This window comes from Natrinema sp. CGMCC1.2065 (assembly GCF_051225675.1).
GTDB lineage: Archaea > Halobacteriota > Halobacteria > Halobacteriales > Natrialbaceae > Natrinema > Natrinema thermotolerans.
Genome location: NZ_JBPJSJ010000017.1, coordinates 1 through 55,281 on the forward strand (window position 1 = coordinate 1; position 55,281 = coordinate 55,281).

At 67.1% G+C, this 55,281-nt stretch carries 54 protein-coding genes (1 of these 54 only partly in view); 27 read left to right on the forward strand and 27 right to left on the reverse strand.

The genetic code is table 11. The features are described 5' to 3' along the window. The 5 genes from ACSBP4_RS15685 to ACSBP4_RS15705 form a co-directional block, all read left to right on the forward strand. The coding region (locus ACSBP4_RS15685; RefSeq protein WP_435552777.1) for a cytochrome C biogenesis protein at positions 1-513 on the forward strand (513 nt) is incomplete at its 5' end. A gap of 144 nt (positions 514-657) precedes the next feature. Beyond that, entirely contained in the window at positions 658-807 is a 150-nt protein-coding gene (locus ACSBP4_RS15690) for a hypothetical protein (protein ID WP_158413745.1), read from the forward strand. Positions 808-811: 4 nt separating this feature from the next. Then, positions 812-1,354 (forward strand): cytochrome c oxidase subunit II, encoded by a 543-nt coding sequence (locus tag ACSBP4_RS15695; protein ID WP_006181565.1) that lies wholly within the window; start codon positions 812-814, stop codon positions 1,352-1,354. Positions 1,355-1,356: 2 nt separating this feature from the next. Beyond that, positions 1,357-3,099 (forward strand): cytochrome c oxidase subunit I, encoded by a 1,743-nt coding sequence (locus ACSBP4_RS15700; RefSeq protein WP_006648757.1) that lies wholly within the window; start codon positions 1,357-1,359, stop codon positions 3,097-3,099. A gap of 80 nt (positions 3,100-3,179) precedes the next feature. Further along, the gene (locus ACSBP4_RS15705) at positions 3,180-3,899 is read left to right on the forward strand and encodes a hypothetical protein (protein WP_435552778.1); all 720 of its coding nucleotides are present in this window, start codon (positions 3,180-3,182) and stop codon (positions 3,897-3,899) included. A 24-nt stretch (positions 3,900-3,923) separates the two neighbouring features. Here ACSBP4_RS15705 and ACSBP4_RS15710 read toward each other — a convergent pair whose 3' ends face one another. The 4 genes from ACSBP4_RS15710 to ACSBP4_RS15725 all read right to left on the reverse strand — a co-directional run bounded on the left by ACSBP4_RS15710 (position 3,924) and on the right by ACSBP4_RS15725 (position 8,848). After that, positions 3,924-4,616, reverse strand: coding sequence for a hypothetical protein (locus ACSBP4_RS15710; protein WP_435552779.1), 693 nt, complete (start codon positions 4,614-4,616; stop codon positions 3,924-3,926). Positions 4,617-4,745: 129 nt separating this feature from the next. After that, a complete protein-coding gene (locus ACSBP4_RS15715) occupies positions 4,746-7,256 on the reverse strand; it encodes a heavy metal translocating P-type ATPase (protein WP_435552780.1) in 2,511 nt (836 codons plus the stop codon). An 82-nt stretch (positions 7,257-7,338) separates the two neighbouring features. Beyond that, entirely contained in the window at positions 7,339-7,782 is a 444-nt protein-coding gene (locus ACSBP4_RS15720) for a DUF3054 domain-containing protein (protein WP_006648753.1), read from the reverse strand. A gap of 157 nt (positions 7,783-7,939) precedes the next feature. Beyond that, on the reverse strand, positions 7,940-8,848 hold the full coding sequence (locus ACSBP4_RS15725; RefSeq protein WP_435552781.1) for an alpha/beta fold hydrolase: 909 nt from the start codon (positions 8,846-8,848) through the stop codon (positions 7,940-7,942). Positions 8,849-9,114: 266 nt separating this feature from the next. Here ACSBP4_RS15725 and nirK point away from each other — a divergent pair, with 266 nt between their 5' ends. Continuing rightward, positions 9,115-10,173 carry a copper-containing nitrite reductase gene (gene nirK, locus ACSBP4_RS15730; RefSeq protein ID WP_435552807.1) on the forward strand — a complete coding sequence of 353 codons (1,059 nt, stop codon included), beginning with the start codon at positions 9,115-9,117 and terminating at the stop codon, positions 10,171-10,173. A 94-nt stretch (positions 10,174-10,267) separates the two neighbouring features. Here the strand turns inward: nirK and ACSBP4_RS15735 are convergent, their stop codons facing one another. Beyond that, complete coding sequence (locus ACSBP4_RS15735) at positions 10,268-10,393, reverse strand: hypothetical protein (RefSeq protein ID WP_006180829.1); 126 nt, start codon at positions 10,391-10,393, stop codon at positions 10,268-10,270. A gap of 126 nt (positions 10,394-10,519) precedes the next feature. Continuing rightward, on the reverse strand, positions 10,520-11,497 hold the full coding sequence (locus ACSBP4_RS15740) for a transcription initiation factor IIB (RefSeq protein WP_435552782.1): 978 nt from the start codon (positions 11,495-11,497) through the stop codon (positions 10,520-10,522). A gap of 172 nt (positions 11,498-11,669) precedes the next feature. Here ACSBP4_RS15740 and gatC point away from each other — a divergent pair, with 172 nt between their 5' ends. The 4 genes from gatC (at position 11,670) to ACSBP4_RS15760 (ending at position 14,686) form a co-directional block, all read left to right on the forward strand. Next, positions 11,670-11,948 carry an Asp-tRNA(Asn)/Glu-tRNA(Gln) amidotransferase subunit GatC gene (gene gatC / locus ACSBP4_RS15745; RefSeq protein ID WP_006180831.1) on the forward strand — a complete coding sequence of 93 codons (279 nt, stop codon included), beginning with the start codon at positions 11,670-11,672 and terminating at the stop codon, positions 11,946-11,948. A 2-nt stretch (positions 11,949-11,950) separates the two neighbouring features. Next, on the forward strand, positions 11,951-13,225 hold the full coding sequence (gene gatA / locus ACSBP4_RS15750) for an Asp-tRNA(Asn)/Glu-tRNA(Gln) amidotransferase subunit GatA (RefSeq protein WP_049964272.1): 1,275 nt from the start codon (positions 11,951-11,953) through the stop codon (positions 13,223-13,225). Between the two features lie 151 nt (positions 13,226-13,376). Next, entirely contained in the window at positions 13,377-13,790 is a 414-nt protein-coding gene (locus ACSBP4_RS15755; protein ID WP_049964271.1) for a hypothetical protein, read from the forward strand. Positions 13,791-13,897: 107 nt separating this feature from the next. Then, positions 13,898-14,686, forward strand: coding sequence for a formate/nitrite transporter family protein (locus ACSBP4_RS15760; protein WP_435552783.1), 789 nt, complete (start codon positions 13,898-13,900; stop codon positions 14,684-14,686). 87 nt (positions 14,687-14,773) lie between these two features. Here the strand turns inward: ACSBP4_RS15760 and ACSBP4_RS15765 are convergent, their stop codons facing one another. Continuing rightward, positions 14,774-15,124, reverse strand: coding sequence for a helix-turn-helix transcriptional regulator (locus tag ACSBP4_RS15765; protein ID WP_006180834.1), 351 nt, complete (start codon positions 15,122-15,124; stop codon positions 14,774-14,776). A gap of 72 nt (positions 15,125-15,196) precedes the next feature. Continuing rightward, positions 15,197-16,000 (reverse strand): NRDE family protein, encoded by an 804-nt coding sequence (locus ACSBP4_RS15770; RefSeq protein ID WP_435552784.1) that lies wholly within the window; start codon positions 15,998-16,000, stop codon positions 15,197-15,199. 236 nt (positions 16,001-16,236) lie between these two features. Between ACSBP4_RS15770 and ACSBP4_RS15775 the strand changes: the two genes are divergently transcribed. Continuing rightward, positions 16,237-17,826 (forward strand): BCCT family transporter, encoded by a 1,590-nt coding sequence (locus ACSBP4_RS15775; RefSeq protein ID WP_049964268.1) that lies wholly within the window; start codon positions 16,237-16,239, stop codon positions 17,824-17,826. Positions 17,827-17,842: 16 nt separating this feature from the next. On the opposite strand, the gene menE is transcribed toward ACSBP4_RS15775, so the two are convergent. The 6 genes from menE to ACSBP4_RS15805 form a co-directional block, all read right to left on the reverse strand. Continuing rightward, a complete protein-coding gene (gene menE / locus ACSBP4_RS15780) occupies positions 17,843-19,369 on the reverse strand; it encodes an o-succinylbenzoate--CoA ligase (RefSeq protein ID WP_435552785.1) in 1,527 nt (508 codons plus the stop codon). After that, the gene (locus ACSBP4_RS15785; RefSeq protein WP_049964266.1) at positions 19,366-20,463 is read right to left on the reverse strand and encodes a mandelate racemase/muconate lactonizing enzyme family protein; all 1,098 of its coding nucleotides are present in this window, start codon (positions 20,461-20,463) and stop codon (positions 19,366-19,368) included. The genes menE and ACSBP4_RS15785 overlap by 4 nt, the downstream gene beginning before the upstream one ends. Continuing rightward, positions 20,460-21,404 (reverse strand): 1,4-dihydroxy-2-naphthoate polyprenyltransferase, encoded by a 945-nt coding sequence (locus ACSBP4_RS15790; protein ID WP_373633673.1) that lies wholly within the window; start codon positions 21,402-21,404, stop codon positions 20,460-20,462. The genes ACSBP4_RS15785 and ACSBP4_RS15790 overlap by 4 nt, the downstream gene beginning before the upstream one ends. Positions 21,405-21,504: 100 nt before the next feature. Continuing rightward, positions 21,505-22,752, reverse strand: a complete 1,248-nt coding sequence (locus ACSBP4_RS15795) for a DUF7350 domain-containing protein (RefSeq protein WP_435552786.1) — start codon at positions 22,750-22,752, stop codon at positions 21,505-21,507. A gap of 23 nt (positions 22,753-22,775) precedes the next feature. Continuing rightward, complete coding sequence (locus ACSBP4_RS15800) at positions 22,776-23,717, reverse strand: 1,4-dihydroxy-2-naphthoyl-CoA synthase (protein WP_435552787.1); 942 nt, start codon at positions 23,715-23,717, stop codon at positions 22,776-22,778. Positions 23,718-23,808: 91 nt separating this feature from the next. Beyond that, positions 23,809-26,403: an efflux RND transporter permease subunit gene (locus ACSBP4_RS15805; RefSeq protein WP_435552788.1), complete on the reverse strand. Its 2,595-nt coding sequence runs from the start codon at positions 26,401-26,403 to the stop codon at positions 23,809-23,811. Between the two features lie 125 nt (positions 26,404-26,528). Here ACSBP4_RS15805 and ACSBP4_RS15810 point away from each other — a divergent pair, with 125 nt between their 5' ends. Together ACSBP4_RS15810 and ACSBP4_RS15815 are read left to right on the forward strand one after the other, a co-directional pair. Then, positions 26,529-27,287, forward strand: coding sequence for a TrmB family transcriptional regulator (locus ACSBP4_RS15810; RefSeq protein WP_049964261.1), 759 nt, complete (start codon positions 26,529-26,531; stop codon positions 27,285-27,287). 275 nt (positions 27,288-27,562) lie between these two features. Then, positions 27,563-28,540 (forward strand): DnaJ domain-containing protein, encoded by a 978-nt coding sequence (locus tag ACSBP4_RS15815; protein WP_435552789.1) that lies wholly within the window; start codon positions 27,563-27,565, stop codon positions 28,538-28,540. 27 nt (positions 28,541-28,567) lie between these two features. Here ACSBP4_RS15815 and menD read toward each other — a convergent pair whose 3' ends face one another. Genes menD through ACSBP4_RS15830 form a run of 3 tightly spaced genes read right to left on the reverse strand, consistent with a single transcriptional unit; the run spans position 28,568 to position 32,381 of the window. Beyond that, positions 28,568-30,385 (reverse strand): 2-succinyl-5-enolpyruvyl-6-hydroxy-3-cyclohexene-1-carboxylic-acid synthase, encoded by a 1,818-nt coding sequence (gene menD / locus ACSBP4_RS15820; protein WP_435552790.1) that lies wholly within the window; start codon positions 30,383-30,385, stop codon positions 28,568-28,570. Between the two features lie 4 nt (positions 30,386-30,389). Further along, positions 30,390-31,733 carry an isochorismate synthase gene (locus ACSBP4_RS15825; RefSeq protein WP_435552791.1) on the reverse strand — a complete coding sequence of 448 codons (1,344 nt, stop codon included), beginning with the start codon at positions 31,731-31,733 and terminating at the stop codon, positions 30,390-30,392. A 51-nt stretch (positions 31,734-31,784) separates the two neighbouring features. Continuing rightward, positions 31,785-32,381 (reverse strand): sulfite oxidase-like oxidoreductase, encoded by a 597-nt coding sequence (locus ACSBP4_RS15830; RefSeq protein WP_049964555.1) that lies wholly within the window; start codon positions 32,379-32,381, stop codon positions 31,785-31,787. A gap of 287 nt (positions 32,382-32,668) precedes the next feature. On the opposite strand from ACSBP4_RS15830, the gene ACSBP4_RS15835 reads away from it, so the two are divergent. After that, entirely contained in the window at positions 32,669-32,968 is a 300-nt protein-coding gene (locus ACSBP4_RS15835; RefSeq protein WP_049905537.1) for a hypothetical protein, read from the forward strand. Positions 32,969-33,231: 263 nt separating this feature from the next. After that, the gene (locus ACSBP4_RS15840; RefSeq protein ID WP_006180851.1) at positions 33,232-33,462 is read left to right on the forward strand and encodes a ribbon-helix-helix domain-containing protein; all 231 of its coding nucleotides are present in this window, start codon (positions 33,232-33,234) and stop codon (positions 33,460-33,462) included. 1 nt (position 33,463) lies between these two features. Here ACSBP4_RS15840 and ACSBP4_RS15845 read toward each other — a convergent pair whose 3' ends face one another. Next, entirely contained in the window at positions 33,464-33,652 is a 189-nt protein-coding gene (locus tag ACSBP4_RS15845) for a DUF7550 family protein (protein ID WP_006648732.1), read from the reverse strand. A gap of 143 nt (positions 33,653-33,795) precedes the next feature. Here ACSBP4_RS15845 and hisF point away from each other — a divergent pair, with 143 nt between their 5' ends. The 3 genes from hisF (at position 33,796) to ACSBP4_RS15860 (ending at position 36,549) form a co-directional block, all read left to right on the forward strand. Continuing rightward, positions 33,796-34,611, forward strand: a complete 816-nt coding sequence (gene hisF, locus ACSBP4_RS15850; protein ID WP_049964257.1) for an imidazole glycerol phosphate synthase subunit HisF — start codon at positions 33,796-33,798, stop codon at positions 34,609-34,611. A gap of 84 nt (positions 34,612-34,695) precedes the next feature. Beyond that, positions 34,696-35,520, forward strand: coding sequence for a hypothetical protein (locus tag ACSBP4_RS15855; protein WP_435552792.1), 825 nt, complete (start codon positions 34,696-34,698; stop codon positions 35,518-35,520). A 156-nt stretch (positions 35,521-35,676) separates the two neighbouring features. Beyond that, positions 35,677-36,549, forward strand: coding sequence for a hypothetical protein (locus tag ACSBP4_RS15860; RefSeq protein WP_435552793.1), 873 nt, complete (start codon positions 35,677-35,679; stop codon positions 36,547-36,549). Between the two features lie 81 nt (positions 36,550-36,630). Here the strand turns inward: ACSBP4_RS15860 and ACSBP4_RS15865 are convergent, their stop codons facing one another. Beyond that, positions 36,631-36,915, reverse strand: a complete 285-nt coding sequence (locus ACSBP4_RS15865) for a DNA-directed RNA polymerase subunit L (RefSeq protein WP_006648728.1) — start codon at positions 36,913-36,915, stop codon at positions 36,631-36,633. A gap of 161 nt (positions 36,916-37,076) precedes the next feature. Here ACSBP4_RS15865 and ACSBP4_RS15870 point away from each other — a divergent pair, with 161 nt between their 5' ends. Beyond that, on the forward strand, positions 37,077-38,930 hold the full coding sequence (locus tag ACSBP4_RS15870; protein ID WP_435552794.1) for a rhomboid family intramembrane serine protease: 1,854 nt from the start codon (positions 37,077-37,079) through the stop codon (positions 38,928-38,930). 236 nt (positions 38,931-39,166) lie between these two features. Here ACSBP4_RS15870 and ACSBP4_RS15875 read toward each other — a convergent pair whose 3' ends face one another. Together ACSBP4_RS15875 and ACSBP4_RS15880 are read right to left on the reverse strand one after the other, a co-directional pair. Beyond that, positions 39,167-39,823 (reverse strand): METTL5 family protein, encoded by a 657-nt coding sequence (locus ACSBP4_RS15875; protein ID WP_435552795.1) that lies wholly within the window; start codon positions 39,821-39,823, stop codon positions 39,167-39,169. Further along, positions 39,824-40,216 (reverse strand): hypothetical protein, encoded by a 393-nt coding sequence (locus tag ACSBP4_RS15880; RefSeq protein WP_435552796.1) that lies wholly within the window; start codon positions 40,214-40,216, stop codon positions 39,824-39,826. It abuts the gene before it with no gap. A gap of 189 nt (positions 40,217-40,405) precedes the next feature. On the opposite strand from ACSBP4_RS15880, the gene ACSBP4_RS15885 reads away from it, so the two are divergent. Beyond that, a complete protein-coding gene (locus ACSBP4_RS15885) occupies positions 40,406-40,576 on the forward strand; it encodes a zinc finger domain-containing protein (protein WP_006180859.1) in 171 nt (56 codons plus the stop codon). 57 nt (positions 40,577-40,633) lie between these two features. Here the strand turns inward: ACSBP4_RS15885 and ACSBP4_RS15890 are convergent, their stop codons facing one another. Together ACSBP4_RS15890 and ACSBP4_RS15895 are read right to left on the reverse strand one after the other, a co-directional pair. Then, positions 40,634-41,668 carry a hypothetical protein gene (locus ACSBP4_RS15890; protein ID WP_049964252.1) on the reverse strand — a complete coding sequence of 345 codons (1,035 nt, stop codon included), beginning with the start codon at positions 41,666-41,668 and terminating at the stop codon, positions 40,634-40,636. A 97-nt stretch (positions 41,669-41,765) separates the two neighbouring features. Continuing rightward, positions 41,766-42,686, reverse strand: a complete 921-nt coding sequence (locus ACSBP4_RS15895; RefSeq protein ID WP_006180861.1) for a DUF7139 domain-containing protein — start codon at positions 42,684-42,686, stop codon at positions 41,766-41,768. 191 nt (positions 42,687-42,877) lie between these two features. Here ACSBP4_RS15895 and ACSBP4_RS15900 point away from each other — a divergent pair, with 191 nt between their 5' ends. From ACSBP4_RS15900 to ACSBP4_RS15925, 6 genes are all read left to right on the forward strand, one after another. Next, positions 42,878-43,456: a HoxA-like transcriptional regulator gene (locus tag ACSBP4_RS15900; RefSeq protein WP_435552797.1), complete on the forward strand. Its 579-nt coding sequence runs from the start codon at positions 42,878-42,880 to the stop codon at positions 43,454-43,456. A 53-nt stretch (positions 43,457-43,509) separates the two neighbouring features. Further along, entirely contained in the window at positions 43,510-44,559 is a 1,050-nt protein-coding gene (gene dph2 / locus ACSBP4_RS15905) for a diphthamide biosynthesis enzyme Dph2 (protein WP_006648721.1), read from the forward strand. 219 nt (positions 44,560-44,778) lie between these two features. After that, positions 44,779-45,525, forward strand: coding sequence for a DUF7344 domain-containing protein (locus ACSBP4_RS15910; protein WP_435552798.1), 747 nt, complete (start codon positions 44,779-44,781; stop codon positions 45,523-45,525). 140 nt (positions 45,526-45,665) lie between these two features. Beyond that, positions 45,666-46,499 carry an MBL fold metallo-hydrolase gene (locus tag ACSBP4_RS15915; protein ID WP_435552799.1) on the forward strand — a complete coding sequence of 278 codons (834 nt, stop codon included), beginning with the start codon at positions 45,666-45,668 and terminating at the stop codon, positions 46,497-46,499. Between the two features lie 67 nt (positions 46,500-46,566). Beyond that, positions 46,567-48,756, forward strand: a complete 2,190-nt coding sequence (locus ACSBP4_RS15920) for an AAA family ATPase (RefSeq protein ID WP_435552800.1) — start codon at positions 46,567-46,569, stop codon at positions 48,754-48,756. A gap of 57 nt (positions 48,757-48,813) precedes the next feature. Next, the gene (locus tag ACSBP4_RS15925; protein ID WP_006648718.1) at positions 48,814-49,740 is read left to right on the forward strand and encodes a hypothetical protein; all 927 of its coding nucleotides are present in this window, start codon (positions 48,814-48,816) and stop codon (positions 49,738-49,740) included. 294 nt (positions 49,741-50,034) lie between these two features. Here the strand turns inward: ACSBP4_RS15925 and ACSBP4_RS15930 are convergent, their stop codons facing one another. From ACSBP4_RS15930 to ACSBP4_RS15945, 4 genes are all read right to left on the reverse strand, one after another. After that, positions 50,035-51,087, reverse strand: coding sequence for a tyrosine-type recombinase/integrase (locus tag ACSBP4_RS15930; RefSeq protein WP_435552801.1), 1,053 nt, complete (start codon positions 51,085-51,087; stop codon positions 50,035-50,037). Beyond that, positions 51,071-51,475 (reverse strand): DUF5805 domain-containing protein, encoded by a 405-nt coding sequence (locus ACSBP4_RS15935; protein ID WP_049964248.1) that lies wholly within the window; start codon positions 51,473-51,475, stop codon positions 51,071-51,073. Before ACSBP4_RS15935 ends, ACSBP4_RS15930 begins: the two co-directional genes overlap by 17 nt. A 1,169-nt stretch (positions 51,476-52,644) precedes the next feature. Next, entirely contained in the window at positions 52,645-54,234 is a 1,590-nt protein-coding gene (locus ACSBP4_RS15940; protein WP_435552802.1) for a PH domain-containing protein, read from the reverse strand. Further along, positions 54,231-54,719 (reverse strand): PH domain-containing protein, encoded by a 489-nt coding sequence (locus tag ACSBP4_RS15945; protein ID WP_006180875.1) that lies wholly within the window; start codon positions 54,717-54,719, stop codon positions 54,231-54,233. Before ACSBP4_RS15945 ends, ACSBP4_RS15940 begins: the two co-directional genes overlap by 4 nt. Before the next feature lie 266 nt (positions 54,720-54,985). Between ACSBP4_RS15945 and ACSBP4_RS15950 the strand changes: the two genes are divergently transcribed. Continuing rightward, a protein-coding gene (locus ACSBP4_RS15950; RefSeq protein ID WP_006180876.1) for a DUF7344 domain-containing protein crosses the window boundary here: on the forward strand, positions 54,986-55,281 show its 5' portion. 67 nt of this gene lie beyond the right edge of the window; 296 of the gene's 363 nt are visible here — the first part of the coding sequence; it begins with the start codon at positions 54,986-54,988; its stop codon lies off the right edge, out of view.

The following is a 55,281-nucleotide window of genomic DNA, read 5'->3' on the forward strand; positions in this document are numbered from 1 at the left end:
GGGACGCTCGCCCGCGGGCTCGCTGCCGCCGCCGGCGCGGTGGGGGTCCTCGGTGCGCTCTCGGTCGCCGCGGTCGTCGCGGGCGAGACGGTTGGCCAGGCGTTGCCGCTACTGGAGTACGGCGTCGGCGTCGGATTGATCGCACTCGGGATCTGGGTGGCGTACGGCGGCAGTGGTGCCGTCCACGTCCTCCTGCCCGAGCGCCGGTCGACCGTTCTCGGGTTCGGCCTCTTCGGCGCGATGTACGCGCTGGCGGCGGTCGCCTGTGTCCTCCCGCTGTTCCTCGGGCTCGCGTTTCGGTCGCTGACGATGCCGCCGCTCGAGACGGCACTGGTACTCGGGACGTACGCCGTCGGGTTCGGGTCACTGACGGTCGCGATCACGGTCGCGACGGCCTTCGGCTACGCATTGGGTGCCGGCCGCATCGCCGGCTACGTCGACCGCGTGGTCCGACTGGCGGGGGTCGTGCTGGTCGTGGCCGGCCTCGGCCAACTGTACGTCGCCGCAGTCTGACGCCACCTCGGCCGCGATCCCTTCGCCGTCCTGTCACCATTAGCACCTGCCATCAGTTTATTCGGCTCTTCAGCGGCTCTGATGGGAATATGTGCGGGGGAATCGATATGCAAGTTCCACAAGGAGATCGGGTCGAACGGAGCTATGGCACCATCACAACGAACCGAATCAGAACCGACGATGCAACGATTGTACGACCGCATCTGGCTACTCGCAGCGGCAGCGCTCCTGTTTTTCGCGCTGTCGTACGTTGTATGGGGCTGGATAGACGTCTTCTCGGTTCCCATGGGGTGATTCGATGACGTCACCGATCAAACCCCCGGACGGAAACTGGTGGGACCAACCCGTCAACAGGCGCGAATCGATCTGGCTCGGGCTCGGCGTCGGCTGGTCGCTGATCCTCTTCGGCTGGATGAGCGCCTGGACCCGGGTCGGCGACCAGAACCCCATCGGCGAGACGTTCCGCGTCGAGGACGAGGAGTTCCGCGAGAAACTGACCGACTACAAAGAGCGCGCCGAGGAGACCGACGACGGCCTCGTTCCGCCGGAACAGGACGTCTATCTCCAGGCGATGCGGTTCCAGTGGGACGGCGCACCGGTCGTCCTCGAGACGGGAACGGAGTACGACTTCCACCTCAACTCGATGGACGTCCAACACGGCTTCTCGCTTCGTCCCGAGGACGCACTGAGCAAACAGATCAACCTGCAGGTGCTGCCCGGCTACGAGTGGGTCGTGCCGATGACCTTCGACGAACCCGGTACCTACCACATCATCTGTAACGAGTTCTGCGGGCAGGGCCACCGGAGCATGCACGGCACCATCGTCGTGGAGGAGGGATAACGATGGCACACAAACTAGACGTTCTCGGGCTGTTCGACAACGAGTACCGTGAGGACGGCTTCCGGACCTGCTCCGTGACGGGCCTCGAGGTCCACCGCTCCGCCGAGAACCATATCAAACTGTTCGGGCTCACGGCGGTCGTCGCCCTGTTGTACGGTGGGATCTTCGCCTTCACCGTCGCGATGACCCGCTGGGAAGTGATCGGGCTGCTCGAGCCCGGGGCCTTCTACACCCACCTGAGCCTGCACGCCTGGAACCTGCTGATCTTCTGGATGGTGTTCATGGAAATCGCCATCCTCTATGTCGGCGGGCCGATGGTGCTTGGCAGACGGCTGCCGTTCACGAAGATCGCGAAGGCCGGCTGGCTCGTCATGGCCGCCGGGGCGGTCCTGGTCAACTACGCCATCTGGACCACGGAAGCACCCAACGAGGCACCGCTGTTGACGGCTTACGTGCCGATGCCGATCTCGCCGCTGTTCTACGCGGGTGCGATCGTCTTCATCTTGGGCACGGTCGTCGCAGCGCTGCCGTTCTTCGCAACGATGTGGTTCGAGAAACGCGAAAACCCCGGCAAGACGCTGCCGCTGGTCAGTTTCGCCGCCTTCGTCACGTCGATCATCGCCGTCGAGGCGCTGGTCGGCGGCCTGCTCGCGTTCGGTCCCGCCCTGCTGTGGCGTCTCGAGATCATCGAGTGGTGGGACGCGGCCTGGTACCGCCAGATGTACTGGATCATCGGCCACGGCACCCAGCAGATCAACCTCGTGGCGATGATCGCGGTCTGGTACTTCGTGACACACGTCGTCGCGGGCGCGGAGGTCGCCAGCGAGAAGATCTCGCGGACGGCCTTCATCCTCTACCTGTTCTTCATCAACCTCGGGGCGGCACACCACCTGCTGTCCGACCCCGCCGTCTCGACCGGCTGGCGGATCTGGAACACGTCCTACGCGTTCTACGGGGCGACGTTCGCGAGCCTGATCCACGCGTTCACCATCCCTGCCGGGCTCGAGGCAGGCCGGCGTAAACGCGGGAAAGGCGGCGGCCTGTTCGGCTGGCTGACGTCCGCGCCGTGGTCGAATCCCGTGTTCTCCTCGACGATCTTCTCGATCATCCTCTTTGGCTTCCTCGGGGGGATCACGGGTGTCATGATGGGCCAACTCCAACTCAACATGACCTGGCACAACACGTTCGCGACGGTCGGGCACTTCCACGGCACCGTCGTCCTCGGGACCACGGTCGCGTTCATGGGCCTGGTCTTCTTCGTGATCCGGACGATGTTCATGCGCCAGTATATCTCCGAGCGGCTGGCCGCGATCCAGCCGTATTTCTACTCGGCCGCGATGGGCGTGGCCGTCCTGATGATGATGTACGTGGGTATCCTCTACGGGATCCCGCGCCGAACCGCCGAGGTCGTCGAGAACATCCCCGGCACCGAGTTCAGCCTCTCGGCCGCCGCACCGCTGTTTGCGGTCTTCGGGATCTTCGCCCTGCTCGCGATCGCCGGCGGCGTGTTGTTCGTCCTCGTGGCGGTCGGCTCGCTGGTCTTTGGCGACCGCGTCGAGAACGGCGACAACGCCGACCTCGTCGCCGACGGCGGCCTCGGGATGGCACAGGATCCCGATGACCCCGTCCACGCCTACGAGATGCGCGGCACGTTCGTCCTCTGTCTGGTCTTCCTCGCGGCGTTCGTGATCACGTACCTGCTGAACTGGTATCTGCTCACGCAACTCTGGTCGATCGGAGCCTAACCGATCGGCCCTGACCCCTGACGAACCGACCGCCCCTCGCGGGCGAACCGACTCTCGACCCACCGATTACCGACGCACGAATGACAGCATCCGACACCGACGCGACCGCATCGCCGCTCGAGTACGTCAGGCACGTCGTCCAACAGGCCTGGCGTGACATCTTGAGCGTGTACTACGCGAACACGCCGATCTGGCGGCTGTTCAAGAGCGTCGGCCTGCTCTTTTTCGGCTTCTTCTGCTGGACGGCGTCGAACCTCCTGTTTTCCTACGGGGTCGAGTGGACGATCCTCGAGTACGTGCGGGCCTACGGCTTCGCCCTCATCCTGTGGGGGCCGTTGACTCACGCCGTAGTCGTCCCGCTGGTGATCCGGCTCCGGCGGACCGCAAACCGGTCCATCGTCCGGACGATCGCCCGTAACGGGTCCAAGATCAACCTCTCGATCTTCCTCGCGATCGTCCTGATTCTGGGGACGGCCCCGATCTCGCCGATGATACTAGACTTCCAGCCAGCCTCCGACGACGGCTCGAGCGCGGACGTAAACCCCGATCTCACCTGTACGCGGGCGGACGGGGAGATCACCTGCGAACTCTCCGACTCCGAGGGGATCGACAGCGTCGTGGTGACCAGCGGTGGAAGCGAGGTGACACGGACCGAGCAACCGCCGTACAACGTCACGTTCCGGGAGGCCGACCTCGAGGAGACGGTCGGTCAGAAGGAGTTCATCGTCGAACTCCGCGACGAGGACGGCGAGACGCTGCGGCGGTACCGGCGGTCCATGGCGTCGGTGTCCGAAGCCTAACTCGTCACCGATCGCCGGAACGGCTCAATCGAAGACCGTGACGAGATCACCCGCCGCGAGCGGGTCCGGGGCGTTGGCTTCCCGCTCGTTCGGCTCCACCGTCGTCGCGTCGCCGTATTCGACCCTGGCTGCGCCGGTTTCGTCGACTGCGTAGACGACGCCGCTGGGCGCAGCGTCGGCGACCGAAACTGCACCGTCCTCGTGGAGTACTGACCCGACGGCACCGACTCGATAGAGGAATACGATGTGCGGGTTCTTGGCCCACAGTTCGCTGTCTTGGACGCCGTAGTAGACGTTGAGGACGCGGCCGGACCCCGAGCGGTCACAGAGTTCCTCGTGGGTCACGTACGCGTTCTCGAACTCGTGGACGAAGTCGACCACCGCGTCCGTCCCGAACTCGGTCTGTGGCTCCGGATACGGAAGCGTCGCCGCCGTCTCGTACTCGCGAGTGTCGCCGCCTTCGTCGACCGTGATCCGTTCCGACTCCCGCTTGCACTCGGGACGTACTGGCCCGTCCTCGAATCGACTCCGAACGGTCGCCTTCTCACCCCATCTTTCGGCTCGGTCCGAACCGTCGTCATCGGACCGGTCCGCGTCATCGTCGTCAGATCGATCCGTTTCGCTCCCGGTTCGACCCTCGTCGGCACCGTCGTCGAGACAGCCGGCGACCGCTCCCGTTACCGCGCCGGCCGTCGACAGCATCGCTCGTCGGTTCATATGCGAACGTGTTGGCTGACTAACTTCATAAACCCGGCTCGAGCTAAAACGGCCGTTTCAGTTATCCGGAACCGGTATCGAGCCAGTGAGACGCCCGGCGTTGGCCCTCGCGGCGTCGCGGGCCCCGGGTCACCGATCGTCCGACAGCACCGGCCGCGAGGAGTTGACGACGACGATTGCGCTGCTGGTTGCCATCGCGACGGCGGCGAACAGCGGGTTGAGCAACCCCGCTGCGGCCAGTGGGATCGCGACCGCGTTGTACAGCAGTGCCCAGCAGACGTTCTCGCGGATGCGCCGTCGCGTGCCCGCTGCGAGATCGAACACGGCGGGGACGGCGCGGAGATCGCTCCCGGTCACGACGGCGTCGGCGGCGTCGGTCGCGCGAGCGGTCCCGCTGTCGAGGGCGATCCCGACGTCCGCGGCCGCCAGTGCGGGCGCGTCGTTGGTTCCGTCGCCGACCATCGCGGTGGTCCCCTCGTCGGCGAGCCGCCGGACGGTCTCGACTTTGCCGTCCGGCGGGACGCCCGCGAAGACCCGATCGACCGCCGGATGGTCACGGAACGTCGCCGTCGCGGCTTCGTCGTCGCCCGTCAGGACGATCACCTCGCGGTCGGCGACCGACTCGAGGACCTCGCGCCACTCCGCCCGTCGGCGGTCCCCAACGACCGCGACGGCCCGCGCCCGCCCGTCGTAGCCGACGACCGTGGGAAGGTCGCCGTCGGCTCGCGCCTCGTCGATCGCCGTCTCGAGTGGCGCCGGGATCGGACCGACCAGCCGTTCGACGAGGTCGGGCGTCCCCACCACGACTCGGCGAGGGGACGTGCCCGACGGCTCGGGCGCCCGCTCCTCGGGCGCGGGCCGATCGGACGCCTCGAGACCGACCGTCGCACTCACGCCCTCGCCGGGGTGTCGCTCGAAGTCGGTCACCGCGAGATCATGATCGCGAGGTGGCAAGTCGCCGGCCGCCGCGGCGTCGACGGTGCCGCCGTCGGACGCGACCGGGCCGCCGGTTTCCGCGACCCCGTTTTCGGCCCTCTCGGCCGCAGCGTGGGCGACGATAGCGTCCGCCACCGGATGTTCGGAGCGGCGTTCGACGGCCGCGGCGAACGCGATCGCCGAGTCCTCGCCGTGGACCTCACGGACCGACATCTCGCCAGCGGTCAGCGTGCCGGTTTTGTCGAAGACGACCGTCTCGGCGGCCGACGCCGACTCGAACAGGGCCGCGTTCGCGACCACGATCCCGCGCTCTAAGGCGTCGCGCAGTCCGGATGCAACCGCCAGCGGCGTCGCCAGCCCCATGGCACAGGGACAGGAGACGACGAGTACCGTCAGCCCCGTCAACACGGCGTCGCCGACGGGCGTCCCCGTCGCGAGCCGCCAGGCCGTGACGAGGACTGCGACGGTCACGACGAGGGGGACGAAGACCGTCGCGAGCCGGTCGGCCAGCCGCTGGACGCCCGGGGTCGCGCTCTGGATCTCCCACATGAGCGTCGCGATCCGGTCGAGCGTACTCTCGGCGTCCTCGCCGACCTCGAGGACGAGCGCGCTGTCGGTCACGATCGCGCCGCCGACGACCCGGTCGCCAGGTTCCTTGGTGACCGGCAGGGACTCCCCCGTGAGGACAGACTCGTCGACCGCCGCCGTCCCCTCACGGACGATCCCGTCGACCGGAATCCGCTCGCCCGGTTTGACGAGCAGTTCGTCGCCGGCCGCGAGCCGATCGACGGGGACCGTTTCGGTCCCCTCCGGTATGCGGCGGGTCGCTTCCCGGACCTGCGCGGCGGTCACGTCCGCAAGCAGATCGGTGGCCCGGCGTTTGATCCGGCGTTCGTAGTAGGTGCCAAGCGAGACGATCATGATCACGGCGACGGTCACGTCGTAGTAGAGGTGGGTACTGCCCGTCGCCAGCGCGACCGTACTGTAGGCGTAGGCCGAGACGGCGGCGACGGCGATCAGCAGATCCATGTTCGGCTGGCCCACCCGCAGGCTGACGTACGCGCCCCGCAGGATGGGGTAGCCGGTATAGCACAGGACGCCGGTCGTCAACAGTCCGATTATCGCCATCGGCAGGTAGATTCCGACCGGTGAGGTCGCGTCGACCGAGAGGATCCCCGTCTCGATGCCGACGTAACTCGGATAGAGATAGAACAGGTACCACGGCATGATCAACATCGCGAGAAAGCCGCCGACCAGCAGCCGCTGGACCAGTTCCGTCTCGTCTCGCCGGCCGCCGTCGCCGTCGCGGAACCGCGCCTCGTAGCCGTAGCCCGAGAGCCGCTCGGGGAGATCGGCCCGCTCGAGCCGGTCGGGATCGTAGACGACCCGGGCGGTGTCGGTCGCGTAGCTCGCCTCGACGGTCAGGATACCCGGCTCGTCCTCGCCCAGCAGCGAGACGAACCCCTCGCAGGTCGAGCAGTGCATCCCGTCGACCGCCAGAAACGTCTCCTCGGCCCCCGCCGGCACCTCGCGGTCGGTCGACTCCCGCGCGCGATCGACTACAGCCTCGCGCTCGAGTCCGTCGACGTCGTCGAGGGTCGCACTCACCTCGAGACAGCCGCGACAGCAGAACGTCCCCTTGAGGTCGGCCGCGGTCACCGGTTCGTCGGGGATCGGCAGCCCGCAGAGCGAGCAGGAACTCATCTCACGGTCGAACGTCGTCGACGAGTCGGGGAAGCCGTAGTCCCGAACGAGTTCGGGTTAGCGGCCGATGATCGAAGCGGGATCACTCGCGGCCCGCCCGCCAGCGGTGGCCGGCCGTCACCGCCAGCCGCCACGGGAGAATAAAACCGAGCCCGAGGACGGCGTTGACCAGCAGGAACTCGGGCGGTGCGCCGCCGAGGAACAGCGACGACGAGCGAATGAGACCGCCGATCAGGGTCGCGGCGATCCACGCGACGGCGACGACTGCGAGGGTGCGCCGAACCGACTCGAGGACTCGTCCCCGATAGGCCCCGAGAAGCGGCGCAGCGATCGCCCAGCCGATCACGAACGGGGTCGCCGTTCGAAGGGTGTAGGCCGGGAACGTCCATGGTTCCATCGCGTGCATGAACAGGCCGACGCCGATGAACGCCACGACGACGAGCGCGTCGACGACGGCTACCGACAGGACGAACGGTTCGGTGACGATTCGACCGACCGACTGTGGCTGTATGCGGGATTCGATCATACTAGTCCTCGAGCGCCGCACGGACCGACGAGACGGGCCGTGATCGCCGGTGGCCTGGTACGGAGCGACTCGTTTGGGCCGACGCTCCCGTCGGATGCGGTTCCTCTCCCGAACGTGTTCTGCCGATCCGATCGGTCCCCGGTATCACCGGAGCCGGTCAAGCAGCCAGATGTGCGAGGATTTCGTCGGTGAGCCGCGCCGGCGCTTCGTGTGGCACCCAGTGGCTCGTCTCCGGGAGCAACTCGAGCCGCCCGTCGGCACACAGCATCGCGCTGTCGACCGCCAGCGAGGGGACGAGCGCGACGTCGTCCTCGCCCCAGACGACGAGCGTCGGCGGCTCGATCGGCTCGGTCGGGGACCGAGGCGGATACCGGGCGGCCGCTCGATACCAGTTCAACATCGCCGTCAGCGCCCCCGTTCGGTCCCAGGCCCGGCGGTAGCGGGCCAGCTCGTCGTCGCGAACCGTTCTCGGGGCGGCCGTCCCACGAAGGGCCCGCTCGAGAACGCGGTAGTCGTCGTAGCGGGCGACGCGTTCGGGAAGCCACGGCACCTGGAACCAGAGGGCGTACCAGCTCCGGCGCAGTTGCGCCGGGTTCGATACGAGCTGGCGTTGGTAGGCGGTCGGATGCGGAGCGTTCACGATAGTCAGCCGGTCGACGACCTCGGGGTGGTGGGCCGCGACCGACCAGGCGACCATGCCGCCCCAGTCGTGGCCGACGACGGCCGCGCGTTCGCGATCCTCGGTCCCGATCAGTTCGACCACGTCCCGCGTCAGTTCGGTGAGACGGTACGAACCGACGCCGTCGGGTTTCTCGCTTCGGTTGTAACCGCGCTGATCGGGCACGACGATCCGATAGCCGGCATCGACGAGCGGCCCGATGACCCGCCGCCAGCCGTACCAGAACTCGGGGAACCCGTGGAGCAAGACCACCAGCGGCGCCGACTCGTCACCGGCGGCGACGACGTGCAGGTCGACCCCGTTGACCGTTCGGCGACTCGAGTCCAGTTCGACCGACGAAACGGTCGCCTCGAGTACCGCGTCCGAAGCGCGTCCGTGTGGCTCCATGCCGCCGACTTGACCGAGATCCAACATATCCGTTTGGGTCGGCCACGCTCGAGAGTCGCCTCCCGCTGGGAGTGGGACCGATGAAGGGGCTGAATTCGTGCCGGTCGACGAAATCAAACGGAGGAGGGTATTTAATGGACCCTCATATCCGGGGAACCGACGATCGGATTACTATCCGACGGGAAGCATCGTGATGGTTGATCATACGTCCACCACTATCTGTAGATAGGACAATGACCCAATCCAATCTCACCCGACGGCGGGCGATGCAGGCGATCGGAGCGACCGGCGCGTTGGCAGTCGCCGGCTGCCTCGGTGGCGACACGCAGACCGACAGCGGGAACGGCGACCAGTCGGCGGCTGAGGACGAGGGGCTGCCGGCAGCCAAAGCCGTCGATGTCGACCGCATCGCGCGGGATCCGACGGACATTCCGGACCCGGTCGACTGGAACGAGCCCCGCGAACACGACGTCACGATCCGGACCGAGCGGGTCACGGCCGAGATCGAGCCCGGGGTCACCTTCGACTACATGACCTTCGAGGGGCAGGTTCCCGGGCCGATGCTTCGAGTGCGCCGCGGCGACCGGGTGAACCTCACCTTCGACGTCCCCGACGACCTGAACGTGGCCGCTCACAACATGGACTTCCACGCGGTCTACGGCCCCGGCGGCGGTGCCGACGCGACCACGATCGCGCCCGGCGACGACCCCACCCAGATCAGCTTCACCGCCGACTACGCGGGCGTGTTCATCTACCACTGTGCGATCCCGAACATGGACCAGCACATCAGTAGCGGTATGTTCGGCTCGATCCTCGTCGAACCCGAGGACGGCCTCCCCGAGGTCGACAACGAGTTCTACCTCGGCCAGCACGAGATCTACACGGACGGCGACCTCGGCGAGGAAGGCCACCACGGCTTCGACTTCGATGCGATGCTCAAAGAGGAGCCGACCTACGTCGTCTTCAACGGCCAGGCCTACGGCTTCACCCCCGACGGCGGCGTCCCCATGGAGGCCAACACCGGCGAAACTGCGCGGGTGTACTTCGCCAACGGTGGCCCGAACCTGCTGAGTTCGTGGCACGCGATCGGCAACGTCTGGAGTCGCTTCTACCGCGACGGCGACCTCCTGACCGACCCCGATCTGAACGTCGAGACCGCTCCCGTCGCCCCCGGTACCACCGCTGCGGCCGAAATGGAGTTCCCCGTCCCCGGCCCCGTCAAGATCGTCGACCACGCCCTGACTCGTGCCGCCCGCCGCGGCGCCCTCGGCGTCGTCGACGTCAGCGGCGACCCCACCCGCGACATCTACGACGAGGACCCGTGAGCGGGATCGGATCCGGACGACTTTTTTGCGCGTGACGCCATCCGTCGCGAGTCGACCTCGAAACCGACGCGTCGCGTCCGACGGCGGAGCGTCATCAGGTCCAGACGTGGAGACAATCGGTCGAACAGAAGTGGAGGTCGACCGACTCCCGTCCGTCCGGTTCGACGTAGGTCGTCAACGTGTACGCGACCGCGTCGGAATCGCAGTTGTCACAGTGCATACGGCCACGGTCACGACGACCACCCTTGAGTATCGACCTGTTAAAATATCGTTCTCGTGATTGTTCGGCGAGTAAGACAGTATTGGAACGCGACAATCACGGGTTGACCGTCGGTCGCGATGCCGCTCAGGCCGGCGCGCCGCCGTCGGCCTCGAGCAGTTCCTTGTAGCGGTTGCGGATGGTGACCTCGGAGATGCTGGCGACGTCGCTGACGTCGTTTTGGGTGACCTTCTCGTTGGTCAGGAGGGCGGCGGCGTAGACGGCGGCCGCGGCGAGGCCGACCGGGGACTTGCCGCTGTGGACGCCGCGTTCCTTGGCCGTCGACAGGAGGTCGCGAGCGCGGCGTTCGGTCTCATCGGCGAGATCGAGATCGCTGGCGAACCGGGGGACGTAGCTCTCGGGATCGGCCGGCTGGACCTCGAGGCCGAGTTCCCGGACGACGTACCGGTAGGTACGGGCGATCTCGGCTTTCTCGACGCGGGAGACGGCGGCGATTTCGTCGAGACTGCGGGGGGTGCCGGCCTGTCGGGCGGCGGCGTACAGCGACGCCGTGGCGACACCTTCGATCGACCGACCCGGCAACAGGTCCTCCTCGAGGGCACGCCGATAGATCACGCTTGCAGTCTCGCGGACGTTCTCGGGGAGACCGAGGGCAGAGGCCATCCGGTCGATCTCGCCCAGCGCCTGCTTGAGGTTGCGCTCCTTGGAGTTACGGGTGCGAAAGCGCTCGTTCCAGGTACGCAGGCGCTGCATCTTCTCGCGTTGGCGACTCGAGAGCGAGCGGCCGTAGGCGTCCTTGTCCTGCCAGCCGATGTTGGTCGAGAGCCCCTGGTCGTGCATCATGTTGGTCGTCGGCGCGCCGACGCGGGACTTCTCGTCTTTCTCGGCGGCGTCGAACGCGCGCCATTCGGGGCCGCGGTCGATCTCGTCTTCCTCGACGACGAGGCCACAGTCCGTACAGACCGTCTCGGCACGTCCGTCGTCGGAAACCAGTCGGCCACCACACTCGGGACACTCGGTTCGCTCGTCGGCGGTCTCGGTCGATGTCTCGGACTCGGTTTGGCGGGGCTCGTCGCTTCGCGTTCGGATGGGTGAGTCTGTCATTGTCAGCGAGACGGGTACCAGTGGCTGGAAAACGTTCTCGTTACCCATATAACGGAATCATGTCAGTTAAACGCTGGGATCGAGACAGTCCGCGGCGGGCAGCGGTCGGCGGACGGTTCGACGGCCCCGCGGTATCGAAACCCTTACTCTCCGGAGGCCGGTCTGACCACGTATGAGCGACGACGCCGTCAGTCCCGAGGAGGTCCGCCACGTCGCGGAGCTGGCCCGCGTCGACCTCGACGACGAAGAGGTCGACCGGTTCACCGGGCAGTTCGCGGACATCCTCGAGTACTTCGAGACCCTAGACGAGGTGCCGGCAGTCGATCGGGACGCCGATCTCGCGAACGTGATGCGGCCCGACGAAGAACGCGAATCGCTCTCGAGCGAGGACGCGCTCCGGAACGCGTCGGAAACCGAGGACGGCTACTTCAAGGGGCCCAACGTCTCGTAACCATGTCCGAGGACATTTTCATCACCGAAGAGCGGATCGAGGGAGCCGACGACGGCCCGCTCGCCGGTCGGACGGTCGCGGTCAAGGACAACATCTCGACCGAGGGGGTCCGGACGACCTGCGGCTCGCGGATGCTCGAGGACTACGTCCCGCCCTACGACGCGACGGTCGTCTCGCGGCTGAAGGAGGCCGGCGCGACCATCGTCGGCAAGGCCAACATGGACGAGTTCGGCATGGGGACGACCACCGAGACCTCCTACTTCGGCGCGACGGACAACCCCGCCGCGCCGGGCCACGTTCCCGGGGGCTCCTCGGGGGGTTCCGCGGCCGCCGTCGCCGCCGGCGAGGCCGACCTCGCGCTGGGGTCGGACACCGGCGGCTCGGTCCGCTGTCCCGCCGCCTTCTGCGGCGTCGTCGGCATCAAGCCCACCTACGGCCTCGTCTCGCGGTACGGCCTCGTCGCCTACGGCAACAGCTTAGAGCAGATCGGCCCCTTCGGCGAGACCGTCGAGGACGCCGCCGAACTGCTGGACGTGATCGCCGGCAGCGACGAACGGGACGCGACGACACGCGAGGCGCCCCTCGAGGCCGATGAAACCTACGCCGACGCCGCGACCGGCGACGTCGATGGGCTCTCGATCGGCGTTCCGACGGAGCTGCTCGAGGGAGCCGACGAGGGAGTCGTCGAGACGTTCTGGGACGCCATCGCCGACCTGGAGGATCGGGGCGCGGAGTACCACGAGGTCTCGCTTCCCTCGGTCGAACACGCCGTCGAGGCTTACTACGTGATCGCGATGTCGGAGGCTTCGTCGAACCTCGCGCGGTTCGACGGCGTCCGCTACGGGCAGTCGGGCGGCTACGACGGCAACTGGAACGAGACCTTCGCGAAAGCGCGCGAGGAGGGGTTCGGCGACGAGGTCAAACGGCGGATTCTGCTGGGGACCTACGCACTCTCCGCCGGCTACCACGACAAGTACTACAAGAAGGCCCAGGACGCCCGCGCGTGGGTCAAACAGGACTTCGACGATGCCCTCGCGGAGGCGGACGTCCTCGCCAGCCCGACGATGCCGGTTCCGCCGTTCGAACTCGGCGAGAGCCTCGAGGATCCGCTGCAGTTGTATCTCGCCGACGCGAACACCGTGCCGGTGAACCTCGCGGACCTGCCCGCGATTTCGGTGCCGGCCGGCGAAACGGACGGGCTCCCCGTCGGCCTCCAACTGATCGGCCCCGCATTCGGCGAACGGCGGCTGATCCGAGCGGCGAGCGCGCTCGCCTGAGACGGATTGCTGTCCCGATTTCCCGGCGCAACCGCTGCCCGGGTCGCGGTTGCGCCGGCAATGACTGACAGGAAACCGTCTGAACGACGGATAGATTTTTGTGTACGTCTGTCAATCCTCTGCGTACCGAACGGTTCACTCGAGGGGACTTATGAAAATCGCACAGGATCAGGAGGTCGAATTCGACGAATTCTCGCGGGCGTGTGATCTCGTCGAGAGCTATTTCGGGGAAACGATCGATGACGTCGCATTGCACGCGCCGGTTTCCCGCCGGCAACTCACCGCGGTCCTCGCGCGCGCACAGTTGTCGGGCCGACAGCTCGCCATCGACGGCCTGACCGAGGAGGGCGAGGTCGTCTATCAGTCCGACGACGAAACGCTGCTGTGGCTCGACGGCGGGTTCTGGACCGACATGCGGGGCCAACACCACCTAGAGCCCGACGAGGGACGGGCCGCACGCGAGGTCCACCGGCGACTCATCGAGGCGTTGGACGGCGACGTCCCCTACTACAACCGCGAACGCGACCCCTTCGTTCTCATCGAGCGGTTCGATCCCTACGAGTGATCGATTCCGCCGGGCCGCCGGGGTCGGCTCCCGACCCGACGCACAGTGTCTCGACGTCCGGCGTATTCATGTCCCGCTCTTATTTATCAACGAACCGTAACTAGCCCGTGTCCGTCGCGCCGGATCCCGCCGAGATATTCGATCGGGCCGTCGACGAGGGCCAGCGACGACTCGAGCAGTCGCTGCTCGAACTCGCGGCGACCAGCTTCATCGCGGGGTTTACGATCGTCTTCGGCATCGTCGCACTCGGCGTCGTCGACGGGCTCGTCGAACCGCAGTTCGGCGAGGCCGCACACGTGGCTGGCGCGCTCACCTTCGGCGTCGGCATGGTGTTTCTGGTCGTCGGCCGCACGGAACTGTTCAACGAGAACTTCTTCGACCCGGTCGCGGCGGCGACCGCTCGGGACGGGTCGTGGCTGTTGCTCCCGCTGGGTCGCCTGTGGACGGTCACGCTCGTCTTCAACCTCGTCGGCGGGTTCCTCTTCGCGGTCGTCTTCGCCGTCGACGGGGTGCTGCCGCCGGAGTCGGCACACGCGCTGTCCGGCACCGCCGAGGGGATCGTCAACCGACCGGCGAGGGGAATTTTCGCGAGCGCGATCGTCGGCGGGGCGCTCGTGAGCCTCCTGTCGTTCCTCCTGGCGGCGGCCGACAGCGTCGGAAGCCGGCTCGCGCTGGCCTATCTCGTCGGCTTCCTGTTGGCGCTTGGCCCCTTCGACCACGTGGTCGTCACTGCGATCCACGTCTTCTTCGGGTACCTCTTCGACGCGGCGATCGGTTCCGGCGCGCTCGGGGAGACGATCGCCGTCTCGGCCGCCGGCAACGTCGTCGGCGGTATCGGGCTGGTCACGTTCGCTCACGTCGCGCAGGTGCGGGGCGCGGACGGACGCGACGACTGACCGGGGCGAGACCCAGCGCTCGAGCGGCTCTCGATCGAGAACCGGCAACCGATGAAAGAGCGGTGGTCCGTCGACGCGGTCGACGGGTTACTCCTCGTAAGCGAGGTTCATGATCCACTGGGAGAAGGCGTCGCTGTTGGGGTCGACCTCCTCCTCGCCGATAAACGGTGAGAGCATGTCGCCGGCCATCAGCAGGGTGAAATCGAGGTCACGGGCGGTCGGCGAGATGTAGTAGGTGTTGTGTCCCTCGTAGACGGTCTCCTCCCGGTCGACCAGTTCCTTCTCGACGAGCGACTCGACGATTCGACTGCCCTTCCGCGAGGAGACGTCCAGTTCCTTCCAGAAGTCGCTCTGGTGGATACCGCCGGACTCGCGGACGAGTTCGAGGCCCGCGCGCTCGGCCTCGGTGAGTTCGGCTTCGGCCGCGGACACGCTCACGGCCACCACCTCGCCGTGTGCGTCGCTACAGGCAGGAGTGCGTCCATACCCATACCAGATAGTGCGAGCCGCTTAAATGTGCCCTTCGCCGTCGATCGCCGGATCCGCTCCGTCGGCGTCGACGGCCCCCGACACGCGTTCGGGGAGAGAGACCGACTCGTAGCTCGTCCGACAGGGCGGCCCCGGTGCGAACTCGTATCGTGTCGTCTCGGGACCGAGCGCGAGCAGCGACGACGAACGGGTCCCGAACCCGTCCCGGTGAATGCAGACGCCGTAGTCGTGGTCTCCCAGCACCGATCCCCCGCGCTCGAGCCAGTCGCCGACGGTCTCGCCCGATGCCGGCGCGAGCGCATCCCGGACCGCTCGAGCGTTGTCCGCCTGCGCTCGGCCGACCGCCGCTCGATCCGCCGGGACGTCGACATCGTCGTCGACCGCGACGTTGACGACGACGTGGACGCCGGGCTCGAACTCGGTCAGCGTGAGGTCGCCGTCCCACTGGTAGCAAAACGCCTCGTCGGCGTCGGCGACAACCAGATAGAACCCGCTGTACTCGTCGGCCTCGGTCGCGTCCGCCACGATCGAGCGGGCTTCGGCGGCCGAACGCGCCTCGAGGACGTCGGCGACGAGCAGCCCCCGAGAGCGGTCGCCGGCGAGATCGGCGGTGGCCCACTTGTTCGTGAGGCCGACGAAGACACCGTGTTCGTTGTAGCCGATCCAGGTGCCGCCGGCTTCGGCGTCACGCGGCGCGACGATCAGCGGGTCCTCGCGGTAGACGCCCGGCGGGTCCGACGCCCGGCCGATGGCTTCGTCACGGTTCGCGGCGACGGCGACCGGTGCCTCCTCGAAGACCTGCCAAGCGAGCGTGAGCGTACACACGGCTCCGGGTAGGGCGGCAAGCGGCTTAACTCCGGGTCCGGCGGCAATCCCGTGGGTTCCGCCCAGCTATCCTGTAGTGTGGTACCGATCCTGTAGCGGCGTTCGATACAAAGGGTTCTTCAACGATTAGGAGTGGGATCCGAGACACATCTGATGCTGGCTCACACAATCGTGAGTAGCGACGATACGCAGACGACCGCCGAACGGAACGGCGACGAGCGCAGTGGGGTCGAACGATGAACGTCGGTCGACTCCTCGGCCTCGAGGACGCCTCGCGGGGAGAGATGGCCCTGTTTTTCGTGACGATGGGCGTGATGCTCTCGCTTGGGATCGTTGGATTCCTGCGGCCGTCGGCATTGAGTAGTGCGCTCATTGGGGCGAAAAGCTGGGTCCTCGTCTACTTCGGCTGGTGGTTCATCCTGCTTGGGTTCGTCCTGCTGGTCGCCGCGACCGCGTTCACGGCCTCGCGGTACGGCCGGATCCGGATCGGCGGCCCCGACGCCGAGCCCGAATTCGATCGCTTCTCGTGGCTATCGATGGTCTTTACCGTCGGGTTCGGCGCGTCAGTCCTCATCTGGGGCGTGGCGGAACCGGTTTCGATCGTCCAGTATCCCCCGCCGGATCCCGCGCCGGTCCAGAACGCATCCACCGAGTCGATGGCGCTCGCGTTCATGTTCATCCACGAGGTGTTCCCGGGGCTGGCGATGTGGTATCTCCCCGTCGCGATCGCCTTCGGGATCGCGGTCTACACGGACGGCATCGGCGAGTACAAGATCAGTTCGATGCTTGCCGGCGTCGTCGACAAGGGTCGAATCCCGGGCCTCTACTGGCTGGTCGATCTGGCGGCGCTGATCGCCACGATCGGCGGCATCGCGACGACGCTCGGGTTCAGCGCACAGACGATGTCCTCGATCCTCAGCGGCGTCTTCGGTCTCGAGGCGCGGATACTCACCTACGCGGTGTTCGCGCTGATCGGGCTGGTCTTCCTCGGTGACGTCTGGCTCGGCCTCCGGAAGGGGATCCGTAACGCGGCCCGGGCGACGGTGATCCTCATCGGCGCCGCGATGGCCCTACTCGTGGTGATCGGGCCGACGCTGTACATGCTCGAACTCCACCTCGACGCGACCGGCGTCTGGCTCAGCAACCTGTTCCGGCTGTCGCTGTACACCGCGCCGGGGGCCGAGGGCAACTGGGCGGCCGACTGGACCGGCTTCTGGTGGGCCTGGTGGGCCGCCTGGAGTATCTTCGTCGGGAGCTTCGTCGCTCGCGTCTCGAAGGGCCGCACGATCAGGGAGCTGTTCGCCGTCCTCGTGCTGGTCCCGACGCTGTTTACCTGGATCCAGCACGGTCTCATCGGCGGCTGGGCGCTCGCACCGGGGTATCAAGCCCCAATCGCGGAGGCACTGGCCGCGTCGGGCAATCCCGCAGCCATCGCGAAAGCCCTCGAGATCACGCCGTATGGAACGATTCTCGCCGTACTCTTCGTCTTCATCATCGCCGGCTACATCATTACCTCGCTCGACTCGGCGGTGTTTATGATTTCGGCGATCACGCTCGGCGACGAGAACCCGAACCCGCGAAACCGCGCGTGGTGGGGTGCCTTGCTCGCCGTCTTCGGGATGATGTCGCTCGAACTCGAGGAGTTCAGCGCCATCGAGTCGCTGTCGGTGACGATGGCGCTGCCGTTCTCGCTGTTCCTGTTGCTCGTCCTGTACGGCAGCTACGTCGTCGCCAGAAACTACGTTCGCGACAACGAGACGCCGGTCTCGGAGCCGCCGACCCGCCGTCAGCGGCCGGTCTCCGAGAGCGTCTCCGACGACGACTGACCAGCGACGCGGGAGACTACCCGCTCAGGTCGGTCCCGTCCGTAAGTAGACGCTCGCGGACCGCCTCGCGGTCGACGGTCCCCGATGCCGTCCGGGGAAGCGAGTCGGCGACGCCGACCGTCTTCGGCCGCTTGAACCCCGCGAGGCGCTCGTCGCAGTGAGCGAGCAGGGACGCCGGCTCGAGCGATGCGGCTGCCCCCGCTTCGGGGGCGACGAGCGCCGCGACCCGTTCGCCCCACTCCGGATCGGAGAGACCCACGACCGCGGCGTCCGCGACAGCTGGGTGGGACCGCAGCGCCGCGACGACCTCGCCGGGGTCGACGTTCTCGCCGCCGGTGACGATGCGGTCGCTGCGGCGATTGAGGACCCACAGCCGGCCGTCTGCATCGCGGTAGCCGACGTCGCCGGTGTGGAGGCCGTGGTCGTCGAACGCCGCCGCGGTCTCGGCGGCGTCGAGATAGCCCGGCGTCACCGTCGGCCCCGAGACGACGAGTTCGCCCTGTTCGCCCGGTCCGAGAACCGTGCCGTCCTCGTCGACAACAGTCACGTCGGTTCCGGAAAGCGGCTTGCCGACCGTCCCCTCGTGGGCTGCGGTCTCGGCCGGTGTCGCCGTCGCGATCTGGGAGGCGGTCTCGGTCATGCCGTAGGTCGGGTGGGCCGGCACGCCCCGCTCCCGACAGCGCTCGAGCAGTTCCCGCGAGGCCGGGGCACCGCCCAGCAGAACGAACCGCAGCGATTCCGGCGGTTCCCAGCCGGCCTCGAGCAGGCGCTTGCACATCGTCGGCACGAGCGAGACGCCCGTGATATCGTACTCGTCGACGACGCGGGCGGTGTCGCGGGGGTCGAACTCGCGCTGGATCACGGCGGTCGTTCCGTACAGCGTCGACCGGACGATCGGTGCCAGCCCGCCCATGTGATACATCGGCAGGCAGCAGAGCCACCGGTCGGCCGGCAGGACGCCGAGCCGGAACGCCGAGGCGGTCGCGCTGGCGACGAGGTTGCCGACCGTCAGTCGGACGGCCTTCGGCTCGCCCGACGTGCCCGACGTGAACATGAGCAGATGCGTGTCGTCGCGCTCGAGCGCGACCGGCGTCACGGACGCCCCGTCGATCGGCTCGAGCGGGTCGACGCCGTCGCGATCGGGGGCGTCGACCGAGCGGATCGGGGCGTCCGTGACCTCGAGGGCGAGTTCTTCGGTCGCCGCCTCGCAGACGACCGCGTCGACGGCGGTTCGTCGGACCTTCGAGGCGAGTTCCGCTGCCGTTTCCCGGACGTTCAGCGGGACGACCGTGACGCCGAGTCGCATCGCGGCGAAGTAGACCTCGGCGAACGCGACGCGGGTGTCCATGAGGATACCGAGGCGATCGTCGGGGCCGGAGACGAGGCTCTCGAGTCGCGCCGCGACGGCGTCGACCCGCCGGTCGAACGCCCTGTACGTCCACGATCGGTCACCGTCGGCGTCGACGAGTGCCGTCGCGTCCGGCGTCGTCGAGGCACGACCGGCGAGCAGGTCCCGCGTCGGCCACTCGAGGCCGCCGGTCATCGGTCACCCCAGACGTCCGAGACGCCCAGTCCCTTCGCCTGCGGGACGACGGCCGACCCCTTCTCGATCAGGACGGGATCCCGGCCCAGATCCGTCGCGAGCAGATCGCCGGTTGCCAGTCCGCAGGCCGGCACGTCGGGGATCGCGGCCGCCAGATGTACCGCGCCGGTGCGCGCGACGACCCCGTCGATGGTGGTCGTCACCAGCGGCGCGACCTCGAGTTCGGACAGCCACGCGGCGACCTGTCGAGCGACGTCGATCCCGCCCAGCGCCATCGGCTTCAGGACGACGACGTCGGCCGCCCCGGCGTCACAGATCGCGTCGACGCCGTGTTCCAACAGCCCCTCGTCGAGCGCGATCGAGACGCCCGGGCTCTCCTCGCGGAGGTCGGCGTGACCCTCGAGCGCGCCCGCCGGGAGGGGCTGCTCGAGGATCGAGACGCCGCAGTCGGCAAAGCCCTCGAGCGCCGACTGGGCCTCCTCGAAGGTCCAGGCCTCGTTGGCGTCGGCCCGCAGTTCGATCCGGTCGCCGACGGCCTCGCGGACTCGGCGGACGCGTTCGATGTCGTCCTCGACGCTCCGGAGGCCGACCTTCAGCTTGCAGGTGGTAAAGCCCCGATCTACGGCCGCGCGGGCCGCGGCGACCGTCTCGTCCGGTGAGCCGTCGCCGATCGTCGCGTTGACCGGCACCCGCCCGACCATCGGCCCCTGTCCGAGGTAGCGATACAGCGGCGTCGACTCGCGGGTCGCCTGCAGATCGGCCAGTGCCAGCGAGAGGGCGTGACGGGCCGCGACCTGCCGGTCGACGGCCTCGAGGGCCTCGCTCGGGCCGTCGGTTCGAAGCGCCTCCTGTGCGCGCTCGAGGGCGCGCTCACAGTCCTCCCGGGACTCGGTCCAGCCCGGCAGCGGCGTCGCTTCTCCGTAGCCGACGGCCGGCTCGTCGCCGGCTCCGTCGCTGCCGTCGTCGGCCTCGTCGACCAGTCGGACGAGAAAGCCGTCCCGGGACGCGATCGTCCCGTCGGCCGTCTCGAGCGGCTCAACGAGGTCGAGCGAGAAGGGACGATACGCAAGCGAGAGGTCCTCGGCGGCGCTCATAGCAGCACCAGCCCCCCGGCGAAACAGACGGCATAGATCGCGAGCAGCTTGCCGGTCGCCTCGAGCGCGGGGTTGAGCGCCTCGCCATCGGTTCGGGTCAGGACGGTTCGCGCGATCGTCGCGGCGTAGGGCAGCGTCACCAGCGGGAGCAACACACCGGGTCCGACGTCGGTCGCGAGCCAGAACCAGCCCGGAACGACGTAGGCGATCGCGAGCATGGCCACGTACTCCACGCGACTCCAGCGGTAGCCCAGCCGGACCGCGAGGGTCCGTTTACCCGCCTCGGTGTCGGTCTCCTTGTCCCGGACGTTGTTCACGACGAGAATCGCCGTCGAGAGCCCGGCGATCGGCAGGCTCGCGATCACGGCCTCGAGCGGGACGGTGCCGTCGGGGATCGTCGTCGCGAGCGGCTCCGCGAGGACGGCCGCGGCCTGTACGTAGTAGGTCCCGGTCACGGCGACGAGGCCGAAGAAGACGAAGACGAAGAGATCACCCAATCCGTGATAGCCCAGCGGATAGGGGCCGCCGGTGTAGGCCCACCCGCAGAAGACGCTGACGAGCCCCACGACGAGGATCGGAACGCCCCCTACGTAGACGAGATAGGTCCCCGAGCAGATCGCCAGTCCGAAGGTGACGATCGTCGCGAGCTTGACCTGTGCGGGCGAGATGAGCCCCGACTGGGTGACCCGGGTAAAGCCCTCCCGGTCCTCGGTGTCGGCCCCCTTGACGGCGTCGTAGTAGTCGTTCGCGAAGTTCGTCCCGATCTGGATCAGCGCCGCACCGACGAAGGCCACGATCGCCGGCAGCGGCGCGAACACGCCCTCGACGGCCGCCAGCCCCGACCCGACGATCACCGGGGCCGCGGCCGCGGGCAAGGTCTGCGGGCGGGCCGCCATCAGCCACGCCTTCGTCCGTGATGTCTCGACCTCGGCCGAACTCATGGTTCGAGTGTCCCACTCGAGAGAGTGTCAACGTTGGCATTGCGAGTGACCGCCCGCGGTCGCGGCCGCGGGCGAGCGGGGAAGCGACCGGAGGAACCAGCTACGCCGACGGGACCACGAGTTCGACCGGCTCCATCCCGAAAAACGCCGTTTCGTAGCCCTGATGGCGGGCCGTTTGCGGGGGCGACTCGACCGCGATCCGGACCGTGTCACTCTCCCGAACGTCCGAGACGGACCGCCCGTAGTGGTGCCCGTACTCACCGTCGATCACCGGCTCGAGGCGCTCGTCGAGGACCTGCCGGGCGTCGCGCTCGAGGACGACCCGCAGCGACGCGTTCGGGAGCGGCACCCGGTTGTACGGCGTCCGCGGCGAGACGAGCAGATAGGGGTCGTCGCCGTCGGCGAGTCGCGATTCGGGCTCGAGCAACGCGACGACGACCGCCGCGTCGCCGCTCGTGGGGAGGCCGTCGCCGGCCGTGTCGTCCGTCTCGCCGCCGACAGACTCGACCAGCCGCGTTCCCGGATAGGCGTCCGCCGGCGGCACCCTCGAGTAGGGGATCGTTGGCTCCGTTCCGCCGTCCTCGTCGCCGGCCGCGTCACGGCCGTCGTCGGCATCGCGTCCGTCGTCGTCGGTTCCGGCGCGGTCCACCATCGGCTCGAGCGCACCCCGCTGGCCCCACCGGTCCCGGTCCAGCAGTTCGATCCCCTCGACGACGGCCTCGCGGAAGGCCTGATCGTACGTGAACTCGAAGGTCGTGGTCGCCCCGTCGGTGAATCGGCCCGCCAGCGAGCCGGTCCGACGGATCGAGAGCGGCGGGAGCTCGACGTCGACGGTGTAGGTCCCGTCCGCCGGGAGGTCGACGTTGTCGCCGACGTGGAGTCCCATCTCCTGGGAGAGCATCGGCCACAGCGCCCGCGAATCGATCTCGCGCCCGTCGCGGGAGACCGTCACCCTCGGCTCGGCACCGGGCAAGACCCGTCCCGTCTCCCGGTCCCAGACGACGACCATCAGATGGACCCCGCGGCCGGCCGCGGGTTCGACGAACTCGCGATAGTTCGCCGTGACGATCCAGAACGGATGGGGGTACGACAGCATCGGGGTCAGCGCGTACTCGCCAGCATCGACCGGCTCGAGAACGCGCATCGACTTCCGGTGGCCGGGTAGATAGACCGCCTCCGGCGGGTTCTCGAGCATCGGGATCGGCGGGGTTCCCGAGACGCCCTCGGAGCCGTCGCTTCCGCCCCCGGCGTCGGCCTCTCCGTCGGGCTCGCCGCTGGGCGCGGTACAGCCCGCGAGCGCGAGCGCGGCCGGCAGCGTCGTCCGCCGGAGGAGCGTTCGTCGGTGCATCGGTTCGATATACGGGCCTTCGGTTAGTAGTGCCACGGGAAATCGTCGAAGTCCGGATCGCGACCCTCGACGAACGCGTCCCGACCCTCCTTCGCTTCGTCGGTCATGTAGCCCAGCCGCGTCGCCTCGCCGGCGAAGACCTGCTGGCCGACCATCCCGTCGTCGGTCATGTTGAAGGCGTACTTGAGCATCCGCATCGCCGTCGGGCTCTTCGCGTTGATGCGGTCGCCCCACTCGAGGGCGGTCTCCTCGAGTTCCTCGTGGGGGACTGCCTCGTTGACCATGCCCATGTCGGCGGCCTCCTCGGCGTCGTAGGTCTTCCCGAGGAAGAAGACCTCGCGGGCTTTCTTCTGGCCGATCTGTTTGGCCAAGTACGCGGAGCCGAAGCCGGCGTCGTAGCTGGCCACGTCCGGGTCGGTCTGGAGGAACTTCGCGTGCTCCTCGCTCGCGAGGGTCAGGTCACAGACGACGTGCAGCGAGTGGCCCCCGCCGACGGCCCAGCCCGGCACCACCGCGACGACCACCTTCGGGATGTGCCGAATGAGGCGCTGGACCTCGAGGATGTGGAGCCGTCCCTGCTCCGACGCTTGCGCTCGCGGACTCTGTCCGCTCGCGTCTTCCGAGGCGCGTTGCGCCTCGCTCTCCTCGTCCCCTTCGTACTGATACCCGTCCTCGCCGCGAACCGTCTGATCGCCGCCGGAACAGAACGCCCAGCCGCCGTCCTTCGAGGACGGCCCGTTCCCGGTCAGCAGAATACAGCCGACGTCGGTCTGGCGCTTGGCGTGGTCGAGGGCGTCGTAGAGTTCGTCGACGGTCCCCGGCCGGAAGGCGTTGCGGACGTCGGGCCGGTCGAACGCGATCCGGACCGTCCCGGCGTCGACCGCGCGGTGGTAGGTGATGTCCCTGAACTCGTCGTTCAGTGCCGCAGGCTCCCACTGCTCGGGATCGAAGAGTTCCGAAACCATTGCTCGAGTGTGGCGGGCGACGGCTGAAATAGATTCGCGTCTCGGCCGGGTCGTCGTCGACTCCCCGCGCGAGGTCGACTGCCGGCCGGGGTCAGCCGGTCGTGTCAGCGAGGTCGTCAGTGGCGTCGTCGTCGGTCCCGTCGTAGTCGGTGTACCGTGCCCAGACCGCAAGCAGGCTCGGCAGGACGACGATACTGGCGAGGAACGCGTACGCGATCGCGACGCTCGTGACGAAGCCAAAGCGCCGCAGCGACGGCACGAGCGCGAAGACGAGGACGCCAAAGCCCGCGGCGGTCGTGACGGCGCTGGCGAGCAACGCGCCGCCAGTCCCCTGGACCGTCCGCCGGAGCGACGCGATGGGGTCACCCCGCGCTCGCTCCTCCTCGAGGAACCGCTCGCCGACGTGGATCGCGTAGTCGACGCCGATCCCGATGCCGATCGCCGCGATGATGGCCGTCTCGGAGGTGAAGGGGATCCCCGCGAGGTACATCGTCCCGAACAGCCACGCCTGCGCGAACAGGACCGGCGCGATGACGACCGCACCGAGCGAGAGCGTCCGGTAGCGGAGCCAGAACGTCGCCGTCAGGAACGCGAGGATGACGGCGAACGTGATCGCGAAGCCCTGCACGAGCGTCTCGAGCAGCCCCTGCTGGACGAGTTCCTCGACGATCGGCTGGCCGGTCGCCGTCACCGTCAGCCCGGACTCGCCCTCGATGGTCGTCGCTACCGCTCGCATCTCCTCGGTGATCGTCGCCGTGTTTGCCCCGCCGGAGAGGCCCACGGAGAGCCGGAGGGACCGGTACTCGCCGTCCGTGCGATGGATCGTTGCCGCGGCCGCCGACGGATCGGCGGCGTAGACCGCGTCGTAGACCGCGGTGAGGTTTTCCTCCGGCACGCCGTCGCCGTCGGTGTCGGCGTCGTCGACCACGGCGGCGACCGTCTCGTTGTCCGCGGCGACCGACTCGATGGTCTCGAGCGGTCCGGTCGCTTGCAGGCGGCCGTTCGCCAACGTCTGTGCGGACGAGGCGTTCGCCGCCCGATCCCTGCCGGCCGCGACCCGCTCGAGCGTGTCGGGGTCGGTGACTGGCCCCTCAATCAGTACCTCCGCCCTCGACTGATCGCGCGACTGGGCGAACCGGTCGTTCAGATACAGCGCCTGCTCGCGCAGTTGGTAGTCGCTGGGCTGCAACGAACCGGGCAGCGAGTCCATCCAGGCCGGCGAGTCCCGGGGCAGGAAGTCCGTCTGCTCGATCGACGTGTCGATGTCCGTCGCGGCCGCGCCCCCGGCCGCGCTCAGGACGAGCGCGATAGCGATGACGACGGCCGGCCCCCGGTCGGCGATCTCGGCACCGACGCTGAGGACCCGGCTGGCGACGCCGCCGCGACCGAACGCCGGCCGGCGCCGCGACAGGCCGAGTCGCTCGAGCCCCCCATCGAGCTCGAGTTTCAGCGCGGGCAAGAGCAAGCCGAAGACGAGAAACGCCGACACGATGCCGACGGCGCTGACGATGCCGAACTCCCTGATCGAGGCCAGCGGGCTGACGACGTTCGAGAGGAACCCAACGGCGGTCGTGAACGTGGCGGCACCGATGGCGACGACGACGCCGGCCAACCCCCGACGCATCGCCGTCCGGGGCGTCGCGTCGGGATCGTCGTCGCTGGCCTCCCGGTAGCGCATCACGACGTGTAACGCGTAGTCGATCGAGAGCCCGATCAGCAGGAACGGAACGGCGATCAGGATCTGCGTCACGCCGATCCCGGCCCACCCCATGAAGCCGGCCATCCACGCGAGGACGAGCGCGATCCCGGCGAGCCCGAGCCCGATGTCGAAGACGTCGCGGTAGGCGATCCCCAGCGCGAGGACGATGATCAGCAACGCGATCGGCGAGATGATCGCGAAGCTCTCGCCGGTCGCCTGCGTACTCTCGGCGTCGACGACGGCGCTCCCGAAGACGAAGCTCTCCCCGGACGTCAACGTCGCCGCGGACAGCTCCCGGATCTCGAGCTGGGCGTCGGCCACGTCCGCGGGGAGATCGTCACCGGTCGCGCCGCTCGTGTCCTGAAAGACGTAGAGGACGCGCCCGTCGGTCGTCGTCGCGCCCGGCTCGTAGTCGGTCGGCAACAGCGAGTAGGGATCGACTGTGCCCGCGGCCGCCGACTCCGGGGCCAGCACCCGTTCGACGGTCGCTTCGACCTCGCTTTCCGACATCGACTCCAGTTGCGCGATCTGGGCCTCGAGCGACGGCGGTGCCGAACCGTTGACCCCGCCGTCGGACCCGTTGGGAGTCCCGTTGCCGGCCTCGGCCTCCCGAATCGCCGCGGTCGCGACGACGTTCGAGAGCCCGACCATCGGCTGCCGATTCCGCAACGTCGCGTTCACGTTGCCGTCGTCGGCGATGGCCCGTTGGAGGGTCAGCCCCTCGAGCAGCGACGCTTTCGACAGGGCGTTCTCGTCGCGGACGACGACCTGGACGACGGTCGTGTTCTCCCCTTCGGTCGCGAAGTCGGACCGGAGTTGGTCGTACTTCGCGGCCTCCGTCAAGTCGCTCTCGAAGTTCGCGATCGTCAGCTCCGAGTCGACGCTACCCGCCCCGCTGGCGACGAGCAACGTCGCTATCAGCACGACCGCGATGATCGCCTTGCTGTGTGCGGTCACGAACGCCGCGTACCGATCGGCCGGATCCATTACCAGCCGTTTCCCCACCCGGGGACATAAGTATTGTAGGATACTACAAAATATATCCAATCGGGGAACCCCGCTACTGATAGGCCCGACGCGCGAACCCTCGAGCGACCGACCCGCAGGTATTCATGAGTACACGAGATGCAGTCGCGGCGCTGAAACGGCTCGGCCTGCCGAACTATCAGGCCCGCGTCTTCGTCGCCCTCCAGGAACTGGGGACGGGGACCGCACAGGAGATCAGCGAAATCTCGGAGGTCCCCCGGTCGCAGGTCTACGGCGCGGCCGACGATCTCCTCGAGCGCGGACTCGTCGAACTGACCGAGTCGTCACCGAAACGGTACCGGCCGGTGAGTCTCGCCGCCGCCCGCGAGCAGTTGACGAACCGGCTCGAGCGCGAGCGCGAGCGGGCGTTCGCAAACCTCGCGGAACTCCGGACCGCGACGCCGGACCGCCCGGACGACGGCTCGGTATCGACCCTCCGGGGCCGCCAACCGATCGACGATCGGATCGCCGAGTTGATCGGCGAGGCGGCGGCAGCCGTCGTCTTCACTGCGCCCTCGAGCCGGTCGTTGACCGAGGCGATCGAAACGGCACTGCGCGAGCGGGCGACGCAGGGGACCGACGTCACCGTCGTCACGGCCGAGGAGGCGATCCGCGAACGCTTCGCGGCGAGTCCGATCCGGGTGATCGTGATGGGCGAGGACAACCCCGCCGACTTCGCCGGCCGGGCCCTGATGATCGATGAGGGAACGGTGTTGCTGTCGGTCGCGACCGACGACGAGGCCGTCGACGAGGAGGCGATGTGGACGGCCGGCAGCAGCATCGGTCGCATTCTGGCACAGTTCATGCAGTCCGGCATCGAGTCCGGAACGGACCGCAACGCCTGACTCGAGCGGGGCGGTCGGCCGGTTACATCTCGAGACCGCGAGACGGGTGCGTCGTCTCCGCGCCGAACAGTACGCGAGGAGCCGACGGGCCGCTTCGACCGATCGGTTCGCGGTGACTCGAAATCGCCCTCGCCGATCCGATATCGACGGTGTATTTCGTATATCGGTATACGATTCATTTGTTCGAGACGCGGCGTTCTGCTCGAATCCGACGACCCGGCACGGAGCCGTTCGGGCCGATTTATTTTTCAGCCGGCCGACCGATCGGCTACCCGATGGGGGAGACCTACTACGAGGTCCTTGGGGTCGACCCGGACGCCACTCCCGACGAGATCGAGTCGGCCTACCGCGATCGCGTCCTCGAGACTCACCCGGACCACTCCGACGCCCCCGACGCGACCGAGCGGTTCCAGCGGGTCCAGACTGCCAGATCGGTATTGACCGACGGGGACGAACGGGCCCGCTACGACCGACTCGGTCACGAGGCCTACGTCGGACTCGCCGACGGCACCGCACGCGACGACGCGACCGGCGAGGCTGCCGACGACGGTTCGAACCGGACCACCGAGCGAACCGGCTCGCACCCGACGGGCGGCCGCACGAACGCGACGGCGGGAACGGAAACCGGCGGCGCGACGACCGGACGGCGAACGGGCCGCCGGACCGGCCGCGCTCGAGGGGCCGCTAACACGACGGCCACGGACGGAACGACGGGTCGAACCTCGAGCCACCACGCCCGCCAGCGGTCGCGACGCCGCCAGCAACGGGCCACGCGGCAGGCGACCGGCGATTGGCCCTTCGGCGAGGACGATGAAGCGGAGTCGAACGAGTCGGCAGGTTCGACCGAGAGCGACGACGCGACGGCGGATGACGGCTTCAGTTACTCCGTCCACGGCTGGGACGACGAGATCGACCTCGAGTGGGAAGGCCGGCGGATCGATCGGTCGACGGCGACGTCGGTCGGGGCCGTCGCCGTGTTGTACCCGCTGCTCGTCTGGGCGAGTCTCACCCCGTTCTTTTCGCTGCCCGTCAACGTCGTCCTCGCCGGCTGTACGCTCGCGCTGGTGGGGTATCTGTTGACGATGCCGCGGCTGGCGATCGGCGTCTTCGGCGGGTGGAGCATCCTGTTCCCGCTCGGGATCGCGGTGCTGTCGCCGGTCGGGCTCGGATCGCTGTTCGGCCTGTTCGCGCTCGGGTTCGTCTGGATTCCGCTGGGCTACGCCGTCGTGTTGTGGTGGGTCCTGCAACCGTAGCGAACGGAATCGGGCGGAAAGCGGGAGTTACACGTCGTGCTCGAGGTCGGTCGCGACCGCGTCGGTAACGCGGTCTGCCAGGTCATCACGCCGCCGGTGACTCGCCTCGGAGTCGAACGCGACCGAGAGGACCTGCGTGCCCGGCGCCTCGAGCGAGCGGCGATAGGCGGCCGCAAAGTCCGCCGGCGCGACGCGTTCGAACACGAGGTCGTATAGGTCCTCGAGCGCCGAAAAGTCGAGGCCGTGGGGCGTCTTGAACTGGTCCGTGAACGGCGGCTCGAACTCCTCGATCGGCAGTTCGTGAAAGATGCCGCCGCCGTCGTTGTCCAGCAGGACGATCGTGGCGTCGACGCCGCAGCGCTCGAGCGCGAGCAGGCCGTTCGAATCGTGATAGAACGCCAGATCGCCGGTGACCAGCACCAGCGGCTCGTCGGCCGTGCTGCCGGCGCCGAGTGCCGTGCTGGTGATCCCGTCGATTCCACTCGCCCCGCGGTTGGCCAGTACCGTCAGCTCGGCCGCCCGCGGCCGGGCGAACCGGTCGGCGTCCCGGATCGGCATGCTGTTCGAGACGAACACCGTCGCCGGATCCGGCGCGGCCGCGAACACGTCGGCGAGGATCGCCCCCTCGAAGGGGTCGGTCTCGAGTGCGTCCGGGGCAAGCGCCTCGTCGCGGATCGCCCAGTGGCGACGTTCCGCCGCCGCGAGGCGCTTGCGCCAGTCGCGGTCGATCTCGGAACGGCCGTCCCGGTCGGGGAGCGCCTCGAGCAGTCCGTCGACGACGGCCGTGGGATCGGCCGCTAGCAGATCGGTCGCGGTAAAGGTGGCCTCGCGCCACTTTCCGGGGGGATCGACGAGGAACTGGCTGGCGTCGGCGTCGCGCAGCCAGTGACGGAGCGGCTTCGAGGTGGGGGAGGCACCGAACCGAAGGACGACGTCCGGCGGCGGCAGTTGTCCGACGTAGGTGTCGTAGCCGCCGTAGATCGTTCGCGGTAGCGAGTTCGCGTTTTCACGGTCGACGTGCGGGCCAAAGCGCAGCCCCGAGAGGGGGTCCGCCAGGATCGGCGCGCCCAGCCGCTCCGCGAGTCGCGTGACGGCAGCGGGCTCGAGGACGGGAAGCGTCGTCGGATCGGCCGGCCCCGCCACGAGCAGCGGGCGGTCAGCGTCTGCAAGTGCCGCAGCCAGCCGGTCGCGGTCCGCGTCGTCCGGGAGCTGCCGGCCGCTCGCGGTTTCTACGAACGGCCCGTCACGCCCCCGGCCGGCCGTCGTCCCGGCGAAGTCGTCCGGTACGTCGCCGGGTACCTCGATCGGCTCGAGGGGCTTGCGGAACGGACAGTTGACGTGGACTGGTCCGGGCGGAACGCCGTCGGTCTCGGCGATCGCACGGGCCGCAGTGGTCCGTAGACTTCTCACTTTCCGCTCGTCGGCCTCCGGTTCGGGGAGTTCGGTATACCATCGGACCGCGTCGCCGTAGAGTTTGACCTGATCGACGGTCTGGTTCGCGCCGCTGTCGCGCAGTTCCGGGGGCCGGTCGGCCGTCAGCACGAGCAGCGGAACGCGGGCCCGATCGGCCTCCATGACGGCGGGGTGGAAGTTCGCCGCGGCCGTGCCCGAGGTACAGACCAGTGCCGTCGGCTCGCCGGTGCGTCGCGCACGTCCGAGCGCGAAAAACGCCGCCGAGCGTTCGTCGAGATGCGAGTAGACGTCGATCCCGTCGTGTTCCGCGAAGGCAACCGTCAGCGGCGTCGAGCGGCTCCCGGGCGCGAGACAGACGGCCTCGAGGCCGCTTTTGGCGAGTTCGTCGGCCAGCACGCGGCCCCACAGGGTCGCGCGGTTCGGTGCCGTCATCGGTCTATCTGAGTTCGTCGAGGACCGGTCGGAACTTCAACTGTACCTCGTCCCACTCCTCGTCGGGATCGCTGTCGGCGACGATGCCGCTGCCCGCAAAGAGGGTGACCTGCTCGTCGGTCGCGACGCCCGAGCGGAGTCCGACCGCGAACTCGCCGTCGCCGTCGGCGTCGAACCAGCCCACCGGGGCAGCGTACCAGCCCCGGTCGAACGACTCCGTCTCGCGGATCGTCTCCCAGGCCGCGTCCGGCGGGACGCCGCCGACCGCGGGGGTCGGATGGAGCGCCTCGACGATTTCGAGGACGTGTCGATCGCCCGAGAGCGTCGCCTCGATCGGCGTTTGTAGGTGCTGAATCGTCGCCAGCCGGCGGATCGTCTGCTCGCTGACCGTCAGGTCGCGGGCAAACGGCGCGAGCTGTTCGCGGATCGCGTCGACGACGAGCCCGTGTTCGTGCTGGAACTTCTCGTCACCGCGCATGCGCTCGACGTGATCCTCGTCCTCGGCCGGCGTCTCGCCGCGGGGTACCGAGCCGGCGAGCGCCTCGGTCTCGACGCGCTGGCCGCGTTTCGAGACCAGCCGCTCCGGCGGTGCGCCAAAGAAGGTACCGCCGGTGCCGTGACCGATCGAAAAGCGATAGCAGTTCGGGTACTGTCGGCCCAACTGCTCGAGGGTCGCCGCGACGTCGATCGGCCCCTCGAGTTCAACCGACAGCGCCTGTGCGAGAACGACCTTCCGCAGCCTGCCGTCAGCGATCCGCTCGAGGGCGGTGTCGACCTGCGTCGTCCACTCGGCTGGCGAGGTCGTCCGCCGGGTCGCGGCGACGCCGGGCGTCGAGCCGCTCGGCCCCGACCCCGGCGAGACCGTCAGGCGGTCGTGCCAGCGCTCGAGTCGGTCGTCGGCCTCGCCGGCCCGATCGCCGACGGCCGTGAGCCAGGTGCCGTCGTCGGTCCGCACGACCTGCACTCGCGGCACGATAAACGACGCTGCCGGGAACCCGGTCCAGGGCGGCGTCGGCTCGTGGCCGTCATGGAAGGCGACACCGCCGACGGCCCGCGGACGGGCCGGTTCCGGTCCGTCGTGAACGAGCCCGGAAAACACCCGGTTCGCCCGGTCGCGGAGTCGGTCGAAGCGACCGGTTCCGCCGGCGGTGAACTCGACTGCGATCCCTCGCCCGACCAGTTCCAGCCCGTCGGGCGTGGCCCACTGGACGCGGGCGGCGGCGCTGCCGTCGAGGATCGCGTCCGCAGCGACCCCCTCGAGTTCGCGACTCCGACTGACGAGATCGGCAGCGCCGTCGGCCCCGTTCGTCCCGCCCGCCAGTCGACTGTCGCCCGACGATCGATCCATCGATCGCACGTCAGGACCGGCCGGACTTCAGCCTGACTATTGGCGAATCGATCAGCTGTATCGCTGCTCCTCCCACGGGTTCGCAGTCTGGGAGTAGCCACGCCGCTCCCAGTAACCCCGCTGGGGCTCGGTGAGGAACTCGACGCCATCGACCCACTTGGCACCCTTGTAGGCGTACTTATGGGGCGTGACAACCCGGAGTGGACCGCCGTGGTCATCGGGCAGGGGCTCGCCGTCGAACGCCCACGCGAACAGGACCTCCTCGCGCAGACAGTCCTCGAGGGGCAGATCCGTAGTGTAGCCGTCCAGCCCGGAGAACATCACGTGGACGGCTTCCGGGTCGACGCCGGCCCGCTCGGCGAGTTCGGGGAAGGAAACGCCGGTGAACGAACAGTCGAACTTGCTCCAGCCGGTCACGCAGTGGAAGTCCTGACGCTGTGTGACCGACGGCAGTTCGCGAAACTCCTCCCACGAGAAGGTCAGTTCCTCCTCGACTGCGCCGGTGACGGTGAACTCCCAGGTCTCCGGGTCCCAGTCGGGCGTCCCGCTCTTCGAGAGGACCGGGAAGGCGGTCGTTTCGCGCTGTCCCGGCGGCAGCCGTTCGTCGCCGAATTCCTGATAGAGATCCGTGACGTCGGTCGCGTCCATATCCGTCCGTACGGTCGAACGGACGTAGATGTGACGCCATCGATCGCCGTCCCCGTGGATGGCCGTCGCGGCTGCGGCCGGACAGCGACGGCCGGTCACCGATCCGTCGTCGACCGGTGACTCGAGAGCGGGTCGGTCCCGACAGGCTGTCGCTCGAAAAAGGCAATATTCCCGAGACTGGAGCGGGGTCGAAACTGATCGAAACGGTCGCGGCGTGACTGCAACTCGATAGTTTCCGTCGAAACCCTCGCCATCCCTTAGTACGGTCTCGCCGAGGGTACGATCGCATGGCGAGTAGACAACAGTTAACGGAACGAGAAATGACAGACACAGAACCGGAAGAGATGGGCGAGCAGGCGATGGGGCCGGCGTTCGTCGCGTCAGCCGCCTCGGTCGGACTCTCGCTGTATTACTTCTTCATCCGCGGCGAGCGCGACCTCGGGACGTTCGTCGGCCTCTGGCCCCCGACGATCCTCGCGTTCGCGAGTTACTTCAACCAGCGCAAGATGCGCCAACAGTTGGAGACGCTGACCCAACCCGGTACGACCCTGAAGAACGCGTTCGACTCGATGATGGGCAACCGCTGAGTCGGTCGTCTCGATCCCCGAACTGAGACGGTCTACTGTCCGCCATTGCCGGAGGGGCCGCGACCGCCCGGTCCCACCGGGAACTCGGTACAGCAAACCGTACGAGACAGTGCCATCCGACTGCCGTCGCTTACCGATCCCACACGCGTCCTCGGTTTTGTGGGACTGAAACGCGGTCTCGTTTCGGCTGCCTGACCGATCGGTTTCGACTGGTGTAGAGTCCCCGTCAAACCTAAATACCCCCTCGCCGAAAGCCGAATCAGATGCCGAAAGTAGAGATCACCATACCGGAACACCTCGAGATGCAGATCGCCCAGATGGTCGAGCGCGGCGAGTTCGTCAACCGCGAGGAGGCGATCGAGGACCTCCTATCGACGGGCATCAAGGCGTACAAGACCAGCGGCCCATCGGACGAAGAGGAGGGGGCTGGAACCGGCGGTACCGGCTTCGAAGACGACGGGATGATGGGCCACGACGACGAGTACGTCTTCTAACCTAGACGCCGACCGTAAGGAGCGGGATTCCGAACGCGATCGCAATGCCGACCAGTGCGACGAGCGCACCGGTCAGCGCTTCCCCCGCCGAGAAGTCGCTCATCGGTGCGGTCGTCCGGTCGGCCGCGGGGTCGTGGCCGACGTCGGCTCCCGTGTCGTCCTCCGTTGCGGTGTCGCTGTCGTCCGTCATACTCGCGTGTTCTCGGCTCGACCGCTTAAGATCACCGACACGGGTCTCGAGCGGCCGCGCTGCCGATGGCGACCCATCGAGTGGAATTCGCCCGATCCAGACCCCTTTACTATCCCGGGCGCGAACGGTCGGGTAACGACCACATGGTACTGACAAAACGCGTCATCCCGTGTATCGACGTGGATCTCGACGAGGACGGGAACCCGGCGGTCTACACCGGCGTCAACTTCGAGGACCTGCAATACACCGGCGACCCGGTCGAGATGGCCCGCGCCTACAACCGGGCGGGGGCAGACGAGTTCGTCTTCCTCGACATCACCGCCTCCGCGGACGGCCGGGAGACGATGCTGAACGTCGTCGAACGCGTCGCCGACGAGGTCTTTATCCCGCTCACCGTCGGCGGGGGGATCCGAACGACCGACGACATCAAGGAGACCCTGCGGGCCGGCGCGGACAAGGTCTCGATCACCACTGGCGCGCTCGAGCGCCCCGAACTGATCAACGAGGGGGCACGCGCCTTCGGCAGCCAGTGTATCGTCATCAGCGTCGACGCCAGACGGCGCTTCGACGAGCAGGGGGAACACTACGTCGAGGTCGACGGCGAGTCCTGCTGGTTCGAGTGTACCAAGAAGGGCGGCCGCGAGGGGACCGGAATCGACGTCCTCGAGTGGGCCGCCGAAGCCGAATCCCGCGGTGCGGGCGAACTCTTCGTCAACTCCATCGACAAGGACGGCACCAAGGACGGCTACGACCTCCCGCTAACGGAGGCGGTCTGTGACGCCGTCGATACGCCCGTGATCGCGTCCTCGGGCTGTGGCGGCCCCGAGGACATGTACGACGTCTTCACCGAGGCCGGTGCCGACGCCGGGCTCGCGGCGTCGATCTTCCACTTCGACGAGTACTCCATCGAGGAGACGAAGGCCTATCTCGATGAGCGCGGCGTTCCCGTCCGGCGCTGATCGGGACCGAGCGACTCCCGTTCGATCTGTCCGCTCCGTCCCCTATCGGCATATTTATATTATTTTATTATACATATAGGGTTGATGAAATGGCGGTGTGCGTGGTGTGGCAAACCGCACGCGGAAAACGATCCGCCCTGTGACGAGTGCGGTCACAACGCCTTCGAGAAGGCGGTCGTCCGAGAGGGGAGCGACGAGGCGAGGGAGTCGCCGACCGAGGGGATCGACACGGGGCCGACATACGTCTGGACCTGTACGGACTGCGGTCGTGAACACGTCAAACACAATCCGCCCTGCTCGCGCTGTGGCAATCCGACCCTCGAGAAGACCGAGCAGACGTACGATGCCGTGGAAAGCGATCTCGATGTCCCGGGCTGGCTGGGAGTCGCGAAACCGTACCTACCCGTGGTCGCCGTCGTCGTCCTGATCGCGGCGCTGTTTGCGACGGGAATCGTCTCGCCATCGATGCTTCCCGGAATCGGTCAGCCGTCGCCACCCGATGCCCCTGGAAGCGGCGGCGAAGCGGCCGGTATCGACCTCGAAGCGACCGAAGAACTGGTCCACGAACGCCTCGAGGCGGACCGAGAATACGCGCGGGCGTACGACGACGGCCTCGCGGCGTACGCGGAGTACCACAACCGAGCGTTCGTGGCCCACGAGTACGAGGGCAGGAAAGTGGACCCGGTCGACTCGAGTGACTTCGATGTCGACTGCCGCGGCGAACCGACCGCCGGCAGGGTACCGGTCCGCTTCTCGGTGACCGAGTACGACGACGCGGAATCGCTCGCGGCGGACCTCGCGGTGGTTATGGCCCCGAGCGATCAGGTTACCGGCTCCGGATACGACGGCGAGGGGCTCGACATCCACGTCGTCGACGGATCGATCTACGTCTTCTACGCGGCGTGCTAACGTCCGGTTCGCTCGCCGATTCCGACCGGAGAATGTCAACGGATCCGGTATCGGTGCGTCGGGTGAGGGTCGAATCGGCGAACTCGAACGGGGATCAGCAGTCGCTCGCTCGACTCCCCAGTACGCTTATGCCTTCGCAGTCCTGCCGTTCGAACAGTGAAATGGCGGTGTACGCGGTGTGGCAAACCGCACGCGGAAAACGACCCGCCCTGTGACAACTGTGGCCACAACGCCTTCGAGAAGGCGATCGTCCAGGTCGACGACACCGACGACCACAGCGGCGGCAACCGCGGCGGCAGCGAGCCGATCCCGTCGGGGACCGTCGAGACCGGCCCGGACTACGTCTGGGCCTGCACGAACTGCGGTCGGGAACACGTCCGGAACACCCCGCCGTGTTCGCGCTGTGGCAACCCCGACCTCGAGCGGGTCGAGCAGACCTACGCGGACGTCGAGCGGGACCTCGAGACGCCGAGCTGGCTCGAGGTCGCCACGCCCTATCTGCCGATCTTCGTCGTCATCGGCGTCGTCGTCGCGCTGTTTGCGACGGGAATCGTCTCGCCGTCGATCCTCCCCGGGATCGGCCCGCCCTCACCGCCCGACGCGCCGGGCCAGGCCGACCAAGCGGCTGGGCTGGATTTCGAGACGACCGAGACCGAGATTCACGACCGACTCGAGGACGAGCGCGGCGGCTCGGACGGGCGGCGATACGACGACGGGCTGGCGGCCTTCGCGGAACACCGGAACCGCATACTCGTCGCCGCCGAGTTCGGAGACAGAGAGCCCGGCGCGGCAGATCCCGACGAGTTCGGGCACGACTGTGGCAACGCTCGGGTCGTCGGCGCACCGCTTGTCGTGTCGGACCTCTCGCTCGCGGAGTACGGAAACGAGTCGGCCCTGGCCGCCGACATCGCCGACGGACTGCTCACCTCGCAGTTCGGCGACAACGTCCGTACCGGGTACGACGCCGAAGGAATGGACATCCACGTCGCACCAAACGACGACGTGTACGTCTTCTACGTGGCGTGTTGAGTTCGGACTCGGCTCTCGGTCCGTCGCAAACGATACGAAAACGCAGCCGTGACGACTGTTCGATCGAGTCCTCGACCCGCTTCAGGCCGCCGCTTCGAACGCGTCGCGAAACGCCGTCGACTTCTCGCGGACGGTGACCGCCGCCTCCTCGAGGCACTCGAGGGGGTCGGCCCCGCCCTCGGTCTTGATCGTCAGAATCGGCTCGGTCTGGCCGCCCGACTGTTCGGGGTTGACGTCGTAGGTCGCCGCGCTCACGTCGTCGTGTTCGAGCAAGGCGCCCTTGAGTACGTTCATGAAGGTGTGATCCTCGCCGGCGATCTCGATCGAGAGTTCGTCGTCGGTACTCTCGGTGACCCGCAGTTCCATGCTGTATGGGTCCGACCGTCGGCCGCTTGTACCTTTCGAAGCGGCCGTTGTACGGTCGGCCGCGGCCGTCCCACCGCCGCCTCGCGGTCGGGTTCGGCCGACGCAACGCCGGCGGTTCGCCGAAGGCAAATCACTATACGCCCCCGTTCGAACCACGCGATATGGTTTCGGTTGCGGCCCTGTTGACGGTCCTCGTCGCCGCGACGCTGCTCGGGTCGGTCGCGGTCGTCAGGCGACTCCACCGGCCGGCGCGACGCTGGCGCGACCGCCTCCGGTCGCGGTTCGTCCTCGGCGTGCCGTGGGGCTCGCTGCTCGTGATCGCCGTCGTTCTCGCGGTCTATCTGTTCGTTCAGGGCGGGATCACGGACTTCGACGACCCGGTGACGATCCCCTTCCGGACGTGGTCGTATTTCTACCCGCTCGGGATGGCAACGGCGTCGTTCTCCCACGCGGGGCCGAGTCACCTGCTCGGCAATCTGGCCGGGACGATCGTCGTCGCACCGCTCGCCGAGTACGCCTGGGGTCACTATCCGACCGACGGCAACGCGGCGGCCGATGCCGCCGCGGGACGGGCCGGCTCGCTGTACCGGAACCCGCGAGTCCGGGCCTTCGTCTGCTTTCCCCTAGCCGTCATCGCGGTCGGATTGGCAACGAGCCTGTTCGCGCTCGGCCCCGTGATCGGCTTCTCGGGCGTGGTCTTTGCCTTCGCCGGCTTCGCTATCGTTCACTACCCGATCGTGACGATCGTCGCCACTCTGGGCGTTCAGGGTGCCGTGTTGCGCCTCTACTCCGCGCTGCAGAACCCGATCTACGTCTACACCGCACAACCCAGTCCGCCGTCGGCACCGTCGTGGGCCGGCATCGCGATTCAGGGCCACGCACTGGGGCTTTTCATCGGGTTCGTCCTCGGGATCGTTCTGCTCGAGCGACGGGGACGACGCCCGGACCCGCTGCGGCTCTGGCTGGCCGTCCTCCTGTTCGGCTTCGCGAAGGGGCTGTGGGCGATCTACTGGTTCGGGGGTGAGAACACGTATCTCCTCTATCAGGGGCCGGGCGTGGTCGTCGTGGCCGTCCTCGCACTGGTCGTCACCCTCGCGGTCACTGCCTCCGAGCGGCCGGCGGTCCCGCGACGGCTCGCGAAGGCGGTCCCCGGATCAGCGCCGGGCGCTTTCGAGACGGACGGCGACCGTGCGATCGACCGGCCCCTCGAGTTGGCCCGCGCCGACGACGGCGACGACCGGCCCGGTAACGACCGCCTCGAGCGGGTTCGCGACCTCGCCGGCGGTACCCGGGACCGGGCGGCTGACGGGGGGTCGCTGGCGGCGCTGTCTCGAAAGGGGGTCGCCGTCCTCGCGGTGATCGGCGTCCTCGCGCTGTTGGCCGGCGTCGCCGTCCCCGCCAACTTCCTCGTCGTCGAGGACGCGAGCGCGACCACCGACACGGCCGTTCGGATCGAGGACTACACGGTCGAGTACGTCGAGGGCGTTCCCAACGGGCTCGTCTCGGGGGTCGGTATCGAGGCCATCGAGAGCGACGAGGGCCTCGAGTCGAGCGGGGTGATCGTCGCCAGCGAGCGCCGTCAGGTGTGGCTCGAGGCGGTCAGCGCCCAGCGGCTCTCGGCTACCGGCGAGGAGACCGTCTACGTCGGCGGGGCCGGCTGGCGGGAAGCCGTCCACGTCGAGCGGGCCGGCTGGGAACCGGTCGGTAACGACACCGTCTATCAGGTCTGGCTTCGGCCGGACGGCGAGGAGCGGCGACTCGCCCACGAATCCAACGAGTCGCGGACCGAGGCCCGGATCGCCGGCCGAAACGTGACCGTCGGCTCGGACGGCGGCGAGTTCGTCCTCTCAGTGACCGCGGACGGAACGGAGCCCGCCACGACGGCGATTCCGGCCGCGAACGAAACGGCGACGGCGGGCGGGCTGACGTTCGAACGCGAGAACGAGACGATCTACGCGGCCGCCGACGGAACGCGGGTCGCCATCGCCAGCGAGGAGACGTACAACGGCTATTGACCGGTCCACCGCGCGGTGGCGCGCGCTGTCCCGCAGTGAACCACCGGTGAACCGCGGGTCGACACTGCGCGAGGGATGAACGAGCGACGAACGGAGCGAGTGAATCGGCTGGGGAGGGCGTGGAAATTCCGTGTTGCCAGTATGAGAGCGGTGCCCGTTCCGGGGTCGGTATCCGACGACCAAACGACAGTTCGTTTCCCGTTCGCGGCAGCGATGACTGCAGCCACGGCGACCGATTACGCTCGAGACGACCACTCGATCCGGAAGACCTCGGCCTCGAGCGTCGCCTCGGCGTCGGTGTGGAATTCGAACCGGTTGGGGATCGGAAACTCGGCCCGGAACGCGTGGGTCACCTCGCCGCCGGCGTCGGCGGCGTAGGACTCGACGAACTCCTGACTCCCCTCGTTGTGGATCGTATACGAGACTGCGGCGATCTCGCTGGCCGTCTCGAGGAAGTCCCGGTCCGCGTGACGGTTCCCCCGCTGGGCACCGAAGGGCGGATTCGAGAGGACGGTCTCCCCGGTCGTCGCGAACGGATGCCGGCTCACGTCCCCCCGGAGCCACTCGATGGCTCGATCGCTGCCGTCGGCGGCTCCCTCGCCCTCGAGCGCGGTCCGTTCGTTCTCCCGGGCCAGCGCGAGCGCGTCCGGATCGACGTCGATCCCCGCGACCCGGTCGGCACCGGCCAGCGACGCCGCGATCGCGAGCATTCCGGTGCCGGTCCCCAGATCGATCACCGGCCGCTCGAGGTCGTTCTGGAGCCCGGCGAGATGGCAGAGGTGGGCGGCCAACTCCGCCGGGGTGAGATACTGCTCGAGGGCGGGCGAAGGGTCGGCGAAGTCCGCGAGCGACTCGAGCCGACGGGCGAGGGTCCGCCGTGACGGGCCGGCCATTTATTCCGCGAGCGAGAGCGGGCCCTCGAGTTCGAACGCGAGCCCCTCCCGATCGGCGCGTTCGGCACAGGCCGCGAGCGCGGGCCGGACCTTCTCGGGGTCGGCGACGTCGCCGACGCTGACGGTCACCGTGCCGACGCCGAGGAAGGACCCGGCCCGGACGTAGCCCCGGATCCGATCCACCTCCTCCTGGGTCGCCAGCGAGCAGTCCGCGTCGAAACACGCCTCGACGATCAGTTCGGCCGGCACCATCCCCTCGGCAGTCAGGGTGGCCTTGAGATCGCGGAGGTACTCGGGGGCGGTCGACTCGAGGGTCGCGGCCTCGAGGGAGACGGGAGTCGCATCGGCGGGTTGACAGCGTTCGACTGCGGGGTTGGGGGACGTCGTACTCATTACACACTAATACATAGACTGCATACAAAAAGCTTTCTGGATGCGTGGTGGTAATACACGGTCGCAGACTGGCCCGGTATCGTCACAGTGTGACGGCGGCCGCGGCCGCTTTGTCCAGCGGGCACCTCGACGTCTCCGTTTCGCGAGAGGTTCGAATAGAGTTAAGACAGGCCCGTGAAAGTATCAGGTATGGACGACTGTCCACGGTGTGGGGGAGCGATCGAGGAACTCTCACTCGGCGACGCGTCTACGGTCACGTGTCCCCACTGTGGGTTCGCCGACGTTCCCGTCGAACACCAACCGGTCGGCGAGGACCCCGAATCCTGGCGGGACGCGTTCAACCGCTTCTACGAGGAGTAGCGACTCGAGTCGGGACTGCTCGACCGCGTCGCCGAAAAAATCGACTGTGGGGTGTCGCTATTCGTTCGCAGCCGCCGCTTCCGCTTCCTCGTCGCCACCGTCGTCGTGATCGACGTCCTCGTCGGAACGGGCCGCAACCAGACCACCGCGAGCGACGCTGTACAGCGGTTCGTTCGCGTGCGTGACGCCGCTGATCGAGAACGGAATGTTCGCCTCCTGGAGGTGGTCCTTGAACAGGGCCTCGAAGCCGCTCGGGCTGGAGGTCCCGCCGGTGACGACGACGGGAACGTCGAGGCCTTCCTCGACGTCTTCCTCGTCGACTTCCTTGACGATGTTCTCGATGACGTAGTCGAGCAGGTTCTCGTAGTAAATCGAGAGCGCCCCCTCGACGCCACCGACGTCGGTCGTGAAGTCGAGTTCGAAGTCGTCTTCCTTGATCGAGGTGACCTTGTCCACGGGCGTGCCCGTTGCGCGAGCGGCCTGCTCGTCGACCCAGTCGCCACCGCGGGCCACCGAGAACTTCATGACCGGCACCGCGTAGTAGGCCAGACAGACGTTCGTCATCCCGGCACCGAACGAGATCCCGAGACCGGTGAAGTTGTTGTCCGCGAGTTCGGAGTAGATGACGGACATCCCCTCGTTGATGGGCTCGGCGTCGTAGCCCATGTCATCGAGGAAGGACTCGATCGTCTTCTGGTGGTACAGCGTCGAGAGGTCCGAGTCGATCGGGTCCGCGGGCGTCGAGAAGTAGAGCTTCTCGTCCGGATACGCGGGCTCGCCGACGACCTGCTCGATGATGAGTTTCATCATCGGGATCGCGCTCTGCTCGTCGTTCGAGAGGATCCCGTGTTTCATCGGCCGACGGGTCTCCTTGTTGAAGATGTTCGCGAAGTTCAGGGCGTCGTCGCCGACGACGTAGACCTTGTCGTCCTTGCGAATGTGGAGGACTTCGCTTCGCGAGAGCATCTGCTCGGCCATGTCCGAGTACTCGATCTCGACGAAGGAGTTACGCTGTTGCACGAAAACCGTGTCGTTCCCATCCTGTTGTGCTGACAGGATGTTCATCGTACCGACGTCCAGGCCTTTGGCCATGTGTGGGGAAGGCCACCGACGGATTATAAATCTATGTGCATTAATTCCTCTCTTTACCGGCACCGAAGTAAGAATTAATTACTGCCGCACGGTCGCGTTAATCCCGTTTTACCAGCGAACGAACCCGATTCAGCAACCCTTCGAAGGGCTTTGTGACGCGTTCGGTGGCGCTTTCCTCGTCGGCCGTCGCGAGTTCCTCCGCGCGTTGCTGTTCGCGCAGTTCCTTGAGTTTCGCCGTCTGGTCGTCGACCGTCGAACTCGAGGTGGTCTGTTTCGTTTCGCCGCCTTTCAGCCCTTTGAGACCGGCGACCTGCTGGTCGACGCCCGAGGAACGGGTCGTCGTGGTCCCGGCGTCGGTGTCGATCTCGACATCGCCGAGATCGTCGCTCGAGAAGTTCAGTCGCTTGTGTTCGGTCTTCTCGACACCGCCCCACGAGAGTTCGACGCCCTCCATCGCGTCGTCGATGTCCTGCTGGATCTCGTCGTCGGTCAGTTCCGGTTCATCGTCGTCGTCGGCCTCGACCGCGACGGCGTCGGCCTGCTGTGCCATATCGAGGTAGTGGGCGATCAGGGCCGCCCCGGTCGAGGCGGTGATCGCAGCCAGCCCGACGGCGTAGGTGGCGATGATCGGGACGGTGTAGTCGTTGCCGTACCCGTTCCAGTCGCCGGGGTAGGCCACGAGGAAGCCGATTATCGCTGCGATGGTCACGGCGACGCCGGCGATAGAGGCGTACTGCATCCGCCGCTCCGAGGGTAACAGGACGACGATACCGAGCATCGTCACGGGAAGGGCCGTCATCGCGAGCGCGTACGCGGGGCCGACCCACGCGACGTAACCCGCGGTGCGGGCGTCGTAGGTGTTCCCCCACAGGAAAAGCAGCAGTCCGACGAGTGCGAGTCCGATCCCACCGAGGAACAATCCGAACCCAACGTAAACGTCGGTCCGGTCCTCCGGTTCACCGATGTATCGACGATAGAGGTCGAAGAGATAGCCGTCTGTGGCCTGTTCCGCTGCCATTAACCCCCTGTTTACGCTCCAGTACTATGACTGTTGGGACGGAAAACGAAGTCGGCAGGACCGTCATCCCGGCCGATCGGCCGACACGATCGCTCTCGAGGGCGTCCCGGTTGGATACACGCCGGCACATGTAAATAGTATTAGTTGTTTCCATAGTTTGATATCCAAGCCGGCAGCAGAGAACGAGAATAATGATTGACGCACAGCGAACCGTTCTCATCGCGGCCACCGACCCCGACGCGGTCGCCGAGTACCGCTCGTGGCTCACGGGGGCGTACCGGGTCGAGACGACGACCGATGGGTCCGACGCGCTCGCGCGACTCGAGGCCGTCGACGTAGCCCTGATCGGACGGGATCTGCGAACGGCCGACGGAACTGTCGTCGCGCGAGCCGTCGAACGCAGGGGCGCGGGATACGCGATGGCGATACTTCGCGGGGACGACGAGCCCGACCGTGACCGCACGGCGGCCGTCGAACTCACCGAACCGGTTTCGAACGCCACACTGTGTGAGACCGTCGATCGACTGCTGTGTCGGGTCCGCTATGACGAGCTGATCGACGAATGCGCGGCTCTCGCGGCCGGCGACGCTCCCGAGAATGCCGGGACCGACACCGGCCGCGACACATCGGACGGGAACCGTCTCGAGGAACTGCTCGGGACGGTGGACGCGTTGCTCGATGGCTTCGACGGCGAGGACTTCCGGGCCGCGTTCGGGACCTGCACGTACGGCGAGCCCGCTCGAGCCGAGGGGGTCCGCAAGCGGTCGTAAGCCGGTCCATCAGAAGCGTCGGCGTTATACGTTCGTGGGCGCAAGCAGTGCTAATGAGTCAGGAGTCGGAGTACACTGAAGGGGACCTCCGGAACACCGGAATGCAGCTCAAGCACGACCGGGAGTGGGACTACGAACTCGAGACGATCGTCGACGCGATCGAGGAGCGAGACGCCACGAAGGTCGGCCTGCAGTTCCCCGAGGGACTGAAACGACGAGGGCCGTCCGTCGCCGACGACCTCCGGGAGCTGGCCGACGACGACGTGACGTTCATGCTCTCGGGCCAGCCCTGTTACGGTGCCTGCGACCTCGACACCTATCTGATGAAACGCACCGACGTGTTCGTTCACTTCGGCCACTCGCCGATGAAGGACACGGACAAGGTGATCTACGTGCCGCTGTTCTCGAACGTCGAGGTCACGCCGATCATGGAGGACGCGCTCGACACCCTCGAGCCGCCGGAAGAGACCGAAGACGTCGGTCTCGTGACGACCGCCCAGCACATGAATCGCTACGAGGAGATGGCTGCCTTCCTCGAGGAGCGGGGTTACGAGGTCCACAGCCGCCGCGGCGACGACCGGCTAACCCACGAGGGACAGGTCCTGGGCTGTAACTACGCGAGCGCGGACGTCCCTGCGGATCAGGTCCTCTACGTCGGCGGCGGCAAGTTCCACCCGCTCGGATTGGCGATGGAGTATCCCGACAAGCACGTTGTCATCGCCGACCCCGTCAACAACGTCGTCACCGTCGCCGACACGGAGAAGTTCATGAAACAGCGCTACGGTGCCGTCCACCGCGCGATGGACGCCGAGAAGTGGGGCGTCATCTTCTGTACCAAGATCGGGCAGGGCCGCTGGGAGCAGGCCCAGGAGATCCTCGAGGATAACGACGACGCCTACCTCATCACGATGGACGAGGTGACGCCGGACCGCCTGCGGAACTTCGACATGGACGCGTTCGTCAACACCGGCTGTCCGCGGATCACGACCGACGACGGCCCGCAGTTCCACAAGCCGATGCTCACGCCCGGCGAGTACGAGATCGCGGTCGGCAACAAGCCCCTGGACGAACTCTCCTTCGACACGTTCCACGGCACCTGGTAACGCTTTTTCCTCTGTCTCCGTACAGCGTCGGCGTGTTTCAGGCTCGTCTGACAATACTGTGTGGTAGGCATTCGTTTTGCTACCTTCGAAAAAGCTCGATACGTACAGCACTAAATAGCAATATCTGGTGGAATGTAAAGCAAAGTGGCCATAATGAGGGGCTGATTCCAAATCTGTTTGGAAGCACCCTTTTGCCCGTTAGTCCCCGACCAGTAGTCGATGAGTAACTCAGCCTCGAGCGGATCCGCGGCCGCCGGTCACACCGATCGCTTCGCCGCCCTCGCCGACGCTCGTCGACGAACGCTCCTCCGGCTCGTTCACGAGCGATCGCCGGACGGGATCGGGAAAGACGATCTTGCGGCCGAGTTCGCGGCGGTAACAGCGGATACACGCCGCCACAACGTCTCGGCGGACGACCAGCAGCGGGCGCTCGTCGAACTCCACCACAAGCTGCTCCCGCGGCTGACGGACGCGGGACTGCTCGAGACGGACGACGACGACGTTCGGGTCCCCGACGAGCAACTGCTGGACGACACCGTGTTCGCGGACGCGCTCTCGGGCTCGAACCGCGACCTCGAGGCGACCACCCTCGATGCCCTCTTCGAGGCCCTCGCCGACGAACGCAGGCGACGGACCCTCGCGATACTCGGCGATCGGTACCAGCCCGTCACGACGGCGGCGCTCGCTCGAGCAGTGGCGGCCGCGGAGGCCGACGCAGTCGGGCACGAGGTAACACAGGACCGCGTCGACGAGGTCCGTACCGCCCTCGTTCACGTCCACCTGCCGCTGTTGCACGAGGCCACGCTGATCGGCTACGACGACGAGTCGGGTCGGGTCTCCTACGAGGGCCATCCGCGCGTTCGCACCGAGTGGGTTCGATCCACCGACGGGACGCCGGCGATCGAAACCGCCAGTACCGACGCCGATGCGGCGCCGGACGCCCGCCGCTCGCCGTTCCCGCTCTAACCGTGTCCGATCACGTCCGCCGATACCCCGCCCGTCCGTCTCTCTGACTGTCTCTCGCGGTCGTCGAACCCGATCCGATAGCGGACGCTCCATCGGCCGAGACGACAACACTTACCGGGTCGCTGTCCGCATCCTCGAGTATGATCGAAAGCGACTGGGACGACTGGCTCGTTCGCGACGTCGCGGACGCGACCCCCGACGGCGTGGCGATCTGGTATCTCGGCTGTAACGGCTTCGTTCTGAAAGGCAGCGAGGGAACGACGGTCTTCATCGACCCCTATCTCGGCCTGGGGGATCCGCCACGGACGATCCGGATGATTCCGGTCCCGTTCGACCCCGCGGACGTCGCGGCCGCCGACGCCGTCCTCGCGACCCACGAACACACCGACCACGTCCACGGGCCGAGTCAGGCCCCGATCCTCGAGGCGACGGACGCGACCTTCTACGGCCCGGATGACAGCGTCGCCGTCGCACGCGAGGAGGAGGCCTGGACGGACGACTGGGACGTTTCGGACGAGCAACTGACCGAAGTCGCCGAGGGCGACACGCTCGAGATCGGTGAGTTCACGGTCCACGTCGAGGTCGCCAACGACCCCGACGCGACCCACCCCGTGAGCTACGTGATCGACCACGACGCGGGCACCTTCTTCCACGGCGGCGATACGAAACCGACCGACGAGTTCGAACGCCTCGGCGACGAGTACGATATCGACCTCGCGGCGCTCGCTTTCGGCACCGTCGGCCGAATTCCGGACAAGCAGACCCGCGAGCCGAAACGGACCCGCTGGTACAACGACGAGAACCAACTCATCGAGTGCGCCGCCGCCATCGACGCCGACCGGCTGCTCCCGAGCCACTGGGACATGTGGAAGGGGCTGACCGCCGACCCGACGACGCTGCACCACCACGCCCGAAGCTTCGACTCCCCGCGGGACCTCGAGATCGTCGAGATCGGCGATCGCGTCGACCTCTGAGCTGGGGAAACCAGGCGTCGGACCGTCCGCACGTTTTATAATAATGGTATGGTAACGTTGGTCTCATATGAGTAGCACCGCCGATACGGACGACGTGATCGAGGTCAGTGCCGATGGGGTAACCGTCCGGAAGACGTTCGCAGCGGACGAGTTCCCCGTCCCCGCGATCCGGTTCGAGATCGAATCGGACCGTGACGAGCCGGTCACGTTCCAACTCTCCGAGGACATCCCCGAATCGTTCCCGATGGACAAGGTCGGGTTCCATCCCGACTACCACAGCGACGACTGGACAGCCTATCAGGACCACCACGTCGAGTTCACGGCCACCCTCGAGCCCGACGAGACGCTCCTGACTGTCTACGGTATCCAACTCGAGGACGAGAGCCGCGCGACGGCGTTTCTCGGGGAGCCCGCGATCGCCGATCTCAGCGCCCGCGACGACGCCGCCGACACGGCCGACGAGGTCGACGACGAAGTCATCGGCAACATCGTCTCGGAGGACCGCAATCAGGCCGTCAAGGACATGATCTCCGGCGATTCCGACTCGGTACCGGGACTCGAGGACGAAGCGGAGAACGTGGCCGACGAGACGACCACAACGGCCGCCGAAACCGACGCCGAATCCACCGACGCCGAGGCGGAGGACGACGAGTCGGCGGGGCTAGACCTCGACCTCGAGAACGTCGATCCCGAGCCGGAGACGGCCGATACGGACGATGACGAGGAGACGGAGGAAACGCCGGATATCGATCTCGGCTTCGACGACGAGGAGATCCCCGAGCCCGACGAGGACACGGCTGCTGACGACGATGCAGGCCTTTCGATCGGGGCCGACGAGGGCGGGATCGAGATAGGGACCGACGAGGACCTCGAGATCGATAGCGAGGCGGACGAAGACGATACGGCGGACGGATCGGACGAGCCCAGCGTCGATCTCGATCTCGGCGACGAGGCCGACGACTCGAGCCCTGCGGCCGACACCGCGACCGAAGCGGCTGCCGAAGCCGACGACGAGACGGCAGCCGACGACGACGCCGCGATCGAACTCGACATCGACGACGATGCCGACGAAGGCGACGCTGACGATGTGGCCGAGGAAGACGATGCCGGCGACGCGCCCGAAATCGATCTGGCGGCGGACGATGCTGACCCGTCCGAGCCCGACGTTGCGACCGAAGCCGACGAGACGGCGAGTGACGACGGCGACGAAGCCACGGCCGCCGAGGAATCCGACGACGCGCTCGAGGCGTCTGCGGAAGCCGACGCGGAACCGGACTCCGAAGCGGCTGACGACGAATCCCTTGCTGAGTCCGACGCTGAAACCACTGCCGACAGTGACCTCGAGGCGGACACGGATGAGGAACCCGACGGCGAAGCGACCGACGACACCGATCTCGAGGCGGAGTCCCAGCCGGAGCCCGATACGCAGCCGGCCACCGAATCCGAGCCCGAGGTCGACGCCGACTCGACAGCCGATGAGGCCGGTGTGACGGCCGGAATCGAAGACGAGCCACCGGTCGAGGACGCCGCCGCGACGGCCGACGCCGCCCCGAATCCGGCACCGGAGTTCACCGGCTCCGTCGCCACACGGCTCGCGACCGAGATCCGCGAAGGCAACGTCGACGACGACGATCTCGAGGCGATCCGTGCCGAACTCGACGTCGAGCCCACGGGTGTCGAGATCGCGAAAGTCGATCACCTCCAGTCCCGTGTCGAGGAAGTGGCCGCCTACACCGACGCCCTCGAGACGTTCCTCGAGGAGAACGGGACGGGGGCACAGCTCATCGAAGATCTCCAGTCCGATCTCGAAGCGCTGGAAGCCGAAATCGAGTCCGTCGACGACCGACTCGAGGGGACCACCTCGCGGGTCGACGAGGTCGCCGCGGACGTCGACGATCTCAGCGACTGGAACGGCGATCTCCAGTCGGAGGTAAACGCCGTCGACGACGACGTCGAGGGCCTCGAGGCCGACCTCGCGGACGTGGAAGCCGACGTCGAGTCCGTCGACGACGAGGTCGAGACGGTTGCGGACGATCTCGAAACCGTGGAGGACGACGTGGAATCAATCGAGGACGATGTCGAGGAGCTTGAAGACGATGTCGACGGGGTCGAGGATGACGTGGAGTCAGTCGAAGACGACGTCGAGGATCTCGAGGACGATATCGAGGACCTCGCGGACGATGTCGAGACGGTGCGTGCGGACGTGACCGACATTCAGGAGTGGCGCGACCAGCTCGGGTCGATGTTCTCGGACTGACGGCGTCTCGCCTCGGAAACACAACTCGTTTATCCGTCGCCGGTCGACAGTCGCTCGATGGGCGAGACGATACCGATCGCTGTGCCGCGAAAGGGACGACCGCTCGAGTCGGTACTGGACCGGCTGGCCGACCGGCTCGACGTTCCCGACCTCGCGGACGATATCACGTCGACGCTTCGCCACGAAAAGGCGCTCACGAAGGGGACGATCGACCCCGACGAGGAGGACGTTTACCATCGTCTCGCCGCCTACAGCACCGTCGACGATCCGACCGCGCCCGAATACACGCTCTTGCGTGACGACCGCGCCGGCAAGCCCCGTCGGATCGTCTTCGATAGCGTCACGATCCCGCTTTCCCACGTCGAGAGCGCACCCGACGGCGCGGCGATCCAACTCGTGGGTCGCGAGGAACCGTTCCGGTCGCTCCGGACTCACGAGTTCGCCCTCGGGTTCGACAGCGCTGATCTGGTTCTCGAGGAGGTCGTCGAACTCCGAGCGGAGCCGCTGAACCGGATCGCCGACATCAACGCCCGGATCAACCCCTCGGATACCGACGTGCAGGTCGTCACCGGAATGGGCGATACCGTCTATCATACGCTGCTGGCGACGCCCGAAGTCGCACCGTCCGAAGGCTCGCTCGATCGGGACTTCCTCGAGGCGTACCAAGGACCGCTCTGTATCGAACCGCGATACGAACGGCTCGTCCAGGCAGTGCTTGGAACCCGAGCGCTCGAGGGCATCGAGTTTCGCTACCCGGAAGAGGGTCGCGAAGAGGAGGCGGCGATCGCGGAGACGGGCCTCGGCGTCTACCTGACCGTGACCGGCTCGACCGCACGCGATCACGGCCTCCTGCTCGGCGAGCAGCTATTCCCCAGCGAAACCGTGTTGCTGGAAAACACCGCGGAGACGACCGAAACGGTCGCGTTCGTCCGCTCGTTGTTGAACGGCGGCGACCTCGAGACCGAACTCGCCGTCGGTCACTAAATCGGAGCCGGCCACGTTACTCGGCGCCGATCTGAGAGCGCTCGAGCCGTCGCTACACGGAAGCCGACGGCTCGATGGCGGCGACTGGCTGTTCGATTGGTGAGTGGGTCGTCGTTTCGAACGGACGGGGACAATTAGTATAGCGATATAGGGTTCATGAGTCGGCTATGCAACACAGATCTTGAGTCAGCCCGGAGTAAACGGAGCCGGAACGAGTGGAGACGCGAGTGAAAACGGTGTATCGTCATCCGCCGCGAGCGTCGATGTGACTCGTCAAACGCGTCGCACTGACAGTCACTGCGTCACCGTGTAGATACTGTCGAGGTACGTCTCGCGGACCCGATCGCCCCAGTTGTGGGTGTAGGTGTCGATCACGTCGCCGGCGACGTCGCCCCGGAGATACTGGACGATCCCCCGGTCGCCGGTCCGGTCTCGCAGGTGGGTCGTGAAGAAATGCCGGAAGTAGTGTGGCGTCACGTTCTCCTCGGTACCGCCGCCGGTTCGGTACCAGCCTCGTTCTCGAGCGTGTTTCTCGACGATATAGCGGACGTCCGACGGCGTGAGCCGCTGGCCCCAGGAATCGCGAGTGTCGAGAAAGAGCGGTCGCGCCGGCGAGACCGCGTCCGGTCGGATCGCCAGCCACTCACACAGGACCCGGCGGAGTTCCTCGTCGACGGGGACGACCGTCTCGCGCTTTCGCTTGTTCGAGGCCGTCCGCTCCTCGCCGTTGACCGTGGTGGCGCGGGCCGGCTCCGACGACACGAACAGCGACGCCGGCCGCTGCTCGAGGCCGACCCGCGGGGTCCACTCGAGGTCGACTGGGGGCGTCTCGAGGTGGAGATCCCGCAGATCGAGGTTGCACAGCTCGCCGACCCGCATCCCGGTCTTCAAGAGGGTGACGACGACGGCCCGCTCGAGCGGGTGGGCGATCCCGTCGACGAACGACCGCATTTCGGCGATCGAGATGTCCCGCCGCGTGGGGTTCGTCTCGATCGATTCGGACAGCTCCTCCATGACCAGTGCCATCGGGTTGTCGTCGAAGACACCGACGCGGGTCATGTACTCGTAAAACCGGTTGAGATAGGAGGCGTAGGTCGCGATCGTACTGGATTCGAACTCGCCGCGCAGCGAGTGAATCCAGGCCATACACTCCCGACGCCCCGCCGCGCCGGTCGCCTCGGTATCGAACCGCTCGATGAGAAAGGACTCGAACCGGCGCAACACCCGGTCGTAGGCCTCGAGAGTACGCTCGCTCTTGCCGTGATACCGTTGGTCGTCGAGGAAGTACGCGATGGGGTCGGTCACGTCCTCGGGGGCCTCGGCGGTCGGCTCAATCGCCATCGCCATCACCGTCGACGACCGTGTATCCGCCGTGGCGACCGCTGTATCGAATCCGGTTGTCCGCCTGTAACTCCTCGAGGGTCTCGTCCAGTCGCGACTCGATGTCGTCGGCGACTGCCTCGAGCAGTTCGTCCCAAGAGTACGTGTCGGATTCCAGTAACTCGAGGACCTGTGTTTCGAGGGCGTTACCCCCAGGGTCAGAGCCGGATGAATCGGGTTCCGCTGTGGCGTTCGGCTCGGGGTCGAACCCCTTTCGTCCGGCCTGGACCATGGTCCGGACGAACTCACTCTGGCTCATATCGAGGTCGTCGGCGTGGGATTGCCACTCCGATTTCTGGTAGGCCGGGACGTAGGTCTTGACAGCAGCCCGAGACGTATCCGTCGAATCACCCATACCCCACCCGTCAGACGCCGCGACCTTCAATCTACCCATTATTAGAGCTAAGTAAATTTATCTCTGTCTCTATCACCCCCTCTGGCCGAGATTGCGCCCCTTAAATTCAGATTATAGGCACTTGTGGGCCTAGGATTCGGTATCAATAGCTAGTGGAAATAGTGATAGAAGTTGAGATAAATGAAGGGGAGAATACTCGATAGGTCGTGACAACGACCGACCGAAAGCAGCAGTTGGGTGACGCGTTGCTCCGACCACGGTTCGGAGACGGTACTCGAGCGAGATCGATTGACATCGAAGATCGGCTCGGAGCGCCGGCCCCCTCGAGAACACTCGCTATGGAACGACTGCGATCAGTCGGACGTCGGTTCGCTCGTTCGAGTCACGGCCTCGGGACCCGTGTCACTCGGAACGATCCTGTAACGACAATGGAGACTCGACACTGATCTTCAGTCGTCTCGAGGACGGGCCGAGGGAGACGCGACCGATAGTCGCGGTCGTTCCGTAGTAGTGTCGCCCCCTTGCCGTTTGCAGTGGCTTCGGTCGGCGACATCGTCTCGGGCGGTTCTCCCACCGCGGACCGGTATCGCTCGTTGTTCGCCGGGAGCCGGCGGGACTCACTCTATTAGCCGCTGAAACGAGTTACACGCTGATCGCAACGCTGTCGTGCGATCTGGTGTGCAATGACTTTCAGCGGCTACTATACCCGTCCCCGGAGTCGGGGACGTGGCCGACGACGGATCCCCCTCCTGCAGACCTCTTATCGGCGTCGAGTTACGCTACGACAGTCGATTTACGGCCCAAAGCGTCGTCTTTTCAGTCCTTCCCATCTTCTTTCGCTCTCTCCGCTTAGAACGCTCCTGAGCCGTTCCATATCGTTCCGGTCCAATGGAACCCCTCTCGTTTTCTATCGGTCTCGAGGTCGGACTCGCTTGGAGAGCGGTCCGTCTCGGGCGGTAGCACGCTCGTGCTGTGTGTGGGCCGGGCGAGATCGTACCGTCGCAGGATAAATCACATGTAGCTATACACATCTTGATCGATCACCGTGGACCCCGTCCCTCTCCGGACGGAAATCGAAGCGAATCAGCGAGGGGGACGAGTATCTCCCCGATTGCCCCGTCGATCGAAGATACCGTCCGTCTCGCGTTCACGCCGGTGCCGACGACGGATTACCGTTCGTCGTCCGACTCCGGCGGCGGGCCCTCGTCGCTCGAGTCCCCGTCGTCGGCCTCCCGGAACCACTGGCCGACCGTCCGCTGGCGCTTGCGTGCCCGCAGCCGTTCCTGCAGCCGTTCCTCGAGGTCGGCCTGTAGCTCGAGGCCCCGATCGGCGTCGATGTCGTGGGCGGTCGCGGCCCGCCCGAGCAGCGAGGCCGAACTCGCGGTGTCGGCGGTGACGCTGGCGAGGGACCGCCGGCGCTGGAAGACCGTCGCCTGATGGAGGACGGCCTGGACCCGGTAGTAGGGGACGACCTTCGTCGTCCGCCGCCAGAAGCCGGTCCGCGTGAGGAAGTACCGGTCGTCGACCCGGTAGCCCCGGCTGGTCCACTTCAGGTGGGCGGCGGGCGGGACGAGGACGGCGAGTGCGGCCAGCAGGTACCACCGGCCGAGGACTCCCGCGTACCGGGCCACCAGCGCCGCGATCCCGACGACGGCGGCGACGACGAGCAGGTACCGGATCGCGTACCGCTCGCGCGCACGGCGGGGCGGCGACTCGAGGTCGACCGGGCCGAACGGTTCGATCGCGCGTGCGAGTTCGTTCACCCGGTCGGCGTCGGCAAGCGGGATCGCGGACTCGGTGCCCCTGGAGTCGGACTGTCCGGGCGCGTAGCCGGCCGTCTCGACGCTGAGGGCGGCGTACCCGAACCAGCGGAACGGAACCGACTTCGAGATCGTCAGCGCCTGAACCTTCTCGAGCGGGATCGTCCCGCTGTAGCGCTGCAGGAGTCCGCGCTCGTAGTAGAGTTCGTCGTCGGCGCGGGTGAGCCGGAACCCGTAGTATCGGGTGAACGTAAGCACCGCGCTGACGACCCAGGCGGCGAGCAGGAACAGGAGGAGGCCCCACACGAGGACGAGCGGACCCGTTTCGGGGCCCGGAAGCCAGCCGATACGATCCCCGGGCAGCAGCGTCGCGGGATCGAACCCGCTGGCAAAGGACAGCGCGATACCGCCGAGGAGGCTTGCCCCGGGGTCGATGGTGAAGACGCTCAGGATCACGAGTTCTCGCGGGCGAATCTCGAACAGGAGCGTTTCGTCGGGGCCGGCGTCGGACGCCGTAGTGTGGTCGTCCGCCTCGAGGGCGTCGTCGGCCGGTTTGCCCCCGCTCGCGCCACGCCGGAGCTGTCGCCTGAGCCGATGGGCCTCGTCCTCCGAGACGTACTCGAGGCTGACTTCGGTCTGACCGCCGCCGGCGGTCTCGATATGGACGGCGGCGATGCCGAGGACGCGACCGAGGACGTTCTGTCTGATGTCGACGTTCTGGATCCGACCGAGCGGGAGTTCGCGGTCCCGACGCGCGAGGACGCCGGAGGTGACGTCGAACGTATCGTCGGTCAGGTCGTACCGGAACCGCTGGTAGTAGGCGAACTCGTAGACGATGCCGACGACGATCCCGACCGCGACGAGACCGAACACCGACAGGAGATCGATCCCGTTCCCGCCGGGCGAGACGACGACGCCGACGACGAAAAACAGGAAGCCGGTATTGAGACTCCGTGACAGCGAACGGACGGCGACCGACGCGGGATGCAGCGATCTCATACGGCGTCTTCACCCTCGCTCTCGATCGCGAGACCCCGAAGCGACTCCTGAAGCGATTCCGCACGGGCCGGCGTCAGCCCGGGGATCGCGACGTCCGAACTCCGGGAGCCGGCCGTGTAGACCACGACCGTCGCGAGCCCGGTCGTCCGCTCGAGCGGCGAGCGCCGGGAGTCGACGTGCTGGACCCGGACGTAGGGGACGACGGTTCTGACTCGCGTAAAGACGCCGCGCTCGATGTAGAGGTCGTCGTCCCGGAGTTCGAACCGCCAGACACCGTAGCGAAGCCAGGCGACGACGACCCGGAGGACGGCGAGGACGACGGCGATCGCGACGGCGGCCGGCACGAGGACGTCCGGCGCGCCCGCCCAGAGATCGGTCCGGGTGACCCCGATCGCGGCACCGACGACGATCCCACCGAAGATCGCGGCCCGAACCAGCGCAAGGGCCAGCCAGACGACCCGCACTCGCGGCGTGAGCCGTTCCATACCTATCCTGAGGGGACGACCCGATTAAAACATGGGAAAGCGGCGGTGAGTTTGCAACGACCGAGAGCGTCGGCGAGGGAACGACGCTGTCGCTGCCCGAAGTGCAGTTCGGCATCGCCGCGACGCGTACGTTCCCTTCCTCGAGGCCGTGGTCGGGACCAGAACTGCAACGGAGATCGTCCTCACGGGCGAGGAGATCGGGCCCGGGGAACGGGGCTCACGAGGGATAAGTATATGACTGACGTTAACATACATTGCATAGAACGATGGGAGGCGACCGTGCCGAACTCGATCCGTTTGCGCTCAGTTCGGCGGTCGACGACCGACCGGTCGATGACGTGTTCCGGCTGCTTGCGTCGCCGACCGCTCGAGCGACGATCGTCTACTGCCACCAGCAGCCATCGCCAGCGGTCGAGGAACTCGCGGACGTGATCGCCGGCGTGGCCGCCAGCGCCGACGGGACGATCGCGTCGCCGGCCGATCGCGACCGGATCAGGATCCAGTTGTACCACGAGACGCTACCGCGGCTCGAGGACATGGGCCTGCTCGCGTTCGACAGGGA

What these genes read in the sequence shown, in the direction of transcription:
- ACSBP4_RS15690 (WP_158413745.1), top strand. Translation starts at nt 658, where the DNA reads ATGGCACCATCACAACGAACCGAATCAGAACCGACGATGCAACGATTG.
- ACSBP4_RS15695 (WP_006181565.1), top strand. Translation starts at nt 812, where the DNA reads ATGACGTCACCGATCAAACCCCCGGACGGAAACTGGTGGGACCAACCC.
- ACSBP4_RS15700 (WP_006648757.1), top strand. Translation starts at nt 1,357, where the DNA reads ATGGCACACAAACTAGACGTTCTCGGGCTGTTCGACAACGAGTACCGT.
- ACSBP4_RS15705 (WP_435552778.1), top strand. Translation starts at nt 3,180, where the DNA reads ATGACAGCATCCGACACCGACGCGACCGCATCGCCGCTCGAGTACGTC.
- ACSBP4_RS15710 (WP_435552779.1), bottom strand. Translation starts at nt 4,616, where the DNA reads ATGAACCGACGAGCGATGCTGTCGACGGCCGGCGCGGTAACGGGAGCG.
- ACSBP4_RS15715 (WP_435552780.1), bottom strand. Translation starts at nt 7,256, where the DNA reads ATGAGTTCCTGCTCGCTCTGCGGGCTGCCGATCCCCGACGAACCGGTG.
- ACSBP4_RS15720 (WP_006648753.1), bottom strand. Translation starts at nt 7,782, where the DNA reads ATGATCGAATCCCGCATACAGCCACAGTCGGTCGGTCGAATCGTCACC.
- ACSBP4_RS15725 (WP_435552781.1), bottom strand. Translation starts at nt 8,848, where the DNA reads ATGGAGCCACACGGACGCGCTTCGGACGCGGTACTCGAGGCGACCGTT.
- nirK (WP_435552807.1), top strand. Translation starts at nt 9,115, where the DNA reads ATGCAGGCGATCGGAGCGACCGGCGCGTTGGCAGTCGCCGGCTGCCTC.
- ACSBP4_RS15735 (WP_006180829.1), bottom strand. Translation starts at nt 10,393, where the DNA reads ATGCACTGTGACAACTGCGATTCCGACGCGGTCGCGTACACGTTGACG.
- ACSBP4_RS15740 (WP_435552782.1), bottom strand. Translation starts at nt 11,497, where the DNA reads ATGACAGACTCACCCATCCGAACGCGAAGCGACGAGCCCCGCCAAACC.
- gatC (WP_006180831.1), top strand. Translation starts at nt 11,670, where the DNA reads ATGAGCGACGACGCCGTCAGTCCCGAGGAGGTCCGCCACGTCGCGGAG.
- gatA (WP_049964272.1), top strand. Translation starts at nt 11,951, where the DNA reads ATGTCCGAGGACATTTTCATCACCGAAGAGCGGATCGAGGGAGCCGAC.
- ACSBP4_RS15755 (WP_049964271.1), top strand. Translation starts at nt 13,377, where the DNA reads ATGAAAATCGCACAGGATCAGGAGGTCGAATTCGACGAATTCTCGCGG.
- ACSBP4_RS15775 (WP_049964268.1), top strand. Translation starts at nt 16,237, where the DNA reads ATGAACGTCGGTCGACTCCTCGGCCTCGAGGACGCCTCGCGGGGAGAG.
- menE (WP_435552785.1), bottom strand. Translation starts at nt 19,369, where the DNA reads ATGACCGGCGGCCTCGAGTGGCCGACGCGGGACCTGCTCGCCGGTCGT.
- ACSBP4_RS15785 (WP_049964266.1), bottom strand. Translation starts at nt 20,463, where the DNA reads ATGAGCGCCGCCGAGGACCTCTCGCTTGCGTATCGTCCCTTCTCGCTC.
- ACSBP4_RS15790 (WP_373633673.1), bottom strand. Translation starts at nt 21,404, where the DNA reads ATGAGTTCGGCCGAGGTCGAGACATCACGGACGAAGGCGTGGCTGATG.
- ACSBP4_RS15795 (WP_435552786.1), bottom strand. Translation starts at nt 22,752, where the DNA reads ATGCACCGACGAACGCTCCTCCGGCGGACGACGCTGCCGGCCGCGCTC.
- ACSBP4_RS15800 (WP_435552787.1), bottom strand. Translation starts at nt 23,717, where the DNA reads ATGGTTTCGGAACTCTTCGATCCCGAGCAGTGGGAGCCTGCGGCACTG.
- ACSBP4_RS15805 (WP_435552788.1), bottom strand. Translation starts at nt 26,403, where the DNA reads ATGGATCCGGCCGATCGGTACGCGGCGTTCGTGACCGCACACAGCAAG.
- ACSBP4_RS15810 (WP_049964261.1), top strand. Translation starts at nt 26,529, where the DNA reads ATGAGTACACGAGATGCAGTCGCGGCGCTGAAACGGCTCGGCCTGCCG.
- ACSBP4_RS15815 (WP_435552789.1), top strand. Translation starts at nt 27,563, where the DNA reads ATGGGGGAGACCTACTACGAGGTCCTTGGGGTCGACCCGGACGCCACT.
- menD (WP_435552790.1), bottom strand. Translation starts at nt 30,385, where the DNA reads ATGACGGCACCGAACCGCGCGACCCTGTGGGGCCGCGTGCTGGCCGAC.
- ACSBP4_RS15825 (WP_435552791.1), bottom strand. Translation starts at nt 31,733, where the DNA reads ATGGATCGATCGTCGGGCGACAGTCGACTGGCGGGCGGGACGAACGGG.
- ACSBP4_RS15830 (WP_049964555.1), bottom strand. Translation starts at nt 32,381, where the DNA reads ATGGACGCGACCGACGTCACGGATCTCTATCAGGAATTCGGCGACGAA.
- ACSBP4_RS15835 (WP_049905537.1), top strand. Translation starts at nt 32,669, where the DNA reads ATGGCGAGTAGACAACAGTTAACGGAACGAGAAATGACAGACACAGAA.
- ACSBP4_RS15840 (WP_006180851.1), top strand. Translation starts at nt 33,232, where the DNA reads ATGCCGAAAGTAGAGATCACCATACCGGAACACCTCGAGATGCAGATC.
- ACSBP4_RS15845 (WP_006648732.1), bottom strand. Translation starts at nt 33,652, where the DNA reads ATGACGGACGACAGCGACACCGCAACGGAGGACGACACGGGAGCCGAC.
- hisF (WP_049964257.1), top strand. Translation starts at nt 33,796, where the DNA reads ATGGTACTGACAAAACGCGTCATCCCGTGTATCGACGTGGATCTCGAC.
- ACSBP4_RS15855 (WP_435552792.1), top strand. Translation starts at nt 34,696, where the DNA reads ATGAAATGGCGGTGTGCGTGGTGTGGCAAACCGCACGCGGAAAACGAT.
- ACSBP4_RS15865 (WP_006648728.1), bottom strand. Translation starts at nt 36,915, where the DNA reads ATGGAACTGCGGGTCACCGAGAGTACCGACGACGAACTCTCGATCGAG.
- ACSBP4_RS15870 (WP_435552794.1), top strand. Translation starts at nt 37,077, where the DNA reads ATGGTTTCGGTTGCGGCCCTGTTGACGGTCCTCGTCGCCGCGACGCTG.
- ACSBP4_RS15875 (WP_435552795.1), bottom strand. Translation starts at nt 39,823, where the DNA reads ATGGCCGGCCCGTCACGGCGGACCCTCGCCCGTCGGCTCGAGTCGCTC.
- ACSBP4_RS15880 (WP_435552796.1), bottom strand. Translation starts at nt 40,216, where the DNA reads ATGAGTACGACGTCCCCCAACCCCGCAGTCGAACGCTGTCAACCCGCC.
- ACSBP4_RS15885 (WP_006180859.1), top strand. Translation starts at nt 40,406, where the DNA reads ATGGACGACTGTCCACGGTGTGGGGGAGCGATCGAGGAACTCTCACTC.
- ACSBP4_RS15890 (WP_049964252.1), bottom strand. Translation starts at nt 41,668, where the DNA reads ATGGCCAAAGGCCTGGACGTCGGTACGATGAACATCCTGTCAGCACAA.
- ACSBP4_RS15895 (WP_006180861.1), bottom strand. Translation starts at nt 42,686, where the DNA reads ATGGCAGCGGAACAGGCCACAGACGGCTATCTCTTCGACCTCTATCGT.
- ACSBP4_RS15900 (WP_435552797.1), top strand. Translation starts at nt 42,878, where the DNA reads ATGATTGACGCACAGCGAACCGTTCTCATCGCGGCCACCGACCCCGAC.
- dph2 (WP_006648721.1), top strand. Translation starts at nt 43,510, where the DNA reads ATGAGTCAGGAGTCGGAGTACACTGAAGGGGACCTCCGGAACACCGGA.
- ACSBP4_RS15910 (WP_435552798.1), top strand. Translation starts at nt 44,779, where the DNA reads ATGAGTAACTCAGCCTCGAGCGGATCCGCGGCCGCCGGTCACACCGAT.
- ACSBP4_RS15915 (WP_435552799.1), top strand. Translation starts at nt 45,666, where the DNA reads ATGATCGAAAGCGACTGGGACGACTGGCTCGTTCGCGACGTCGCGGAC.
- ACSBP4_RS15920 (WP_435552800.1), top strand. Translation starts at nt 46,567, where the DNA reads ATGAGTAGCACCGCCGATACGGACGACGTGATCGAGGTCAGTGCCGAT.
- ACSBP4_RS15925 (WP_006648718.1), top strand. Translation starts at nt 48,814, where the DNA reads ATGGGCGAGACGATACCGATCGCTGTGCCGCGAAAGGGACGACCGCTC.
- ACSBP4_RS15930 (WP_435552801.1), bottom strand. Translation starts at nt 51,087, where the DNA reads ATGGCGATGGCGATTGAGCCGACCGCCGAGGCCCCCGAGGACGTGACC.
- ACSBP4_RS15935 (WP_049964248.1), bottom strand. Translation starts at nt 51,475, where the DNA reads ATGGGTGATTCGACGGATACGTCTCGGGCTGCTGTCAAGACCTACGTC.
- ACSBP4_RS15940 (WP_435552802.1), bottom strand. Translation starts at nt 54,234, where the DNA reads ATGAGATCGCTGCATCCCGCGTCGGTCGCCGTCCGTTCGCTGTCACGG.
- ACSBP4_RS15945 (WP_006180875.1), bottom strand. Translation starts at nt 54,719, where the DNA reads ATGGAACGGCTCACGCCGCGAGTGCGGGTCGTCTGGCTGGCCCTTGCG.